Raw genomic sequence first — 55,637 nt, forward strand, 5'->3', positions numbered from 1 at the left:
CATCATCAGCCGCTGGATCTGTTTGCCAAACTCAATCACCAGCAACTCCTGCTCGGCTATATTCTTCCCCTCTCCCAGCCGCTCGTACTCATCCACCAACTGATGCATCCGTTCCCGTATTTCGCTCATTCCAACAGTTTAGGCTGTTTGCCTATTTTCAGGACACACCCGGGGGGCGTTAAATGGCCGTTACGGCTTTAGGGGGTTGTGGGGGAGGGAATCGCCGTCTCCGGCGGCATGCTCGTTTTGGGGACAGGGGACGGCGTGTTGGGTAGCCAACCCTCGTTCTCCGAACGACGCTTCTTTCGCCGCGAAGCGGGGCGAGACCTCGTGCCGCGCCGTTCGAGGGGTCGTCACGGTACAACAAGCTATCGGTCGAGGTGAAAGCGATTCGAGGGGGCCTCAGCTTCCAAGAAAGCCCCCGGCCGGTTCTGGCCGCCAAGCCCCCGGACCGCCCCCGCCTCTGGGGTTGGGGTTCGTTCCTTGCGGGAGCGGCGGCTTTGGGAGGGTCGGGACCGCGTCGGAGTCAGGGGGTTACGCGTACAATAGGTGAGGGCCAACAACACCATCACCAGCAGCACCGAAACCCAGGAAGTCTCCATACCCCACTCCACCCTTAAGGCCAGTGTAGAGAGGAGGGGGTTAAAAAGGCGTTACAAATAACCGGGGCCAGAAGAGGATGTCTAGCCGGCTCTGCCGGGGATTTCCGGGTTGGGCCGGGTCTCCTCCACCTGGATGAGCCGCCCGTCCCGCAGATAGAGCACACGTTCGGCTTTCCGGGCCAGCTCGAGGTCGTGCGTCACCAGGATCACCGTGCGGCCCTGGCGGGCCTGCGCGCTGAGCAGTTCCACCACCTTGGTTCCTGAGCCAGAGTCCAGGTTCCCGGTGGGCTCGTCGGCAAAGAGGATCGGCGGGTTAAGGGCCAGCGCGCGGGCGATGGCCACGCGTTGCTGCTCACCGCCAGAGAGCTTATTGGGCAGGTGATGGGCCCGTCTTTCCAGTCCCACGCTGGCCAGAAGAGCCGCGGCGCGGGATTTGCGCTCGCGCTGAGGGATTCCCGCCAGCATCATCGGGAAGGCCACGTTCTCCCAGGCGGTGAGGGTCGGCACCAGGTTCCACTGCTGGAACACGAAGCCCATGTGCTTGAGCCGTACTTCCGAGCGGGCATCCTCGGAGAGCCTCGAGAGCACCGTGCCGTCTAAGCGCACCCCGCCCTCGGTGGGCACGTCGAAGCCCGCCAGCAGGTTCAAAAGCGTGGTCTTGCCCGAGCCCGAAGGCCCCACGATGGCGGTGAGGCCGGTGGGAAAGCGAAAGCTGAAATGATCCACCGCCACCACGTCGATCTCTCCTTGGTGGTAGCGTTTGTGTAGCTGGACGGCTTCTAGCATAGGTTCTCGTCCGCGAAGGCCGCTTGATGGGCTGAGGGGTAGCATACTACCGATGGGCCTCCGGGACTAAATGCGCCCCAGTGCCTCCACCACCGGGATGCGGCTGGCGGTACGGGCCGGGAGAAACCCGGCCAGCAAGCCCAACACTACCGCGACCAGCATAGCGAATAGCGCAAGCCGGAAGGTCACTGCGGAGAGGGCCAGGCCCACCTCGCGCACCGTGTACCAGTTGACCGCCGCAGAGGCCAGCCCACCCAGCCCTAGCCCCACCAGCCCACCCGCCAGCCCTAGCCACAGGGCTTCTAAAAGCACCAGGCCGAAGATAAATCCCCGCTTAGCTCCCAGAGCCCGCATCAGGCCGAACTCGCGGATGCGCTCGTAGACCGACATCATCACCGTGTTGGCCACCAACAGCCCGCCCACCACCAACGCCACCAGGCTGATGCCGAAGCGCACCAGGTCGGAGATCCGCACCGCCCGCTCGGCAAAGCGCAGCACGTCGCCGGTGGTCTGGGCGCTCACGCCGGGGATGCGTTCCTGAATGGCCTTGGCCACCTCCTCGGCCTTGCTGCCTTCGTGCAGAGAGAGCGCGATCGCGGTGTAGTTTGGGGTGTCGAGGGCCGCGCGTACGGCGCTCGCCGGTACGTAGATCACGTTGTCAGAAAGACCGCCGACGGGCTGCAAGATGCCCTCTACCCGGAGCGAGACACGGGGGGAGAGGCGCAGGGTCTTGCCGAGGGTGAGGCGGTTGCGCTCGGCGATCCGGCTGCCCACCACCGCGCCCCGGGGGCTGGGAGTGAGCGCCCCCTGGCGTACCGTCAAATGGGGATAGAGGGTTTTGGGGCTGACGCCGTCGGGGAGCCCCTGGAAGATAAAGGTACTCTGGGGGTCGAAGCCCCCTCGGGTGAGCACCACGTAGGGGATCGCCCGAACAATGCCCAACTCGCCCGCCAAGCCCTCGAGCTTCCGCACCGTGTCGGGGCCTAGCTCGGGGTAGCCGGGGCTGAAGGCCTCGACCCCCTCAGGGAGCACCAGGATGGCCGGGCCGACGCTGGAGAGTTCGGAGCTCAGCGCCCGGCGCAGACCTTCACCAAAGGATAGAAAGAGCACCATCGAGGCCGTCGAGACCACGATCCCCAGCAGGGTCAGGATGCTGCGGACGGGCCGGGCCCGCAGGTTTCGGTAGACCAGGGCGAGGACTTCCATCCCCTAAGGATACCCGCTGAATCCCGGCAGACGTTGGGCTAGGCTAAGGAGCCGTGAGCGCTGAGGTTTTCCCGTCCAGCTTTTGGCGCCTCGAATGCACCCTTTGCGGGGCCTGCTGTGCTGCGCCGGACATCTCTGCCTTGCGCAAGCCCCTGGGGGTTCCTTGTCAGCACCTGGACTCGAGCTGCCGGTGCACCATCTACGTCGATCGCCCCCAGGTCTGCCGCAGCTATACCCCGGACTGGGTCTGCGGCGAGGTGGCCCCGCTACCGACCCTCGCCGAGCGAGTCCGGCGCTACTTGGAGATCTACGGGCTCGAGTGCGCGGCCAGAAAGCTTGCCACTTCGGCCTCTGTGGGGAGCGAGGGCTGAGCCCCTTCCTGGGTCGTCGCCAGGGCTCCGGCGGCGCTGGCCCAGCGCAGGGCGGGGGCTAGGGCTTCTCCCTTGGCCAACCGGCTGGCTAGCATCCCCACGAAGGCATCCCCGGCCGCCGTCGTATCCACCGGCTGGACCGGGAAGGCCGGGACGTAGCCTTGCCCGCTGGAATCCGCCCAGACACAGCCCTCTGCCCCCAGGGTGATGACCGCGCTGGAGACCCGCTGGCACAAACCCTGCGCTGCCGCCAAAGCCCCCTCGAGGCCCTCCGGCGCTTTTCGCCCCAGCACCACCCCCGCCTCGAACTCGTTGACCACCAGCAGGTTCACGTCGCGGAGTTCGTCGGCGGTGAGGTTTCGCGCCGGGGCCGCGTTCAGGATTACCTGCGCCCCGGCTTCCCGGCCCCGGCGGGCCGCCTCGAGCGCGGTGGGAAGGGGGACCTCGAGCTGCAAAAGCACCACTTTCGCGCCTTGGAACGCCTCGGCGTTCAGGTCTTCCGGCAAGAGCCGATAGTTGCTCCCCGGCGCCACGATGATGCTGTTTTGCCCTTGGGCGTTCACCGCGATGAAGGCGACCCCGCTAGGGCCTTCCATGCGCTTGATCCAACGGGTGTCTATCCCGTCTTGGGCGAGCCCCTCCAAAAGCTGTGCGCCGAAGCCGTCGCTGCCCAAGCATCCGACCATCCGCACCGAACCGCCTGCTCGGGCCGCCGCCACTGCCTGGTTGGCTCCTTTCCCGCCGGGGAAGGTCTGGTAATCCGAGCCCAGCAGGGTCTCGCCGGGGAGGGGGTGGCGCTCGAGGTGCACCACCAAGTCCATGTTGATGCTGCCCACCACGATGATGTCTGGCACGTCTACAAACTACCACGCGGCTAAGAAGGAAGCCTGATACTCATGAGGTTGGTGCAACTGAGTTCCCTCCCACTGATTTGGGGCCCCCATGGAAGACGCTTTATCGATCCAGGAGAGAAAAAAATCGCCTTCCGCCTTCCACAACAAGCCTAAGTTGAGAAGTGGGGTACTTAGTGCACCCCGGCCTCGGTGATGGCTGCCGCCGAGTTGAGGGCGAAGCGCACGTTGCCACGGAACTCGTTGAGGTTGGTAGCGTTGACGTAGGTCATGGCGCTTTGTAGACCCTCGCGCAGCCTCGAGACCGCCTCTCGCGCGTCTTTGTGAAAAGCCCGCAGGGTCTGCGAGGAGCCCTCGATGTAGTTGCGCTTCTCGGTCACCAGCGAGGAGGCCATGCCGAAGAGCAACACCCCCTCGAGGTGACCGTCCTTTTTGATCAGCACCTCGTCTTCGAAAGACCCCGAGGCGAAGAACTTGCCCATCATCACCCCTTCGCTATAGGCCAGGGCCTTCACGAAGTCGCCCGAGGCATTCACCCCGCCGTCGGCGATGATCTGGGCGTCGGTGTAACCGGCGTGGTTGCGGAAGCGGTAGATCTCCTCGAGCAACGAGAGTTGCCCCACTCCCACCCCGGTGTTGATCCGCGTCGTGCAGACCGAGCCTGGCCCCACCCCCACCTTGATGGCGAAGTGCTTGAACCCCGAGAGCTTCATCAACCAGTAGGCATAGGCAAAGCCCTCGATGCTGCCCACATTCCCTAAGATGATCCCGCTTTCTACGCCTTGCGAGCGGATTTTAGCCAGCACCGGCAACACTGCCGCGTTGGCCCCGTGGGCGATATCAATAGAGGCGAAAGCCAAGTTGGGCTGCTGGAACAGCTCGTGTAGAAAGGCTTCGTCTTCGTGGATGCCGAGGGCCGCTCCGACCAAGGCCGGGGCGCTGGCTTTGACGTCCTGAATGCGCTCTATATCGGAAAGGCCCACCCTGGGCAGGATGTGGATTCCGCCGTTTCCTCCGTCCCACACGTCTCGGGCGAACCTCGAGCGCATCATGCTCATGGAGGCGCCGAAGGCCGGGAAGATCTCCTGGGGGCCGCGCAGGGTGTAAAAAAGCTGCCGGGTGTTTACCTGACTGCGCGAGATGGGGCGAGTGAGAAAGGTGGGGATGATGGACTTGTCGGCGAAGGTGTAATAGGTCTCGAGGCGGGGGAAGGGATAGCTGGCGATGGCGGTCTGGGCCTGCTCGAGGGCCTGGTGCGACAGCTGATCCAGCGCGGTTGTATCCACGAACCGTCATTGTAGCTCAGATAACCGACGAGCGTCTATGTATCATGGGTTTATGGTCACGCTCGAGCATCAGATCGTCGCCCCGCAGAAAAAGCGGTGGACAGTGGATGAGCTGTTGGCGATGGAAAAGGCGGGCCTGCTCGACCCTGAAAAGCGCATCGAACTCCTGGATGGCGAGGTGTACGAGATGCCCCCCACTAGTGAAGGCCATGCCAGTAGCGTAGACTGGCTGGTTCGTTTATTCCTCAAGCAATTCGATGAGCGGGCGGTGGTGCGAAGCCAGAATCCTATACGCCTCGATGATGAAGACCTTCCCCTACCGGACTTGGCTCTTCTGGAATGGAAAGAAGATTTTTATCGTCAGGGGCACCCCAGACCGGAAAACGTTTATTTGGTGGTCGAGGTCTCGGATGCCACCCTTTGGTTTGACCGAAGCAGCAAGCTCAAACGTTATGCCAAAGCTGGGCTTCGTGAGGTCTGGATCGTCAACCTCAAAGACCGGCAGACCGAGGTTTTCCGCGACCCCTCGGGCGAAGAGTACCTGACCCGTTTTGTGGTCAAGCCAGGAGAATCGGTAGCACCGCTGGCCTTCCCCGATGATCCGATCCCCCCGCTGTAAGGTTTTTTTCGCCTTTACATCTGCATAAAGCCCTTGTATATTCAAATCCAGATGCGACGCCCTGCTCGAGCTACCCGCTGAGGGCACCCTTTCTAAGGAAAGGGGCCCTTAGGGTTTGCGAGGGTGGGGTTCGTTTTTTATGCTGTTGGGGCTTGAAAGGAACCTGTCATGTACATGACGACCGCCGAAATCCGTGAGAAATACCTACAGTTCTTCCAGTCGAAGGGCCATCTTCGGCTTCCCTCCTTCAGCGTCATCCCCCAGGACGACCCCTCGCTGTTGTTCATCAACGCGGGCATGACCCCACTTAAACCCTACTTTCTGGGTAAAACCCCGATCTTTCACACCCCCGAGGGCGAGAAGGTCTCTTACCGGGTGACCACTTGCCAGAAGTGCGTGCGCACCGGCGACATAGAAAACGTAGGCCGTACCAACCGGCACCAGACGGTCTTCGAGATGCTAGGAAACTTCAGCTTCGGGGACTACTTCAAGAAAGAGGCGATCCTCTGGGCCTGGGAGTTCCTGACCGATAAGCGGTGGTTGGGCCTCGAGCCGGAGCGCATCTATGTGACTATCTACGAGGAGGACGACGAGGCGTTTGAGTACTGGACCCAAGACGTCGGGTTGCCGCCGGAGCGCCTGCACCGCTTTGGTGCCGATGAGAATTTCTGGCCCGCCGACGCTCCCAGCAAAGGCCCCAACGGGCCCTGCGGGCCGTGCTCGGAGATCTACTACGACCGGGGGCCGGAGTTTGGCGCGGATACCTGGGCCGATTACTACCAGACCCGCGAGAGCAACCGCTTCGTGGAGATTTGGAACCTGGTTTTCCCTCAGTACGACCGCAAGGACGGCGGGGTGCTTGAGCCTTTGCCCAAGCCCAACATCGACACCGGGATGGGCCTGGCGCGGGTGGCGATGGTCTTGCAGGGCGTGACCGACTTCTACGAGACCGACGAGTTCCAGCCGCTCATCGGGCGGGTCGTCGAGCTAAGCGGGGTGAGCTACGAGGGGCCTGCCTCGGTGGCCCACCGGGTTATCGCCGAGCACGCCCGCGCGGTGAGCTTTATCCTCTCGGACGGCGTCACCTTCTCCAACACCGGGCGCGGCTACGTGGTGCGCCGCCTGCTGCGCCGGGCGGTGCGGTATGGCTACTTGCTGGGCCTGCGCGAGGCGTTCATGTACAAGCTGGCCGAGACCGTGGCCGAAGTGATGGGGGGGGTGTACCCTGAGCTAAGGGAAAACCTCGAGAGCGTGCAGCGGCAGATCCGGTTGGAGGAGGAGCGCTTCTTCGAGACCCTCGAGCAGGGCGTGGAGCGCTTGGATGCTTTGCTGTCGGGGCTCGAGCCCGGCGATACCCTCTCCGGCGAGGAGGCTTTCCGGCTGTACGACACCTACGGTTTTCCCTTGGACCTCACCCTCGAGATCGCCGACGAGCGCGGGGTCAAGGTGGACACCGAGGGCTTCGAGCGGGCCCTCGAGCAGGCTCAGGAACTCGCTCGACAGCGCGCGGCCTTCGACAAGGACGTGTTCAAACGGCCCAACGAAGCCCTGCTGGCGTTGGCCAAGGACTATGGCGGTACCGTTTTCGTGGGCTACGAGCGCACCGAGGAGACCGCCCAGGTCAAGCTCTTGTTGGCAGGGAATCAGTCCCTCGACGAGGCCCCCGCCGGGACCGAAGTGCAGGTGGTGCTCGACCGGACCCCCTTTTACGCCGAGGGCGGCGGTCAGGTGGGCGACTCGGGGGTGTTGGAGTGGGCTGGGGGCTGGGCCAAGGTTTCCACCACCCAGAAAAACCCCGACGGCATCTACCTCCACTTGGCTAAGGTAGAGGAAGGGACTCTCAAAGCGGGTACCACCGTGCGGGCTTTGGTAGACCCCCACCGCCGCGATACCGAGAAGAACCACACCGCCACCCACCTCCTGCACGCCGCCTTGCGCGCGGTCTTGGGGGGCCATGTCCGCCAGGCGGGGAGCTACGTGGGGCCGGACCGGCTGCGCTTTGACTTCACCCACCCCGAGCCGGTGAGCCCACGGGAGCTGGCCCGGATCGAGCTGTTGGTGAACCGCTGGATCCAGGCCGATTTCCCGGTTAGCTACACTTACAAACCGCTCGAGGAGGCCAAAAGGGAAGGGGCCATGGCCCTATTCGGGGAGAAATACGCCGACGTGGTGCGGGTGGTGGCGGTGGAGGGCACGGTGGACAACATCTCCTCCAAGGAACTTTGCGGCGGTTGCCACGTGCGCCGCACGGGAGAGATCGGGGTGTTCGTGATCCGCTTCGAGGAGGCGGTCTCGGCGGGGGTGCGCCGGATCGAGGCGCTCACCGGCACCGGGGCCGTTCAGTACGTGCGGGAGAACCTGGGGTTGCTCCAGGGCCTGGCCCGCGAGTTCGGGGTGAACCCAGAGGGCTTGCCGGAGCGTTTGGGTAAGCTCCAAAGCGAGATAAAAGCCCGCGAAAAGGAGATCGAGCGGCTCCGGCGGGAACTGGCCCGGGCCCAGCTGGGCGGCGGGGCGGCCTCCGCGCTCAAAGAAGCGGGCGGCTACAAGTACTTGGCGGTACGGCTCGAGGGCCTCGAGGCCGGGGCTTTGCGCTCGGCTGCCGACGATCTGTTGGACAAGCACCGCGCCGACGTGGTGGCGGTGGGTTCGGGGCAGCACCTGGTCATCAAGCTTTCCAAGGAGGCCCAGGCCAAGGGGCTCGAGGCCGGGGCGGTGATGCAGCGGCTTACCGAGGCGGCGGGCGGGCGCGGGGGCGGCAAAGGGGCCTTGGCCCAGGGGGGCGGCTTCGACCTCGAGCGGGCTTTTGCCGCGCTGGAAGGGGCCCTGCGCTCACGCTGAAGGGATGGGCCTTCAGCCTTGGCTCAGGTGAGTAGCCTAGGATGGGTAAGTAATGAAAGTAGCCGCTTTGGACGTAGGCGAGGCCCGCATCGGCCTGGCGGTGGGGGAGGTGGGCTCGCCCTGGGCTTTTGGGCGGGGTTACTTGGTGCGCCGGACTCCGCAGGCCGACCTGCAAGCGTTACGGGAGTTCGCTTCGGGAGAGGGGGTGGACAAGTTCATCGTGGGCCTTCCTCTTCGCACCGATGGGAGTCCCAGCGCCCAGGCCGCTCGGGTGCTCGAGCTGGTGAGGGCCTTGCGGGAAGCTGGGCTCGAGGTCGAGACCCTCGACGAGCGCTTCACCACCCAGCTGGGGGCCCGGCGGCTGGAGGCGGCGCCCCGGCGGGTGCGGCAGGAGAAGGGTAAGCTGGACGAAGCCGCTGCGGTGGCCTTGCTGGAGGGCTACCTCTGCTTGCGGCGGGACGCCGTGAAGGGAGCGGGGTAGGGGTTGAATCCGGAAAAGCCTATGCCCGAGGGCCTCTCCTCACCCGAGCGCGAGGGCCGCCGCAGCCCCTGGCTGAGGTGGGGGGTATCGCTTCTGTTTAGCCTGCTGGCCGGGGTCTTGGGGTATCTGCTGTGGCTGTCGGGGCCAACCGGGGTGCAGGCCCAGGTGCGGCTCGAGCGGGGCCAGGGGGCGCTGGCGGTGGGCCGCACTCTGGAGCGGGCCGGGCTGGTGCGCTCGGGGCAGCTCTTTGCGATATACCTGCGGGCCTCGGGGCGGGATAGGCTGCTCAAGCCGGGGGTATACCGGCTCGAGGGGGAGGGGATGCGGCGGCTGGCGATCGCCCTCACCGAGGAGGCCCAGCCCCTCACCGTGCGCCTGACCTTTCCCGAGGGCTGGCGCATGCACCAGATGGCCCAGCGGCTCAGCCAACACGGCCTGCCAGGAGAAAAATTCCTCGAACTGGCCGAACACCCGCCCGCCGATCTGCGGCCCAGCTATGTGCAAAGCCCCACCCTCGAGGGCTTTTTGTTCCCCGCCACCTATACCTTCCCCCTCGACGCCACCGCCCGGGAGATCATCCAGGCCATGCTGGCGCGTTTCGAGCAGGAGCTAACCCCCGAGGTACGAAGCCGCTTGGCCCAGGAGAAGCTCAGCGTGCAGCAGTGGGTCACGCTGGCTTCCATCGTTCAGGCCGAGGCCGCCCACCCCCAGGAGAAGCCGCTGATCGCGGGGATCTTCCTCAACCGCTTGGAGGCCGGAATGCCCCTACAGGCCGATCCCACCGTGGCGTACGGCTTGGGTAAGGCCCTCCCCGAGCTCTCCCGGCCAGCCGGGGACTTTGAGAGCGACACCCCCTACAACACCTACCGGGTGGCCGGTTTGCCGCCCGGGGCCATCGGCAACCCTGGCTCCGAGGCCTTGCGGGCGGTGCTCGAGCCCCAGCGCACCGACGGTCAGGGGAGGGCGCTATTCTATTTCTTTCATAGCCGCCAGGGCAAGCTCTTTGTCAACCCCGATTTCGCCAGCCACAGCCGGGATCTGGCGCGCTACCGCTAATGGCCTGATCCACGGCGTTTGGCGCCTTGCGTACGACGTATGCCGTGTAATTTGCACACAATTATTGGGGCGAGCACGGGTAGTATAGGGCGGGTATGGAGTTGATCTTCGAAGTCCGCGATGCCGAGGGGGGGTTCGCCGCCCGCGCGATCGGTGAGGAAAGCATCGCCACCCACGGCCAGACCTGGGAGGAGCTTAAAGCTAATGTGCTCGAGGCCGTGCGCAACTACTTTGGCCCGGGCATGACTCCCCGCCGTGTGCAGCTGCACTACGTCCGCGACGAACTGGTGCTCGTCTAAGCGCCTTTTCTCGCCGCTGGCCGTGCGGGACTTTGCCGGAAGCGCCCGGGGCTGGGCGAGGGCGATCTACCGCGCTTGGCGTTTTGGGCGTGAGGGCCGCAAAGGCCCCGCATGCCTTACCTGAGGGCCTCGAGCCCCTTTCCGGGTCGATACCGCAGCCTCCGGGCCAGGCGCTTGGGGGCGCCCGGATGGTTCTGCGTCTTATCCACCCAGTACAGCTCGTAAGTGATGGCTTCCGGCGTGGCCTCGAGGATGGCATACCCGTTGATATCGCCGTCAAAGAAGTGCAGGTGCGGGTTGGCCTGTTCCAAGAGGGCGTTGCCAGGCCAGAAGGCCAGGCGCCGCAGGGTCTCGGCGGGGCCGGGGCTGGTCAGGGAGGGGGCCATGAACTCGGCCCCTAGCCAGGGTTCGCCGGGTTGGAACGTGAGGGAGACCTGCGCGGCCAGGGCGGAGTGAAGATCGCCGCTCAGCACCACCAGGTTGTCCACCCCGGCTCGAGCCCAGGCCTGCAGCAGGGCCTGGCGCTCGGCAGCGTACCCATCCCAGCCATCGGTGTTGAGGGTGAGGTCGCCCGAGCGCAGCGGGGAGAACATCACCGCGCTGGCCAGGCCCCGCCACTTTGCTGAGCTACGGGTGAGGTTTTCCCTGAGCCAGCGGTACTGCTCGGCCCCCAGCATGGTCTGGGTGGGGCGGGTCTGGGCCGAGCAGGTGGCGAACTGCCGCTGGCCGAAGCCCCCCTCGCCGCAGGGATGGGGCGAGCGGTAGCTGCGGGTATCGGTCACGAACAGCTCGAGCAGATCGCCAAAGGCTAGCTTGCGGTACTGGCTGATCTGGCGGTGAGGCTCGCTGGCCGTAGGGTCGTAGACCACCCGCGCCGGGACGTACTCGCTCCAGGCTTGGTTGGCCTCGAGCCGGAGCTTCCTGAGGCGTTCGGGCTGGTTCTTGAAGGGGTGATCGGGGGCTCCGGGCGCGTCGGTGGCGGGGTCCCAGTAGGTGTCGTTGGCGAACTCGTGGTCGTCCCACAAGAAGACCCAAGGGTGGGCGGCCAGGGCTTGTTGCAAAAAGGGGTCGCTGCGGTAGGTGCGGTACAGGGCGCGGTAATCGGCCAGGTTTACGGCCAGATAGCTCCCGCTCGGCAGGCTAAAGGCCCGCCCCGCAAACCGCTCGCGGCGGTAGCGGGGGTCACCGGAGTACTCGTAGATGAAGTCTCCCAGGTGGAGGATCGCGTCGAGATCCTCTCGGGCCAGGTGGGCGAGGGCTCCGTAGTAGCCGCTCCCGAACTCCTGGCAGGTGACGAGGCCCAGGCGCAGACGCTCGGGCATGGTGCCGGGTGGGGGCAGGGTGCGGGTACGCCCGATGGGGCTGGCCACGCCGCGGTAGATGAAGCGGTAAAAGTAGCCCCTTCCCGGCTCGAGCTGGCCATCCAGGTCGGCCCGCACGGTGTAGTCGCTCTCGGGACCGAAGCCGGTTTCGATCAGGCCCCCTTGGGGTTCGAGAAAATCCGCCGATTCACAAGCTTCGACCGCGATGGGCTCACCGGGCTGGAAGGCTTCCGGGGCGACCCGCGTCCACAGCACCACCCCGTCCGGGCTTGGATCGCCGGAGGCTACGCCGAGGGGGAAAACCGCCTGGGGCTCGAGCGGGGCCTGCCCCCGCGGCAGCCCCGCCAACCCCAGGCCCAAGCCGAGCAGCTTGCGACGGCTGAGCCGGACCTGCATCGATCGCTGGGTCAGTGGCTACGGATCACCAGCACGGGCTTTTCCGAGCGGTGCAACACCCCTTCGGTCACCGAGCCTAAGAGGAGCCGGTCGATGCCGCTGCGCCCGTGGGTGCCCATTACAATCAGGTCGTGGCTTTTGGCTTCGCTCAGGATGGCGTCTATGGGTTTGCCCTCGCGCAGCTTGCTCTGGGCGCTCACCCCAGCCCGGGCCGCCATTTGCAGGGCTGCTTCCAGGGCTTCGTTCCCGGCTTTTTTGAGGTCTTCGATCAGCTCGAGGCCATACGGCACCGCCTCGGGGCTGATCCAGAGGGTGCGGGTGGGGTCTTCCACCACGTACACGAAGGTCACCTGGGCGCCTAGGGTTTTGGCCAGCTCGAGCCCCTGCTCGATGGCCTTGGTGCTACAGCTGCTGCCATCGGTGGGCATCAGGATTTTGCCGTACATACACCACCTCAATCCTAGTGTAGTCCTGAAACGCAAGGACAATCTACCCTGAAGGTGCCCGTCGTACGGACCCACCGGCCGAAGACCGGGTACACTGAGCTGCAGGCCCACCGTACCGTCAGGACGGGCACCGGTTGAGGGCAACCCCATGGGCGCGGACTGGCTTTGGAATACGGAGAGGATATGTTGATTTACGGACGCAATCCAGTGCTCGAGGCGATCAAGGAGGGTCAGGCGGTGCGGGTCTGGGTCGCCAAAGGCGTGGAGCACTGGCTGATCCGTGAGCTCGAGCGGCTAGGGGCAGATTACGAGCTGCTCCCCCGCATCGAGCTCGATCAGAGGGTGCGCACCACCCAGCACCAGGGCTTGGTGGCCGAGGTGGCCGAACTCAAATTCTCGCACCCCGAGGCCCCTTTCCGCCTGGCCGAGGAGCGTGGAGAAGAGATCTTGCTGGTGTTGCTGGACGGGGTGACCGACCCCCGCAACTACGGGGCCATCATCCGGACGGCCTTGGCCCTGGGAGCTCACGGGGTCGTCACGGAGGAACGCCGCAGCGCCCCGCTCTCGCCGTTGGTGCTCAAGGCCTCGGCGGGGATGGCCCACAAGCTACCCTTGGTACAGATCAAGAATCTGCCGCGTTACATGGAGGAGCTCAAGGAACGCGGGGTGTGGATCTACGGGGCCAGCGGCAGAGGACAAAAAGACCTGGCCGGGCTCGACTATAAACGCCCCTTAGCCATCGTGATCGGTTCGGAGGGAGAAGGGATGCGCCGGTTGGTCCAGCAGCGCTGTGACGAGACCGCACGCATCCCTCTTTCCCCTGGGGCCGAGTCGCTGAACGCGAGCGTTGCCCTGGCGATTTTCCTTTACCAGGCGAGGCTGGGGCGGGTACACTGACCGCTTAGAGGCTGGACTGCGCTGCACTGAGGCCAGATGGCAAAACCGTCCTTACCTCCCGCCGATTCGACCCGCCTGATCGGGGCGGAGCGTTACGCTTTGCTGGGCACCTTCCCCCGCCCCTTCGCGGAGGGGATCCGGGTGCGCCTCGAGGGCCGCAAGATCCCGGTTTTCCTGGAGACCCCCTTCACCTACTTTGGCCTGCCTGAGGCCTATATCGGTACCTATACCGGAGATGTGGCGCTGTGGATCCCCCAGCGCCTCTACGACGAGGCGTTGATGATTCTCGAGCGCGACCAGTAAGCGGCCGATTTTCCCCGGGAGAGAGCCTTTAGCGCCCAATGCCCCAACAATCGAGCCACCGGTGCACTAGCCCCTGGGCGTTTTGCGGTATAACCCTCTTATGAGCGTCGTAGGGATTGACCTGGGCGGGACCAAGATTGCGGCGGGGGTGTTTAGCGAAGGGGCGTTACGCTCTAAGGTAACGGTACCTACCCCCGAGGACGGGGGAGACGCGGTGGTCGAAGCGATGGCCCAGGCGGCCCGCGCGGTCATGCGCGAAGCCGGGATAGAGGCACGGTCGGTGGGGCTGGGGGTACCGGGGCCGCTGGACTTCAAGAAGGGAGTTATCAAGTTTGCTCCCAACATCGCAGGGATGCTCGACTTTCCCGTAGTCGCCAAGCTGACCGCGGCCCTGGGGTTGCCGGTATATCTCGAGAACGACGCCAACGCTGCGGCTTTGGCCGAGCACTACCTGGGGGCTGCCCGAGGGGCCGAGAGTTCCCTGTTCGTGACGGTTTCTACCGGGATCGGTGGGGGGTTTGTGGTAGGCGGGCGGGTCTGGCGCGGGGCGCGCGGCCAGGGGGCCGAGGTGGGGCACGTCACCGTGATCCCCCAGGGGCCGGTATGCGGTTGCGGCCTTGATGGCTGCTTGGAATCGGTCGCGGCGGGCCGGGCCCTCGAGCGCGATGCCGGATATGTTTATAACACCCCCATGACCACCCCCGAACTCTTCGCTCGCTACCGGGCGGGAGAGGTCAAGGCGGTGAGGATCGTCCACCAGGCCGCCCGCTTTGTGGGCATCGGCTTGGCCAACTTCGTCAAGACCTTTGACCCTGAAGTTATCGTCATCGGTGGGGGGGTGGCGCTTCACGGCGGAGAGGGTTACATGCAAGCCCTTATGGAGGCTTACCAGAGCTACCTCGAGGGATGGCAGCCAGTCCCGGTGCGGCTGGCCCAACTGGGTACCGAGGCTGGGCTTTTAGGGGCTGCCCTCACGGCTGCGGTTGAGACCGGGGAAGTATAAGGCGTTAGCGAAACGCTGTCGCTTATCACACTGATTTTTGGGAGCGGGTTTTATCATTCGCAGCGTGTTGACGGTGTACTCTACTTCTTGGTGCGGCGACTGCCGGGCGGTCAAGCAGGCTTTACAGGTGCTGGGCGTCCCTTTCACCGAGGTAGACATCGATCAAAACCCGGAAGGGGAGCGGCTGGTGCTGCGGGTCAACCAGGGCCGCCGTAGCGTGCCGACGCTGGTGTACGGCAATCACGCCGCGTCGATGAGCCGTTTTTCCATCGTCAAGCTACGGGCTTGGCTTCGTGAGACCGGGTTGCTCGCCGAAGCAGCCGACTAGGGGTCCCGTGGGGTTTGGCGCAAAGCTAGGTGCGTGTAAGCCCTAAGCGCGCGAGCGAGCCAAGGCCCACCCGGTTATGGCCGCAAGCGTGTGGTGGCGGTTATTTGAGCACCTTGGCTGGACCCAGCACCAACGACTCTACCGCTGGGCGGGTCTCGCCGGGGGTTCCGTGTAGCGCCCGATAGGCGGAAACCTCTAGGTCCAGGATGGCGCTCTCGGCTCGGCTCGAGATCTGCATACGGGCCTCGGCGGGCATCCAGAACCAGTAGCTGAGTTGCTCGGCTAGAGGCAGCAAGAGGGTGCCCTCGTCTAACCAACCCGGGCTTACACCGCTGAGCAGGAAAACCTGAATCCGGCGGTGGTTGTAGATTTCGATTACGAGCGGGGCGGCCTCGCCGCTTATACCGATTCCCAGAGGGTTTTCCAGGTAGGCCTGGCCGTGTAGGTGCACCAGGCAGGGCTCTTCGGGCAGGATCCACTCGGCCCCAGAGGGGCTGGCCTGGGTGGGTTGGCGTATCCAGACCAACCGCCGGCCTTCAACCTGGAAGCCGGTGCCGAAGCGGTTCTCCTCGAGCATCGCCAGCTCGCCCCCCGGCACCATCGGGGTGCGCGAGGGGACGTGCACGGCCTGGCTGGGCATGCCCAGCCAGGCTTCCAAAGCGGCCCGCGACCAGCCCTCGAGGTGCCGGAGGGAGATATCCCAGTCAGCGGCGTCTCCGCTTAGCAGGCGGTGGTAGGCCTCGGCTACCCACTGGCCCTCCAGGGCGAACTGCGACGCGGCCTGGCGGTGGTACTGCTGTCGCCGACCGGGCTGGAGGCTTTGGTAGAAGACCCGTCGGCTGGAGTCGTCGCTAAAGCGCCAATGCCCGTCATAGACGAGCCAACCCCGCCGCTCGAGCTCGTCGAGGTAGGGGGAAGCTTCCAAGGCCCTCAGCAGCCCTTCGGAGAGCGGGCCGGGATGGATCGAGAGGCGCTCGATGGCCAAGCGGGCCTCTAGCGAAAGCATCCTGGCCTCCAGCTGCAGCATGGCCCGCACCCGCTGGGGCAGAGGGAGGATTCCGCTCGTCTCGCCCTCCCCGGGGGAGAGCGCCAGCAGTTCGCGCAGGTGGCCGGGGTTCCCGCCCGAGGCCAGATAGACCCGAGCGGCCTCGCTAAAAGGTAGCGAGGCGAGCGGTTTGGCCCGGGCCTCGCTCCAGGAGAGCGGAGGCAGGTGGATAAAGCGCATCCGCTCAGGGGCGTAGCCGCTGCGCAGCTCCAGGATCAACCGGGGATCCTCTCCGTAAGCCGAGCACTCCACTACCCATAGCCCTTCGCGGTCGGCGAGGATACGCTCGAGTGCCCCTTCAGGATAGGGCTGGCGTAGATAGTGGACGGCTTTGCCGTGACCGCGCAACCCCTCTAGAAAAGGCAGGCTCAGGGACTTGGCCAAAGACTGGGCGAAGTTGGTGCGACCCGAACCGGGGCGGCCCATAAGGATCAGGACGTAGGGCAGCCGGATCTGATTGGCGATCTCGTGCACCAGGCGCTCCCGGCCCCAGCTTCCCGAGGTGTTGGCGACGAGCTGGGAGCGCTGGCCCTCGAGCCAGGCCCTAAACTCGGTGGAGACTTCTTCCAGACCCTCTAGAGGGAGGCCGGGGCCGGGGGTGCGGTCCAGGAAGACCAAGGAGGGAAGGCGTAACGGGTCTTCGCCGGGGGCGAAAGCGGTGAGCCCCAGCGGCGAGAGGGCCTGGGAAAGCCGGTAAAGCTCGACCCGCAGGTTCTGCGAAGCCGCGGTATGGCCCCATAGGAGGTCGGCCAGCACCTCCCGGCGGGTAGGGCCCTCCAGGGCCAGGTAGTACAAGATGGCCAGCCCTTTGCGTTGGAGTTTGACCTCGCGGCCTTGGTGCTCGAGTCGGGCGGGCCCCCAAAGCATGAGCTGAAAGGGTGCGTTGGTAGTCATGGACCATCTCCGCTGGGTCAGGGTCTAGGGCTTAGGTAAACGGTGGGCTGGGTGAATAGGTTTTTGGTTTGTAGCTTCACGGCTGAACACCCTCCTACGTACTTCCTGCACTCTGCCCTGAGGTGAAGCTACTCCTTGCGGGAGTCTTGGTAGAACCCAACCCTAGGTTAACACGTCCATGTAACACCCTTATTTATATTTTGAATGGACTTTTTTCGGAGAACGGGCTTGGACCTTCCCTGGAGCTGAGCTTTAGAGGCGTGACTTATACCGTTGCTTACGAGAATAAATGTAACGCCACCGCGGCTTGACAGCGAAGTCGCAATCGCCTACCGTGGAACCAGAGGAGTCTATGGTTGCCACCACCGTCATTGCCGCCACCACCGTCAGTGGTGCCGTAACCCTGGCTTGGTCGGCGGCGGTAATTATTGCGCTGCTGGCCCTGCTGATCTCCAAGGAATTGGCCAGCGGGTCAGAGCATCCACGGGCCCGCTGGTATGCCAAAGTGAGCAGCGTTGGGGTGGTGCCCCTGATTTTTGCCCTGACCGGAATTGTGTGGGCCAAACTTCTCCTTCTATAGAACTCCGGGTGTCCAAGTTGGCACGACGTGTGTCGTGCTTGTCCGTGGCAACGTCTTATGATCGGTCGTGTCCCGCCCTCCTTGCGTATCCTGCTGATAGGATTGCTTCTCCTGGCAGCGCTGGGGCTGACCCGTCGCCTGTGGTTGCCTGAGGTTGCGGCCTGGCTAGAGATCCCCGAACCGTTGGCTTCAGCGGAGGGGTTACGTAACGATCCGCGAGCGGCCATCGTGCCCTTGGCGGGAGGGCGCGAGCGGGTGTTGTATGCGGCCGAGTTGTTTCGCCAGGGCTACGGCCGCTGGTTTCTCGCCACCGACATGCCCCTCGATGTGCCGGGGATCCACGAGCGCTACGCCGATCTCGTAGCAAGAGAAGCAATCTGGCAGGGGGTACCTCGCTCGGCTATTGTGTTGAGCGATCAGACCGCGCGCACCACCTACGAAGAGGCGCAGCAGGTCTTGGAGGTCGCCCGCTTTCGGGGGTGGCGCTCTGTGTTGGTCGTGACCTCGCCCTACCACACCCGCCGGGCTCGCTGGGTGTTCTCCGAGGTGTTTGGCTCGAGCGGTATCGCCTCACACGTGGTGGCGGCCCCTGAGAGGGGGTATACCCCTCAGAACTGGTGGCAGAGCACCGATGGCCTGCGCAATACCTGGAGCGAGTACCTCAAGTTGGGATTGCGGCTGTTGGGTTATGAATGAGGGGTACGTTCGGCGGGAAACCGGTCAGATGAAAGGCGGAAGAACATGCAAGGCGGCTACACTGGGTACATGAGGGGTAGAGGGGCGCACTGGGATTTGCTGGGGGCTTTGATCCTGGCCCTGGCCATGAGCCTATGGCTGGTGTTTTGGCCGGGAGCGCAGAACCCGCTACGAATCCTGCTGGGCTTTCTGGTGGCGTTGGCGGTCCCCGGCTATACCCTGATGGTGGCGCTTTTCCCCAGGCGTTCGGATCTTGATACCGTCGAGCGCGTGGTGGTGAGTTTGGGGCTTGCGGTAGTGCCGGTGAGCCTGTTGGGGGTGATCCTCAGCAACACCTGGGGCATTCGCCCGGTACCTCTGGCGCTGGGGTTGAGCGTTTTTACCCTGTTGGTAGGGGGAATAGCCGTATACCGTCGCCGTCGGCTGCGCCGGGAGGACTGGTTCTACCCCCGCCTCTTTTGGTCGCCCCGCTGGTTGGGATGGGGGGTCGCGGCGGTCGCTTTGGTGTTCGCGTTGTCGCTCTTGCTCAGGCCTAGCGCGCCCCTTACCGAGTTTTACCTGGTGGGTCCGGCGGGTGGTTTCGAAGGTTATCCGCGGCAGGTGACTTCCGATGCGCCTGTGGGGGTGAGGGTGGGGGTGCGAAACCTGGAGGGCCGTTCGATGGCCTATGTGCTCCAGGTTCCTGGGATGGCTCCGCTCGAGCTGCCGCTCTTGGCGAATGGCCAGGTCTGGGAACAGACCCTTCAACTGCCCCCCCCGGCAAGGGGCGATGGGCGATTGCGCCTGGAGCTATACCGGAAAGGGGAGAGCGAGCCTTACCGCGAGGTCTACTTGGTGTTAAAGCCCGGCGGGGAGGGAGCCCCTTGAACCGCTCTCGAGCTCGGGAATTTTTTGGTGGCACCGGGATGATCTGGCTGTACTTGGGGATTTTGCTAGCCGCTGAGGGGTTGGTGGCAGGGGCTTATCCGGCGGGGTTGGCTTTGCACCTGGCGCTCGCGCTGGCCTTACTCGTCCACGCGGCGTTTGCCAGGGAGGCCCTGGGGCGTTTGTACGCGGCCTTGGCATTGGCTCCGCTGGTACGGGTGGTCTCGCTTTCGATCCCGGCGGGGCTGGTAGGTCCGACGACCCAGTACGCCGTGGTGGGTCTCCCGCTCATCCTGGCGAGTTTGATAGCAGCCCGGCAGCTGGGGTACACCTGGGGGGAGGTGGGGCTGAGCCTGCGGGGGATCTGGGGGCAAATCCCGCTAGCGGCTCTGGGGCCGCTCCTGGGTTGGCTCGAGCGCCAGATCATCCAACCGGCCCCGCTGGCGGCCAGCCTCGAGCTGAGCACCCTGATCTGGCCGGTCCTGAGCCTGATCCTATTTACTGGCTTGAGCGAAGAGCTGCTCTTTCGCGGCCTGATGCAACGGGCCGCCGTCGGGGCCCTTGGTCCGGCGCAGGGGATCTTGTACGTGGCCTTGGTGTTCGGGACTTTGCACCTTGGCTGGCACTCTTTCCCCGAGGTCTTGTTCGCTATGGCGGTGGGATTGGCGCTTGGCTGGATCGTCTACCGCACGGGCTCGATTTTGGGGGCGGTCTTGGCGCACGGCGTGGCCAACGTCTTTTTGTTTATCGTGCTGCCGGTGCTGGCGCAGTGAGCCTGCGCCAAACCTGCTCACTGCGCCTCCCGGGGGTCGAGGGCGTCGCGTAAGGCATCTCCCAGCAGGTTCCAACCTAACCCGAAGAGAATAATGGTCATGGCCGGGAAAAAGGAGACGTACCAGTAAGCAAACGGTTGCCCCGGCGGTCCCTGAATCCAGGCCCGGGCTGCGCTCACGATCTGCCCCCAGTCGGCGTACCCCGGCGGAAGCCCGATGCCCAAAAACGACAACGCCGCCGCCGACAGCGGTACCGAGCCCAGGTCCAGCACCACCACCGCGGTCAGAGCGGTGAGGGCGTTGGGCAGCACGTGGCGGAAAATGATGCGCCAGTCGGTGGCTCCGATGGCTTTTGCCCCGTCTACAAACTCGAGCGCGCGCACCTTGAGCACCTCGGCCCGCAAGAGCCGGGCGTACCCGGCCCAACCCACCACCACGAAGGCCAGGATCACGTTGCCGAGGCTTTTCCCCAAGAGCGAGGTGATGACGATGATCAGCACCAGGCTGGGAAAGGCGAAGATGATATCGATGATGCGCTGGATGAGGTTGTCCACCCAGCCCCCGAAGTAGCCCGATATGGCCCCCAGCGCCAAGCCGATCAACAGCTGCAAGAACACCACCGAGAGGGAGAGGGTGAAGGCGGTGCGGGTACCCCACACGAGGCCGTACCAGATGTCGTAGCCGTTGGAGGTTCCCATCAAGGGGCGTACCTCCCCCACGTCGCTTTGCACGGGTTTTAGCGGGGGCGAGGGCTGGGCCTGGAAGTTGATGCGGGCGGTCATGTAGCAGCTTTGTGGGGGGGTTAGCAGGGCTTTCCAGAAAACCCCCCCGAAGATGTCGTAGACCTGCCGGCTTTCCCTGGCTCCCAGGTCGCGCAGGCAGTTGTTGCCCACCTTGGGCGGTGGGGCTAAAAGCGGGGCGAACGCCGCAATAAAAATAAACATCACCACCAGCAATAGCCCGAATACCGCCAGGCGGTTGCGACGGAAACGGCGCATGGCCCGCGAGTTCCACCACCGGCTGCGCGCAGGAAGAGCCGGAGAAGTGCCCTGGAGAGCGGCCATGTCAGTCAAACCTCACACGGGGGTCGATGAAAGCGTATAGCACGTCCACCAGCAGGCTGGCCACCACTACGATGACCCCGGCCAGCAGGGCAAAGCCTAAAAGCCCCGGCACGTCGAACTTGCTCGCTGCGTCCACCCCCCAAGAGCCGATGCCAGGGAGGCCAAAGATGCTCTCGGTGATGATGGCCCCTTGCAAGAGGCCGATTACGGTGTAGCCGCCCAGGGTGACGACCGGGATTAGCCCGTTGCGCCGGGCGTGTTTTAGGTTCACCACCCGTTCGGGCAGGCCCTTGGCCCGCGCGGTGCGCACGTAGTCTTGCGAGAGCACCTCGAGCATCGCCCCCCGCGTCACCTTGATGAGGGTGGCGGTGGAGATGGTGGCCAGGGTGATGACCGGCAGCAAAAGGTGGTGCAGCACGTCCCAAAACACCCCCCAGTTCCCGGCCAGTAGCGCGTCGATGCTGAGCAGCCCGGTGACCCGGGGAACCGGGTGGATGAGCAGGGCCACCTGGGTCTCGGAGGAGATGAGGCCGGGCCCTGGGGCAATGCCGAGGGCCCCGTAAAACACCACCAGCAACAGGATCCCTAGCACAAAGGTGGGGATGTTATAGGTGATCACCGCAAAGACCCGGGCAAACTGGTCGATCCACTGGTTTTTGTGTAGACCGGCCAAAGTGCCCAGCCACACCCCGAAGCCCAGGATGGGCAGCAAAGCGTAAAGGGTCAGCTCGAGGGTGGCCGGGAAGCGCTCGGCGATGGTCTCGGCGACCGGCTTGTTGGAGGCCTTGGAGAAGCCCAAATTTCCCCGCACCGCCTCTTTCAGCCAGCTCCAGTACTGTACCAAGAAGGGCTGGTCGAGCCCCTTGTCGCGGATGATCTTGTCGAGGTTTCGTAACTGCTGCTCGCTGGTTACGTAGGCTGCTGCCCGCTCGGCGGGGGTCAGGAATTGCAACAATCCCACGATCACCAAGGTGAGGGCCAAAAGCACCAGCGGGAGGACGGCCAGGCGCCGAAGGATAAACGCGAACATTCTCCCTTTTCCGAATTGGCCCCGCGCTCACCCCAGACGGCGGCGCGGGGCCAGGGGGCGTCTACAGACCCGAGCCTTTGCTGAGGTTCTTCCAGGGGGAGAGGGTGATACCAGAGAACATGGTGTTGGCGTTCTCCTCCAGCCCCTTGATCTTGTCGCTGTAGACCACGAAGCCCAGCCCGGCGGGCACGTTGATGTAGGGGGCCAGCTCGTAGGCCCGGTTGCCGACCTGGCTGTACAGGGCCTTGCGCTTGGCGGGGTCGGTGGTCTGGCGGGCCTGCTCGAGCAGGCTATCCATCAAGTTGTCCTTGAAGTTGCTGCGGGGGAAGTAGTAGCCGTTGGAGCTGTAGAAGGTGTAGAGGAAGTTGTCCGGGTCAGCGTAGTCGGGGACCCAGCCGATGATGATCATGGCCTCTTTGCCTTGCTGCGAGCTCTTGAGAAATTCCGACCAGGGCTTGGCGGTGAGGTTGACCTTGAACTTGGGGTTGAGCTTTTCGATGTTGGTCTTGAGGATTTCCATCGCGGTCTGCGCCGCAACCGAGTTAGCCCGGTAGCTGGCGTTCAGCACGAAGCCGTTTTGCCACAGTTGGCCGCCGAAAGCCTTCTTGAAGTAAGCGGCGGCCAGCTTGGGATCGTAGCTGTAGGTCTTGACGTTGGGGTCGTAGCCGAAGAAGCTCTCCGGCAGCAGCATGGTGCGTTTGATGCCCTTGCCGAGCTGGACTTCCTTGATGTAGCGGTCGTAGTCAAAGGAGTAGGCGAAGCCCTTGCGCACGTTCACGTCGGCGAAGAAGTTGGCGGGGATCCCGTTGCCATCCAGCTTGCCCGAACCCAAAATGGCCGGGTCTTTGATGTTCTCGTTCATGAAGATGGCGGTGGCGGAGTTGTTGGTGATCCCGTCGTAAACCTTCAGGCCAGGGGTACCCTGCACCTGCGACAGCGAGGAGCGCGGACCGATGCTGGCGATGTCGGCATCGCCCTTCTTGAGGGCCTCGATGCGGGTGGCCTGCTCCTTGACCAGCTGCCAGACCACGTTCTCGATCTTGGGCTTGCCCCCCCAGTAGCCGTCGAAGGCCTTGAGCACCACGCTGTTGGCCTCGCGGCGGACCAGCTGGTAAGCCCCGGTGCCGGAGGGCTTCTTGGAGAGTTCGGAGTCGGTGAGGTCCTTGCCGATCCATTCCTTCCAGGTGGCCTCGGTACCGTCCCACTCGCCCAAGCTGATCGCCCACTTCTTGTCCACGATGGACATGTTGCTAGCGGCCAGCTTGTAAAGCAGGGCCGGATCCCGCTTGGGCAGGGTCAGCACCAGCTGGCCCTGGGCGTTGCACTTCACCCCGTTGGCGATTTTGGCAAAGGTGATGCTCTTGTCATCCGCGGCGTTTGCCGAGGTGCCCAGGATCGCCTCCGCTAGGTACCAGTTGCCCGAGTCGGAGTTGTTGGTGACCAGGTTGCGCCGCAGGGTGTACTCGGCGTCGGCGCAGGTAAAGGGGTTGCCGCTATGGAACTTGACGTTTTGCCGCAGGGTGAAGGTGTAGGTTCTGCCGTCGCCGGAGACGGTCCAGGAGGTAGCCAGCAAGGGGGCCAGATCGGAAGCGCTCTTGCCCTTGTAGGTGACCAGGGTTTCGTAGATATTTTCGATGAACTCGTACGAGGCGGTGTCGTAAGCCTGGGCTGGATCCAGGGTGGGAATGTCGGCGTCCTCCATGATCACCAGGGTGTTGGCTGGGGTGGCCGCTAGGGCCAGGCCCAACCCCAACGCCATAGCCGCAGCAAGCAAGGGTTTTTTCATCGTGACCTCCCTCGAGTGGAAACAAGCAAAACTCGAGCCCGGGGGCTCGAGCGGTTGCCGGACCGACTCTCCGCGCCGTTAGGCAGTGCAGATACGGGTATGCGGAGCCGACGGGTTGAAGCAACCAGGGTGTATTGGCTTCCACTACACAGTGAATCTAGCGCATAGCCAAGGCTTACGCAAGCCGTCGGAGGGGCATCCACCGATAGGTGGATACAAAACGCCCCTGCGCTACGGGCAGCCTGGGCCGATGGAGCAACGCCCGCAGCTGAAGCTGCGGACCATGAGAAATCCTCTTGCCCTCGGCGGAGCGCTACCCCGCCACCCCGGACGGGTTTGTATCGCGGCAGCGCCCACCGCTTGGGAGCATCGGGCTTGCCTTATGTGGTGCGCAAGACGCGATGCTCCACGCGGTGGATCATCCTCTCGCGCATCCTGCGTCTGGCGTACGGCGCGAGGCGTGGGATGTTAGTTTTTCAGCGCCCAGCGCACATCCTCGACCATCCGCTGGGTCTCGGCAGGTTTGCCGTTGCCGTAGATGAGCCGTAGGGTTCCCTTAGGATCGATCAGGTAGGTGCTGGCGGTGTGGTCGACGTTGTACTGTTTAGCCGACTTGATCTCGCTCTTCTGATAGAAAACCCCGTATGATTTGGCCACCTCGGCGATTTGTTGGGGGGCCCCGGTGAGCCCGATAAAGCTCGCATCGAAGAAGGTCACGTACTTGTCGAGCACCTCTGGGGTGTCGCGATCGGGATCCACGGAGATAAAGACCACCTGTACCCGGCGGCGCTCCTCGGGGGTGAGGGCCTGGTAGACCTTTTTCAGCTCGAGCAGGGTTGTGGGGCAGACATCCGGGCAGTTGACGAAGCCAAAAAAGATGAGCACCACCTTGCCCCGTTGCGAGGAGAGCCGAAAGGGCTTTCCCTTGTTGTCCGTGAGGGTAAAGTCATAGGCTGCCCGAGGGCTCAAGAGCGGGGTTCCGTAAGGCTGATAGGGGTTGGCAAAGCGGGTATACGCCAGATAGCCCAAGCCGCCCAGCAGCAGCACCAGCAGCCCCGGCAGCCATATATTGCGCCGACGGGCCGGAGGCAAGGGGGTAGGTTCAGCCATACGAACACCATAACAGAGTCCAGGGGGAGGAATGTCACCCTCGGAGGCTTCTTCAGCGGGGTTTCGGCATAGACTAAACCGGTATGCGGCGGGGTATGGAGGTACGCTGGGCGGCATTCTTGCTAGCCCTCCCTTTTTTTCTGCAGCTGCTGGGGTTTGGCGACACACCGCTAGGGGGTGGGCTTTGCGGAGAGCTGTTCCGTAGCCGGGAGACCCCCTTGGCCTTCCAGGGAGCGGGCTTCTGGTACGCCCTCGCTTTCATGATGCTCCTGCTGGGACAGCTCGGGTACGCGGGGCTGCTGGTGTTAGCGGGGTTCCTCGAGCTTCCCTCCCCTTGGCTGCGCGGCGTTTACCGGCTCGGCGCATACTACGCGGCTGGGATGGCTCTGCTGTTCTTTGGGACCCGCACCACCGGCCTGCCGGTCCCGGCCCCGCAGGGTTGGGTTCTGGGCGACGCGGCCCGGATAGACTTCTTGGGCTTGCTGGGGGTAGGGCTCACCCTAGCGGGCGGAGTCCTGCTGTGGGGCCTCTCACGGCACAACACCCCACAACCATCGTGAAAAAGGGCTAATCTGATCCTATGGAGCGTCTACTGGAAGTTATGCGCCGCCTGCGGGGGCCGGGCGGCTGCCCCTGGGACAAAGCGCAGACCCACCTGAGCCTGCGCCCCTACATGCTCGAGGAGGCCGCCGAAGCCGTAGACGCCATGAGCGCAGGCGACATGCCCCACCTGGCGGAGGAGTTGGGCGACGTGCTCTTGCAGGTGGCCTTTCATAGCGTAATCGCCGAGGAGGCCGGCAGCTTCACCTATCCGCAGGTTGAAGGGCTTATTGTGGATAAGCTGATCCGCCGCCATCCGCATGTCTTTGGCGACGTGCAAGCCGATACCCCTGAGCAGGTCGCGGCGAACTGGCAGGCCATCAAGGCCAAGGAAGGAAAGGCCCGTCCATCCGTCTGTGACGAGGTGCCCCGCAGCTTGGGGGCTTTGGCCCGGGCCACGGAGTTGCAAAAAAAACTTGGAACCCCTCCGTCTTCAGAAGCTGAGGTAATCGAGGCGCTGCACCAGGGCGACCTGGCGGAAGCGCTGTGGCGGATGGTGGCCTTGTGTCGAAAAGAGCAGGCTCACCCCGAGATCTTGTTGCGTGAGCGCTGCGAGAAAGCGTGCTAGCCCTCGCGCGGGTATGAGCCCTGAAGTCCTCAAAGCCATCGTTCGCCGCCCGCCCCGCGCGCTGGAGCTACCCCAAGGCTTCGTGGACGCTGCGGTGCTGGTGCCGGTATGGGAAGGACGGCTGCTCTTCACCGTGCGCAGCGCCGACTTGCCGCACCACGCCGCCCAGGTGAGCTTTCCCGGTGGGCGTCTAGACCCGGAGGAGACCATCGAGCAGGCCGCGCTGCGCGAGGCCTGGGAGGAGGTGGGGCTCGAGCCCGGCTTGGTCGAGATCCTGGGCCGCTTAGACCCCACCTTCTCCCCCTTTGGCTTTCGGGTTTTCCCCCTACTGGCGCAGCTTAGGGAAAACCCCCGGCTCAGGCCCAACCCGCTCGAGGTGAGCGAGATCCTCTGGGTGCCGGTCGAGGAGCTGCTGCGCGCTCCGGCCTATGCCGAGGAGCGGGCAACCGCCGCCCAGCCCGGTGTGACCAGGCGCCGGGTGTGGCACTACCCCTGGCGCGGCTACGACATCTGGGGGGTGACCGGGAACATCGTCCACGACTTTCTCGAGCGGATCAAACGGGTGCAGCCGTAGGCAGACCGTGGCCATCCCAACGGCGCCGGTCTGTACGCCTGTAGGTTCCCGCGCCCTAGACCCTGGGAAGCCTGGGCTCAGCGGATCAGGCTCAAAAATTCCTCGCGGGTCTTGGCGTTGTCGCGGAAAACCCCCCGCACCGCGCTGGTGGTGGTGCTCGAGTGCTGCTTCTCCACCCCCCGCATCATCATGCACAAATGCACCCCCTCGATCACTACGCCCACTCCTTGGGGCTCGAGCACCTCCACGATGGCGTCGGCGATCTGGGCGGCCAGCCGTTCTTGCACCTGCAGGCGGCGGGCAAACATATCGGTGATGCGGCCAAACTTGGAAAGCCCCAGGATCTTCCCGTTAGGAATGTAGCCGATATGCACCTTGCCGAAGAAAGGCAGCAAGTGGTGCTCGCACATCGAGTAGAACTCGATCCCCTTGACCACCACCATCTCGCTGCCCTCTCCTTGAAAAACCGCTCCGTTGACGACCTCTTCGAGGCTTTGGCAGTACCCCCGGGTCAGGAAGGCCCAGGCTTTGGCCACGCGTTCGGGGGTTTTGCGCAACCCTTCCCGCTCGGGGTCTTCCCCGATGACCTCGAGCCACTCCCGGCTCAGCGTAGCCAGGCGTTCCACGTCGGTTTCGCAGGGGAAGACCAAGCCCGTGTCGTCAACTTCAATCATGCGCTTCATGCTGCTCCTCCCGCTCAATCCTCACCGTAACTTAGACGATAGTTGGACATTTCCTTGGCCGGATAAAATGGCGTGCGAACAAGAGCCCTGTCCTTACAGGTTCCATCCCCCCGCAACCTCGATAACCTGACCGGTGACGTACCCTTCCCGCACGAAAAAGAGCACCGCGCGGGCCAGCTCTTCCAGGGTAGCTAGGCGGCCCATGGGAACCTCCCCCACCGGTTTGGAGACCGAGTTCTCCGCGATCCCGGGCGAGACCACATTCACCGTCACCCCGCGGCTCGCCAGGCGTTTGGCCAGGGCCTTGCTGTAGAGGATCACCCCGGTTTTGGCTATCGCATAGGCGGTGATATCGGGCCGGGCCAGCAGGTATTGCACCCCAGCGAAGCCGAGATTCACCACCCGTCCCCAGCCCGCCTCGAGCATGTGGGGAACAGCGGCCTGGGTGACATAAAAGGTGGCGTTGAGGTTGCTGTCGAGCATCCGCTGCCACTCCTGAGGGCGGCATTCCTCGATGGGTTTTTTGAGGTAGTCGCCCACGTTGTTCACCAGCACGTGTACCCCCCCCAACCTGGATGCGGCGGTGTTCACCAACCGGCTGGCCTCCTCGGGTTTGGTCACGTCGGCTTGGAGTTTAATGGAGCGCACCCCCAGAGCTTCCGCTTCTTGGCGGGTGGCCTCGGCCTCCGGTTCGCTGGTTTTGTAGTGTACCGCCACGTCAAAGCCTTCGCGGGCCAGAGCCAGCAAGATCGCCTTACCGATCCCCTTGGCGGAACCTGTGATGAGAGCAGCGCGGCGCATTCCCTATACCCTAACCGAAAAAGCTCCATCGCCGCAGGCCAGATAGTCTTGCAGCAAGACCCGAGTGAAAGTGTTGAGGGGGTAATGTAACCCTTCCTCTGGCCTTATCCAAGCCCACTCCGCGATCTCCTCGTTGGGCCTGACCGCCTCAGACTGGCTTTGCGCGTAGTAGTTTAGGAGGACGAAGTGGGCGGGTTTATGAAACTGCGGGTCGAGGATGGCCTCTTGCACCCGCGCCAGCCGGACCCCTTGAAGCTCGAGCCCCACCTCCTCGCGTATCTCGCGTCGTAAGGCGGCCTCGAGCGGCTCTCCCCACTCAACTTTCCCGCCGGGGATGCCCCATAGCCCCCTCCACTTGGTGGTGCGGACCAGGAGTACTCGCCCGGAGGGGCCGGTGATCAGGGCGGCTACGGTGGGGAGGGGGTGTTTAGAGGAGGCCATGGCAGCGTATCGTGCTCAGTTTGGCGGGGTGCGATAAATCCCATAAACCCGCCCTCCTTTGGCATAGGTATCAAGAAGGAAACGGCGTCGCTGGCGGAGTAGGGGGGCTTCTCCCTGGAAAGGGAGCCCGGTGACGAGGCTCAGGGCCAGGGCGTGATCCTGGGGGATTTCCGCGTTTTTGGTCAGGCGGGTGGGAAATAGCTCTCCCTGGCTCGAGAACAGCACCCTCGCAGGGCGCCCGCCGGCGATCACCGCCAGCGCGTGCGGAACCTGATCGGTGAGGGCGATGGCCGCGACCTCTTCCGAGACCTGGTGGGTTTCGGCTAGCTCTGGGATGAGCTTGGCCCGGAGCCCCCTCTTGGTCAGGATGGCCGCGATGTTCTCGCTGGGCAGAAGCATCTCAGCAGCTCCTAGGTTACATAAGGCCTCTAGCGTTTGCTCGAACTCCTCTCCCGTGTATTCCTCGTGCATATCCGAGAGCAGATCCTCATCCTGGCGGATCAGGTAATGCATTACCTCGTGGGCCAGGGTGAAGCGTTGGCGCTTGGGCGACTGCCCCTCGGCGATGAGGATGCGGCTTCGGTCGAAGTCGAACATCCCGTCGGTGGGAATAGGGGCGATCTCGAAGCTAGCCCCGATGCCTTTGGCGAGCCGTTCCGGGGTGAGGGGGGCGTTCGCCTTGCGGTACCTTCGAGCGAGCTCGCGCACTTTAGCCCGTAACATTTCCTCTCCTGGGGCGCCTTTCAGGCCAGCGCGATATAGATCCGCACCTCGTCACAAGGGGCGCTTGGACAAAAATGCTCTTCGTACTCGTAGGTAAAAGCCCTCTGAGGAGCGCCCGGTTGGGCGAAATATCGCTGGATTGCCTCCCAGGTCTGGGCTAGCTGTTGTGACGCAGTGGGGAAGACCAAGTACCTTCCGCTCGGGATGTAAAGGCCCCGCAGGCCATGCGGTACGTCTTCCAGGCTGGGAACCTGGTAGCCCAGCACCACTGAATAAGCCGACTGCCCGTAGTCGAAGCGCACACAAAAGGGGTGACCTTTGGCTAGCCTACGGGGAATTTGCGCTGCCAGGTCTCCCTGTTCAAGCCGCTTCCACAGATCCGGTATGCGGGCGGTCTGGGGGTCGGCCTCCAAGGTTGGGCTGGTATGGGCCTCGCTGCTTTCGCGCAGCGGAACACGAGCCTCGAGGCCCACCACGTAAAAACCAGAGGCGCTTATCGGGAAGGGCTCTTCCATTGCTCCCTATTGTGCCGCTCATTTACCGGCCAGTTGGTCATGTAGGCAACATAGCCAAAACCGCCCACAGCCCCTGCTCGGGGGGGCTGCGGCAACCGTCGTTCGGCGGGCCTTAGCCTTCTAGAACCCGCCGTAGGTGCAGGAAAATTTCGTACCAGTCGCGCTTAGACTGGGGTCGCTTGCCGCGCAGCTCGATGCGCGAGAGGGTCTTTTGCCAGTCGGGAGTGATCTCTTTGCCCAAGATGGGATCGGCCAGAAGTTCGGCCAAGCCCTTGGGGAGGGCCGCAGGGGTGCGCTCTCCGGCGAAGTCGGTGGGCTCGAGCAAGTCCTGGACGCTCATGGCATAGGTTCGGGCCAGGGTGTTGAGGGTCTCCAAGCTGGGGTTGGTACGGCCCCGCTCGAGGTCGGAAAGATAGGGCACGGAAAGCCCGCTCTGCTCGGATAGGTCCTTCAGCCGCCAACCGCGCTCGCTGCGAAGTTCTCTGAGACGTTCTGCTAGCGTCATATTGAGGTCAGCTTAGCGCAGAACGGGTTTATGGTCAAGCCATAATGACCTGATGGGGTATTGCCATCTGCATATTAATAGAAATACGAGCCTACCAGAGCCCGCCGGGGCGCAGCTTGAGCGATCATCGCGGTGACGATCCAGGCCTAGCTCCGCCGTGGGGGTGGCCTTGCGCCGAGGCTTTTTGGCCCTGTTGTCCCGCGGATGACGCTTGTAGGGCTCTGGCAACTTGATTTTTGGGGCGGTGGGTTACGCCAAACGCGGGGGATCGTCCTCCTCTGGAATCTTGTTCCCAGCCCACTGGGCGGAAGGATACAATCGTTAGCATCTATGGCGCAGACCCTCGAGTACGATACCGAACAGCTCATCGAGCAAGACCTGACCCACCTTTTCCACCCGGTCACCAACCTTTACCGCCACCGCCAGACCGGCCCCCTGGTGATGGTGGAGGGGAAGGGCAGCCGGGTCAGGGATGTTGAGGGAAAGTGGTACTTGGATGGCTTTGCGGGGCTATGGAACGTGAACGTGGGACACGGACGCACCGAGCTGGCCGAGGTCGCGGCGGAGCAGCTGCGGCGGTTGGCGTTCCAGCCCACTTTCTTCGGGATGGCGACCCCTCCGGCCATCGAACTGGCGGCGAAGCTCTCCGAGCTGCTGCCGCACCACTCGCACTTCCAGTTCACCTCGGGCGGGGCTGAGTCCAACGAAACCGCTATCAAGATCGCCCGTTACTACTGGGCGCTTTCGGGTCAGCCGCGGAAGACCAAGATCATCTCGCGGCGCATGGCCTACCACGGGATCGCCATGGGAGCCCTGGCTGCGACCGGGGTCCCGGCCTACCATGCCGACTTTGGGCCGCTGCCGCCGGGCTTTATCCACGTCACGGCCCCGCTGACCTACCGGAACAATCCTGGGCTCTCGGAGTCCGACTTTGTGGCGATGCTGGCGCGAGAACTCGAGGAGACCATCGGGCGCGAAGGCCCCGAGACCATCGCGGCCTTCATCGCCGAGCCCGTGCAGGGGGCGGGCGGCTTGGTCCCTCCGCCGAAGGGGTATTGGCAGGTCATCCCGCAGATCCTGAAGAAGCACCAGATCCTGCTCATCGCCGACGAGGTGATCACCGGCTTCGGGCGCACCGGGAAGATGTTTGCTCAGGAGACCTACGGCTTTCAGGCCGACATCACCAGCTTCGCCAAAGGCGTCACCTCGGGCTACGTGCCGTTGGGCGGGGTGGGCGTGACCCCGGAGGTGTACGCGGTGGTCTCGAGGCCAGACCGGATGTTCATGCACGGCTTCACCTACTCCGGCCACCCCGTGGCCTGTGCGGTGGGGCTGGCCAATATCGCCATCCTCGAGCGCGAGCGGCTCTGGGAGAACGCCGCCTTACGGGGGGAACAGCTTTTACGCGGCCTCGAGCGCTTGCTCGATCACCCCAACGTCGGCGACGTGCGCGGCAAGGGCTTGATGGCTTTGGTCGAGGTGGTCGAGGATAAATCGACCAAGAAAAGCTTTGACCCTTCCCAGGGCATCGGTGCAAGGCTCCAGGCCGCCACCCGCAGGCGGGGGCTCATCGTACGCTGTAACGACACCGGCATCGCCATAGCCCCCCCTCTGATCGTCACCGAGGCCGAGGTGGACGAGATGCTCAACATCCTCGCGGATTCGCTGGGTGAGGTGTTCGCTTAGGGCCAAGGTACAAAACGCGGCGGGTCAGGCCAATCGTGCTGCCAGCCCCCAAGCGGCGGGGAAGGGGGCGTTAAGGCCTGCGTTACCTCGCCTGGGGGGAGGCTCGAGGCTGCGTAACGTGCGATAAACTCCCCCTGTAGAACGAGCAAATCCGCCATTACGGGCCGTTCACGGGCGGGTTTTAGGCTAAGCGGTAGATGCGCCCTTGGACCATCATCGGATTGGTGCTGCTGGGCTACGGTTTGGCTCAGTACCGCAGCGATGCAGCCCCTCCGGCCCCTGAGAAGCCCTGCCCTCAGCCTGGGCAATACTGGCTCGAGCTCCCCCCGGTGCGCTGGCCGGTGAGGAGTTTGCGCTTAGGCGGCCAGCGCTACGGGGCGGAGGCCCTCCTGCGGCTGCTGGCTTCAAGGGCTCGCCAGCCGCAAGATTACCTGCGCCAGCAGCTCGCCGCGGCCAAGCTCAGCCTGGCTAGCGGGGCCGAGCCCTCGGCCATCGCCGCCACGGTGGCCGAGGCCGATCAGATGCTCCAACGGTTCGCCACGCGCGAGCAGATGCTGGCTTTGGGGGATGCGCTCGAGGCCTACACCCGTTTCCGTCGCTACACCCCGGGGTGCCGATGACCCTGCACCTATCTTGGCCGCTCCGCCTGGGTTTGGCGACGCTGGCGGCGGTCGGGGGCTTTGTATGGCTCGAGGCCGCCTGGACGGCTTACCAGGCCGATACCGCGCTGAGCCAGGCTCGCGCCCTGCACCGCCAGGGACAAACCGATGGGGCCTTACAGGTGCTGGAGGCGGCGCAGCGGCGCGCTTGGGGGAACGCCGAGCTGGCCCTCGAGGCGGGGAACGTTTTCCTGGTGCGGTACTTGCTCGAGGGGGACGGCGTAGAAGAGGCTATCAACCGATATTCTCGGGCTTCCCGGCTCAATCCGCTCGAGCCCTTTTACCCGGCGAGCTTGGGGCAGGCCCTGTTGCTGGCGGGGCGGTTCGACCGGGCCGAGGAGGCCCTGGAGCGGGCCTTGTCGGGCGATCCGCACAACCTCGAGTACCTGTGGTGGATGGGTCGGGCCAAGGAGGGGCAAGGCGACCTAAAGGCGGCGCGGGCGTTCTTCCGGCGGGCGCTCGAGGTGCGCGAGGACCCCCGGGTGCGGGCCGACCTCCTGCGGATCGGGGCGAGGCGATGAGGTGGGCTGCCGGGTTGGAATCCGCCGCCTGGGATGTGCTGGTCGCCCTCGCGCTCTTCGCCGCTCTGAGCCAGGGTGGGTTCTCGGGGTGGGGTTTGTTCGGCTTGCGGGTGCTGGTTGGAATGGGGCTGATCTTGTGGTTGGGTTCGGCGGTGGTACGGGGCTACTTGCGCTGGCCACCGTTGCCGGTCGCCTCGGCTGCGCTGGCGTATCTGCTCATCACGGTGGTGGGGGCGCTCTCGAGCCCTTACCCCTATGGCAGCGCCCAAGCCCTGCTCAACACGGCGATGTTCGGGGCAGCTTTTTTTCTGGGCTATGCCTTTCGACCAAGCTGTAGACCGGTTTTGCTGGCAGGCTTCGGGCTGGAGGCGGGGGTACTCGGGGTCTATGGGCTATGGCAGGCCGTGGGGGGGCTTACCCGGGTGAGCGGGCCCTACTTCAATTCCAACCACTACAGCGGGTTTCTGGCCTTGGCCGTGCCGATCACCTTGGGGTTGGCCCGCTCGAGCCGGGGTTTTGGGCGCGGGCTGTGGGCGAGCTTGGCGGGGCTGCTGTTTGTCAACCTGGCCCTGACCTTCTCCTGGGGCTTGCTGGCGGTGGCGCTGGCCTTGGCGGGGTGGCTGCTGGCGGGGTTCGGGCGGAGGGGGTGGGCCGGGGTGCTGTTGGCGCTGGGCCCGTTGGGGCTGGCGTTGCTGATGCTGCTGAGCCTGAGCCCCCAATTGGCCGGCAGTCTGGGCCAGCGCACGGTAGCGCTTTGGCAGGACTGGGCCCGGGTGAGCCTCGAGAGCCGCGCCGGAATTGCTCGAGGGAGCCTCGAGCTGATCAAAGCCCATCCCTGGCTGGGGGTGGGGCCGGGTAACTTTGTCTACACCTGGCCGCGCTACCGCCCGCCCAAGATCGAGACCGTGCCCCAGGAGATCCTGCACAAACGCGTCAACTACGCCCACAACGACTACCTCCAGGTGGCCAGCGAGACCGGGCTGCTGGGCCTGGCTGCGTTTTTGGGGTTTTGGATCCTGGTGCTGGGTAAGGGCGCGCCTTCACCCGCTGGCGCCGGCATCAAAGTGGGGCTGATCGCGCTGTTGCTCCACGGCCTGACCGATGGAAACCTCACGGTTGTTCCGGCCAACGCGGTATTGGCGTACCTGTTCGCCGGGCTTTATGTGGGAGAAATGAATGATCCTGATTGACGCCACGCCGCTACAGTCCGAACATCGCTTGCGCGGGGTGGGGGCCTATGTCCGCCACCTGGTCCAGCGCCTGGAAGCTAAAGGTCACACCCCTTTTTACTTCGCCTCGACGGTGGGGCTCGAGCACGTTCAGGACCTCCTCCCCCCCGAGCGCACCTTTGCCGTCTACCGGCCGCACACCCCGGCCCAGGTCTACTGGGCCTACAACGAGCTGGCCATGCGCTGGGCCATCCTACGCCTGCGGCCCAAGGTGTTTTTCTGCCCGGACTTCAACGGGTTCCTCGGCAACCCCTTCGGCGAATCGGTGCCGATGCTGCACGACCTGATCCCCCTCAAGGTGCGGGAGGAAGGAGGGGGAGTGGGGATCCGGCTCTCCCGGCTGCGCTGGGGGGTTTACTTCGCCAGGGTGCGGCGGGCGCGGCACATCATCGCCCGCAGCGAATGGGTCAAGAGGGACGCGATAGAGCTACTGGGCATCGCCCCCGAGCGGATCACGGTGGTGGCCCAGGGCTTGGACCGGGAACGCTTCGTACCGAGCACCGGACAGGGCCCCTACGCCGCGGAACCCCCCTACTTCTTGCACGTGGGGGGCTCGGGGTTCAACAAGAACGTGCGCCGGGTGCTGGAGGCTTTCGCCAAGGTGGCCCCCACCCATCCCCAGACCCGGCTGTACTTTGTGGGGCCCTGGGCTCCTGCCGAGCGGGAGTGGTTGGAGGCCGAGAAAACCCGGCTGGGGCTTGCGGAGCGGGTGCATCACCTGGGGTTCATTCCCGACGCCGATCTGCCGAGCCTGTACGGCAACGCGGCGGCGGTGGTGTTCCCCTCGCTCGAGGAGGGCTACGGCCTGCCGGTGCTCGAGGGGATGGCCTCGGGGGCTCCGGTCATCACCTCCAATGTCTCCTCGTTGCCGGAGGTGGCCGGGGATGCGGCCTTGCTGGTCAACCCGCTGGAGGTGGAGGCCATTGCGGCGGCCATGCGGCGGATGCTCGAGGAGCCAGGGCTGGCCCAGGCGTTACGGCAGAAGGGCCGGGTCCAGGCCAGCCGGTTCTCCTGGGAGGCGCTGGCGGATCGGGTCTGGGAGACCTTGAACCGCATCGCCCAAGCAGCACCCTCGGGATAGGGGCTTGTTACGCCCCTTGTGATCTGGGCGTTTCCTCGGAGCTTCACGAACGGGGCGAAGCGTAACAGGGGGGGTTATTGCGACAGGTACGGGACCGGTGGCCGTAACGGGAGCGTTATGGGGACCCCGCTAAGGTAGGGCCTGGAGCGATTGACACCAGGCCGAGCGAGGGGTGATATGCAGACGATTATTCGAGCCCGTGCGCCTTTACGGATCAGCTTCGGGGGTGGGGGAACCGATGTCCCCCCCTACTGCGACGAACGCGGTGGGGTGGTGCTCTCGGCCACCATCAACCGCTATGCCCTGGCTTCGCTGGTCCCCGGCGGCGACCGTTTTAGCGTGCGCAGCATCGATTACGACCAGAGCATCGAGTACGGGATCCATGATCCTTTTGTCTTTGACGGCCAGCTCGATCTCGCCAAGGGGGTGCTCGAGCACTTTCGCCGCACCCAGGGGCTCAAAGACGGCTTTGAGGTCGCGCTGCACAACGACGCCCCCCCAGGATCGGGTTTGGGCTCTTCCTCGGCCATTACGGTAGCCCTGATCGGGGCCATCGCCGAGCATCTGCGCCTCTTTCTGGATAAGTACCAGATCGCCGAGTTGGCCTACCGCATTGAACGCCAGGACGTGGGCATCAAAGGCGGCAAGCAGGATCAGTACGCGGCCACCTTCGGCGGCTTCAACTTTATCGAGTTCCACCCCGGACTCACCCTGGTGAACCCCCTGCGGCTCCCGGCGCAAACCGTGTGGGAGCTCGAGTATAGCCTGGTCTTCGCCTTCGTGGGGGGGCAGCACTTCTCCGGGCACATCATCGAGAAGCAGCAGGAGAACTACCAAAAAGGCCGCTACGACGCGGTGCAGGCCATGGACGAGATCAAGGCCATCGCCTACGAGATGAAGCGGGCCCTGCTGCGCGGGCATCTCCAGGAGTTCGGCGCCCTCTTGGACGTCGCCTGGCAGTGCAAAAAGCGCATGGCCGAGGGCATCAGCAACCCCCATATCGACGAGGTGTACCAGGAGGCCAAGAGGGCCGGAGCCATAGGCGGCAAGGTCACCGGGGCGGGCGGGGGCGGCTTCATGTTCTTCTACTGCGATCCCTACCGCCGCTTCGCCGTGCAGGAGGCCCTCAAGAAGACCGGGGCCCAGGTGGTGAACCTGAGCTTCGTGGAGGAGGGGCTCTCGGCCTGGACCCTCCACGAGGGCGCCCTCGAGCCCAGGGCCCTGGCCGTCCAGTAGGAGGTCTATGACGCAACCCGCCCTATCCGCGTTCGGTCAGGCGATGGACGATCACCTCGAGGTGGCGCGGGCCACCCGTGCCCTGGCTCCTCAAGTGGCCCAGGCCGCCCAGATGATGAGCGAGTGCTTACGCCAGGGGGGGCAGATCCTCTTCTGCGGCAACGGCGGCTCCGCCGCCGACGCGCAGCACCTGGCCGCCGAGTTTGTGGGGCGCTTCCTCAAGGAGCGCCGGGCCTTACCCGCCCAGGCCCTCAGCGTGAACACCTCGATCCTCACCGCCATCGGTAACGACTACGGCTACGAGCGGGTCTTCGCCCGGCAGGTGGAGGCCGTGGGCAGGCCTGGCGACATTTTGGTAGGCATCACCACCAGCGGCAACAGCCCCAATATCCTCGCCGCCGCCCTGGCCGCCCGCGCCGCAGGCCTGAAGGTCATCGGCATGACCGGGGCGGGCGGGGGCAAGCTGGCGGCCCTTTGTGATTTGCTGCTGGCGGTGCCCTCCCAGAGCACCCCGCGCATTCAGGAGATGCACATCCTGATGGGCCATAGCTTTTGCCAGATGGTCGAAGAAGCGCTGCTTGAAGCATGAAGAGGTCGCTCGAACAGGCCGTGATCCTGGCCGGGGGGTTGGGCTCCCGGCTGGGGGCTTTGACCCGGGAGACCCCCAAGCCGCTGTTGCCGGTAGCGGGTAAGCCCTTTCTGGACTATCTGCTGTGGAACCTCGAGCGCCACGGCTTCCGGCGCATCCTGTTCTTGCTAGGGTACAAAGCCACGCAGTTCATCGAGCACTACGGCAGCGGAGCACGCCACGGCCTCGCTGATGACGCGCAGCGAAACGCACGTCTTGAGGTTGAGTACGCCGTCGAGCCCCGACCGATGGGTACGGGCGGGGCGCTGCGGCTAGCCCAGGACTACCTGGACGAGCGCTTTCTTTTGCTCAATGGGGATACCCTATTCGACTTCAACTACCTCGATCTGGCCTTGCTCGAGGCCCCGGCTGCCGTAGCCCTGCGCCAGGTGCCCGACGCGGCCCGCTACGGGCGGGTGCGGCTGGAAGGCAACCGGATCGTCGGGTTTGGCGAGAAGGAGGGAGAAGGCCCTGGCCTGATCAATGGCGGGGTGTACGTGCTCTCGCGGCCAGTCGTGGAGCTCCTGCCGGAAGGGGTGAGTTCGCTCGAGCGCGACCTCTTCCCCTGCCTCGTCGAGCGGGGGGAACTGCTGGGCAAACCCTATGAGGGGTTCTTCCTGGACATCGGCCTGCCCGAGACCTACGCCGAGGCCCAGACGGCCCTCCCCAGCTGGCAGAAAAAACCGGCGGTGTTCCTAGACCGCGACGGGGTATTGAACCACGACCAGGGCTACACCCATCGCCCTGAGCAGTGGCGCTGGACCGAAGGAGCCGTCGAGGCGGTGAAGTGGCTCAACGACCGGGGGTATCTGGTCTTGGTGGTCACCAACCAGGCGGGAATCGCACGGGGCTACTATACCGAGGAACACTTTTTGCAGTTCACCGCCTGGATTCACGAACAGCTGCGCCTGGCCGGGGCGCACCTCGAGGCCACCTACTACTGCCCCTACCACCCCGAGGGCTTGGGCCCTTACCGCCGCGACTCGGAAGACCGCAAACCTCACCCTGGCATGTTCCTGCGGGCCATCGCCGAGTGGCAGCCCGATCTTTCGCGCAGCCTGGCCATCGGCGACAGGGAAAGCGACCTCCGGGCGGCCTGGGCGGCAGGGGTGCAGGCGCGGCTTTTCGCTGGAGGCAACCTGCTCGAGTTCGTCCAGGATGCCCTCGGCGAATCCGGGCGTTAGGAGGAGCGGATGCGGGTCGGATTTTTCACCTACGGGATGGGGCAGCATCTCACGGGCATAGGCCGTTATACGGTAGAGCTGACCCGCGCGCTAAAGGCTGCTGACTCCGGCCTCGAGATCGTCCTGCTCAACCCCTACCCAGCTTCTCCGCTGGGGTGGTATCGGGAGTTTGAGACCTACCCGCTTCCCGCGCTGCAAAAGATTCCGGCGGCGGCCAGCCTGGGTAACTGGCTGCTGCACCGGGCGGCGCTCGAGCTCCAGCTCGACATCCTCCACGACCCCTGCGGCATCGCGCCCTTCCTGGTTCCGACCAAGGCTTACCGGCGGGTCACCACCATCCACGACGCGATTCCCTTGGTAATGCCCAAAGTCCAGCCCCTGGCGACGCGGTTGATCTTTCGCACCCTGGTTCCGCTGGCCCGATACACCGCCGACGCCATCTTTACCGTGAGCCACCATGCTGCCGTGGATCTGGCCCGCCACGCCCGGCTACCCCAGCGCAAGCTCTTCGTGGCCCCCAACGCGGTGAACCCGCCCCCGGCAATGGGCCAAGCCGAGGTTCGGGCGGCGCTCGAGCGCCTGGGCGTCAACCCCCCCTACTTTTTGGCGGTGGGCCAGCTGGCCTCCCGCAAAAACCTGCCCCGGCTACTGGAGGCTTTCGCCATGCTCCGCCGGGAGAACCCCGAGCTAAACCTGGCCGTGGTGGGGCCGAGCGCTTGGAAGGGCCACGAGATCTTCCAAAAAGCCCGAGACCTGGAGGGCGTGACCCTTACCGGTTTCGTTTCCGAGCAGGAGTTGGACGCGCTGTACTACGGGGCGCTGGCCCTGGTCTTTCCCTCGCTCTATGAGGGTTTTGGTATCCCGGCCATCGAGGCCATGGCCCATGGAACCCCGGTCTTGGCCGCCCGTGCGAGCGCCTTACCGGAGGTGGTGGGCGAGGCCGGGCTGCTCTTCGACCCGACATCGGTGGAGGCCATCGCCGCGGCCATGCGCCGGATCTGGCAGGATGAGGGTTTGCGTGAGGAGCTTAGGAGGCGGGGGCTCGAGCGGGCCAAGCGGTACACCTGGGCCGAGACCGCCCGCAAAACCCTGGAAGTCTACCGGCATCTATTGGGTGACCGGGCCGTGCGAGGTGCGTATTTGGAAGCTTAGGCAAGCCGCATTCACCGCGCCGCTTTCGCGCGGTGAAGCACGCTTCAAGGAGATTGTCCCATGCGGAAGAATGTGTATATATCGCTCTCAATTGTCCTGGCCATCGCGGTTTTGTGGATAGTTGCGGCCTTTGCCCAAGGTGGGGATCGCACCCGGCCCACCCTCACCTTGAGCAACCCGCCCAACGGCACCAATGTCACCGTGGGAAACGTTACCGTGAGCGGAGAGGCCAGCGACGACACCGGGGTGACCCGCCTCACCTATCGCTTGGGCGCAGGGCCTGAGCAAGAGGTGAAGATCACCCCGGGAACCACAGTGGAGTTCGGCTTCACCGTGGACCTCAAGCCCGGTCACAACGTCATCATCCTGAGTGTTTACGATGCCGCGGGAAACCGCACCTCCAGCACCGTCACGGTGAGCTACGCCGCGGCTGCAGCCTCCCCCTTGCCCGGGGCCTGGCCCTCGCCCACGGGTGCGCCTCCGACCCTGTTGCAGGCGTACTGGATCAACCATTACGTGACCGCTACCGATAGCCAGGTAGAGGTCAAGTACATGCAGTACCGGCCCCGCCAATTTGATGCGGGAATAAGCTTGATCCGCCGGGCCGCTGAGCAGCGCTTTGCCGAGTCTAAGCTCGAGGATCCCGGCCCCTATCGGGGCTGGGACGTGCTCATCCTGCCTGGGGGCGGCACCTACACCGGCTCGACCGGTAAAAATCTGCTCGAGCTCTACCTCAACCGTACGGCCAGGGTCGGCCTCATCTGGTATGGCAACCCCCAGGACCTGCCCTCCTGGATGGAGAACCAGGGCTGGGTGCGCGGGGCGGATGTCAAGGTGGACGGCAAGAACTACCCGGTTTTCCTACGTACGATGGGGGCGGGTCAGCAGTTGTTGGGGGGGATCGAGCGCAAGTCGGGGCGGGTCTACACGGTATTGTTGGCGGAGAAGGACGGCAAGCCCTCCAGCCCCCCGCCGGTCCCCGCCGGGCTCGAGGTGCCCAAGCCCAACGCCGCCTGTCCCGATTGGGTGCACGACCAGTACATGGTCAAGGGCTTTGACGGGAAGATGTACCGCACCTGGCACCCTCAGATTGACCCCGTGTACTGGTGCTACTTCGGCCACGAACACGGCTCCGACCCGCGCCTGTTCGCGGCCTTCGATAAGATCGCTCCGGCCTTCGGCTACGTGAGCCAAAAGGCCAACGCCGACGAGCCCCACACCGGCTTCAAGCTCTTCGCCTACGACGACAACCAGGGACACTCCTGGCTGATCCAGTTCCACATCGGTACCGGCGGTAGGGGCCGGCTGTGCACCCGTTTCCACGAGTACAACGTGTGGGTGGCAGACCGTAAGAGCGGCGAGCTACTGGCCGATCTGCACTTTATGACCGACACCGGCCCGGCCTTGGACGCCAGCGCCACCGGGACCCCGGACGACCCCGGCAAAGCCAACACCACCCGCTACAAGCCCGCCGAGTGCCCAGAGAACCTGAATATCCCCATGAACAACGATCAGGGCCGCCGCCGGATTCCCCAGATCAACCGCAACGGCTACGAGACCTGGCAGCCCAGCCTACCCAAGACCTTAGGGATGTTCGGCGCGCGCGGCTACAACACCGATAACCCCCAGACCCGCTGCTCTGCCGAGACCGACGCCGAGGGCAACCCCACCTGCAACGAGTTGATCAAGACCACATCCGACTACGACTGGGGCGAGAACCGCTGGTTTATCATTGCCGAGGCAGATGCTAATAAGGGGTTTGGCATCGACGCCAGCACCGCTTTGGCCACCGGGGTGTTCTACACCGATCCCAAGGGCCTCGAGCTGCGCAAACCCACCGACCCCGACGCCGTGCACCAGTACATCAAGCCCGGCCTGAAGATCGCTCACATCACCGGGGAGCGCTGGATTCCCTATGACCCCTGGTGGGTGCAGTACCGGGCGGTACCCTCGGGCAAGGTGTTTTTCTCCGGGCATAACCTCGAAGACTCGCTGCGCCAGCCCAACTGAGCCTTCCCACGTCAAACGTCGTACGTCAAACGAAGGGGATCGGTCCCTAGGTGTACCGGCTCCGCCGGTCCCGATAGGGGATCGTCCCTCGGGTGTACGGGCGTAGCCCGTCCCAATAGGGGATCGTCCAAAAAAGCGTTTTGCGTATTGCGTATGACGTACGACGTCAGTAAAACCCACTACCCCGAACCTCAAGTCCGTGGCCGGGTAGGCCCCAGGATCAAGTAGCTCGCTGGGCCGTGGGAAGGCCGCAGCCGATGAGCTCTGGAACGCTTCGGGTGGGGTTCCAGCGCCGGCCAAGGAGGGCGATCAGCGCTGGAAGGGGGTCTGCGGCGAGCGGTGATAGATCTGCGCCTCTCCGTTGTCGTAGACCCGGTCACCCAGGAGCCAGGTGGATTGGGGGAATCCCCAGGCGATCGAGTTGGCCTGTTTGAGGCTCGAGTTCAGCGTGTGGAAGGCAAAGGGATTGCGCTGGGCCACATCCAGGTCGTTGAGGTTGGAAGGGCCGAAGTTGTATTCCATGTAGTAAGCGTCGTATAGGCGGGTCTCCGGGCCCACCCACAACACGCTCTCCCGCTCCCGCTCGCTCCAGGCGTGGATCGCCTCGATCTCGGCGGCGCTGTAGTGCATCCAGCGGTTGCTCACCAGGGGGTCGAGGGTGGCCTTGAGCAGGCTGAGCACCGCCAGGATCACCGCTGCTGCGCCCGCCACTTGCCAGCGCCAGGGGCTCGAGCCCAAGAGCCGGGAGAGGCCCAGGGCGAACAGCGGGGCGGCGAAGACGGCAAAGTAGGTGTACATGCGTACCTGGAGGTTGCTGCCCGCCTCGAGCCCTACCAGGTCGATCGGAATTGCCGCCGCCAACTGCAGGCCGAACCCTCCATACAAAGCCAGCAGGAGAACCCGTGGGACAGCCGCTCTCTCGGGGGCGCGCAGGGTAGGGACGAGGAGCGTGAGCCAGGCCGCAAAAGAGCCCAGGAAAAGAATCCAGCGGAAGGAGGAGAGCAGCCTGTACACCCAAGGGCTCGCCCAGTCCGTAGCGGTGGATTCGTAGGGGTTAGATTCCGGGGTGAAGCTCAGGGCCAAGGCCCCGAGCTTGGCCAGGGCCGTTTTGAGCACTTCCAGGTTGTGCCCGGCGATGGGGTAGATGTACCACATCACCAACATCACCAGTAGCCAGGAAGCCCCTACCCGTAAGGCCAGGCGCTGGGTGGAGGTGCGCAGCTGGGGTAGAGGCTGGCGGCGCATCCCCAAAAGGAGCAGGGCGAAGATCAAGGCCACGGTGGAAGCCACGATGAAGCTCGAGCCGAAAAAGACGTTGAGCGTCGCTAGGCTAAAGGCCACCAGATAATAGACCGCCACCCAAGCTGCGAAGAGCCCCCAGTTGCGGGCTTGCGCTTCCATGAAGCCCTTCAGCAGGCTGAGCGAGGCCAGCAGGGTGAGGGCGACCGTGATCTTCTCGTGGTTGCCGCGGGAGACGGTAAATACCAGCTCTGGCACCAGAAACAGCGTCGAAGCAGCGATCAGGCCCAGCCGATCCGAGCCCAGCCAGCGGCGGAAGGCGGCAAAGCCGAAAATCCCCAGGAACACATTACCCAGGACGGGCAAATAGATCTGCGTCAATTCGCCGATGGGCCGCCCGGTGAAATAGGAGAGCATGTTGACCCAGGTGGCGTAGGCGTACCCATGCGGGTATGCCCCGGCGTAATCGATCCTGCCCTCGAGCTGCATGCGGGCGATGATTCCGGCGAAGGCCACCCCGTCGATCTCGCCCCAGCGACCGCCGTAACGCAGCACAAAGTACAAACCGAAGCAAAGCCCAACCCCTGCGATCAACCAGAACGCCGAGAGCTGGCTCTCTTGTCGGGGGTGGGGCCGGGCCTTAGCGGAAGGGGCTGGCTGGATATCTCTGCGGCTAGGGGTCATTGCGGCCTCCGGTTCATACCCATCTCCACGCGCGCCATAGGCCCACAAGCCCTGCGGCGAGGAGCGCCGCTAGCAGGATCAGGGCCATCGGATTCGTGCCAAACTCTTGTCGTATACCCTCTCGCTGGCTAGGGATGATGAAGACCGGGGCGAGCTCGAGGGTAATTTTCCCCAGCACCAGCCTAACCGGCTGGTAACCCCTCCCGCTGGGGGAGAAGGCCAACTCTTCAGACCACCGGCCCGCCCCCGGGACGCTGAGTTCGCTCCAGGCTTTTACCAGCTCGTTGCCCACCCACAGCTCGGCGGGTCCTGCGTAGTCGAGGCTGCCCTGGTTCTCCAGGCTTAGCCGGAACCAGGCTGGCTCAAACTGCCGGACATCTTTGGCCTCGAGCCTGCCCTGGAGCTTAGGAGTCTCCGCTTGGCGGCGGCTCCAGGTGCGGCTGGCCGCGTCATAGCGCAGCAGGTGGGCTCCGGCGGGAAGGCTGGGTAAGCCCAGGGCCGCACCCACCGGACGGGGTGTACTGAGCACCATCTGAAAGCCACCGGGGATTGCCTTGACCTGACTGAGCTGGGCCCCCGGCAAGTTCAGGCTAGGGCCAGGAAAAGCCTGCAACCAGGCCCGCAGGTTGCGCGGGTCGCGTCCCGCGTAGGGGGCGAGGCGCTGGCGGAAGGCCTGCCAGCTCTCCCGGTCGGCGGGGGGCTCGAGGGTGAAGGCTTGGAGCTGGTAGCTGGCCTGCCGTAGCTCTACCCCGTCAGGACCGGTATAGAGCAGGTAGCCGCCCATAGCGTATAGAGCTTGTTCGGGCTTGCCGGGGTAAGCCCGGGGCGGGCCATCTTCGGCGGGGGATTTCGCGCCTGGGGCCGAAGGCGGAGGGGGGGTAGGAGGCGCTGAAGCCGGGCGCTCCAGGATCCAGCTATCTACATTGGGCCCGGCCTGGAGGCTTTGGGTGCGGAGTACCCGGCCATCCCCTAGGTTCCACAAGCCCCCCTGGGCCCAGCGCAGGTGGACGCGCTGGTCAATCGGGCTCAGGTAAAGCTGGGGAACGCGGAAGTAGCTTGCGCTGTACTCGCCCCTAAATCCTGGAGGGAGGGCCCGGTCGGAGGTGCGCACCAGCGAATCGTCCTTGGGTAGGTAAGGGGATTCGAGTTCCGCGATGGGGGCATCGCTGGTGCCGGAGAGCCAGTTCCAGTGCTCGCTGGCCTGGGCGCTGTAGAAGTAGATGCCTTCCGAGCCGGGGTAGCCCTGGGTGGCTTCGACGAAAGTGACCATGGGCCAGCGCTGGCCCACCACGAAGCGGGTCAGGTGGGCCGGGGAGGGAGCGTTAAACTTCTGCCCACCGATTTGGTAGGTCTCCTGGTAGGGATAAAAGCCCGCCAGATGCAGCCCGTAGCGCCAAACGGTGGGGTTATCGGTTTTCCAGGAGTAACGGAAGGTGGTGCGCTCGAGGTTGTAGGGTTCAGGACCAAAAGGTACCCCCGCGGGAAAACGGCTTCCGCGCACGACTAACTGGGCATAGCGGGTGGCCGGGTCGAAGTTATAGAACACAAAGGGCGACTCAAAGGATACCTGGGGTGGGTAGGTGCTGGAGTTGATGGCGTACATGCCGCCGTTTTGAAAGCCGGGGAAGGGGTTCAAGCGAAAGGTATAGTCGCGCAGGTCCAAGTAGAGGGGGTTGGGGTTTCGCTCGAACCAGTCGGGGGATTCCCGTCCGATGCCTAGAAAAGGGAAGTTGGGCATGATCGAGGGGGCTACCTTGAAGGGCAGCTCGGGTTGAGCCCGCAGATTGGCGCCAAAGCGCTCGCAGCCGCGGGTGGTCTGGTAGGGGTCGGCCTCGGGGCGGCGGCGGTTGGTCTGCCACAGGGGGTCCCCCCGGGCATCGGTGCCTACGGTGATTTCGATGTCGATTTGGCCATCCGGGTCTACGCGTTGGTCGCAGTCTAGGCCGTCCTCGAGTACCGTGAGCCGGTAGTTGGGCTTGCCGTTCACCAGCCAGCCTCCGCTTTGGGGGCGCAGGACGAGGACGGGGTAGGTGGGGTCGGTCAGCTCGAGGCGGTTTCCTTCCAGGTTGAAGGCGATGGGCAGGGCCCCCCAGGACCGTAGGTAGAGCCGAGCCTCCGGAGTGTCGCCGCCATGGGAAAAAACCAGCGCCATGCGGAAGTTTTGGGGGTTCTCAAAGGCGAAGATATACGCGTCGGTCTCGGTGTTGCCCCAGCGCCACCAAGGTTGGCGGCGCACGTCCGCGGGGATGGGGTTGGGGCTTACCACCGTCACCCAAGCCGGAACCCCGGCGATGGTTCCTCGCCAAGTAGCGCTTTCGGTTAGGCCGATCGAGGCAAGGCTCAAGGCCAGCCACACGAGGAGGTGGGCGTGTTTCATCGGTATCCCCCAAAGAGGTAAAACAAAGGTGGGAGGGCTTCTTGTAGGGTCCGGGTGGTGAGGCTGGGGTCGTTGGCCAAAGCGGTGATGATGGCCAGGTTCTCCTGGTTCCAACGCCGCAGAAAAGTCGTGCTGATCCTCATGCCAGGCTCGACCCCGACGGCTTCCAAAACCAAATACCAAAGCTGGGCCCGGACGCTCTTAGGCATGGGCAACCGGCTTATCGTTCGGGCGATCGCGACGTCCCAGCGTAGCTTGGGGCTCTCGCGGGCGGCGCGTTCCAGGTAGGGCTGGGCCTTGGCTGGCTCCTTGGCTTCCAGGTACAAAAAACCGATCGCCGCCAGGCGGCCCACCACGGCCTGGTGGCGGTAGGGCTCGAGGTCGGGCGGCGTACTCGGGGGGAGCTTGTCCTGGAACATGGCGACCTCCTCGATCATGCGCGGCAGGATGTGCTTGGGGATGGTGTGCGACTCGGGGTGCTCCCGAAAGTAAGCCAGCGGGCGGGGCAGGTAGTAGGCTTGAGCCCCTCGCCCTAGCAGCTCCAGCCACAGCTCGTAATCGGACACAAACACGTAGTCCGGGTCAAACAGGAAGGGATGGGGGTAAAAGCGCTGGAAGAGGCCTCGCCGCACCAGGGTGGTTTGCACCATGATGTAGTTGTTCAGATACAGCTCGCGCAGGCCGCGGTGCAGCCCTGGGGGGGGCAGGTGCCGGAAGATGCTGAGGTAGGGTACTGGCCCGTCGTCCTTCACCTTGTAGCCATCGGCGTGCACAAAGGTGGCCTGGGGGTTTTGCTCGGCGGTAGCAACCAAGACCTCCAGCGTTTCCGGCATCCACCAGTCATCGGATGGAAGGATGATGAAATAGCGGCTTTCGGGGTGAGCGTTTTGCAGGCAGCGGGTATAGTTGGCGGCCAGGCCCAGGTTTTGAGGGTTTCGGAACACCCGCACCCTTGGGTCTTTATGGACGTAAGCTTCGGCTATGGCGTGGGTCTGGTCGGGGGAGTGGTCATCGGTGATGACCAGCTCAAAATCCTCAAAGCGCTGCGCCAACACGCTCTCGATGGCCTGGGCGATGTAGCTTTGGTGTTTGTAGGTGGGCATCAAAACGCTGACCGATGGACCCGCCATACCCCCTCCTACAACAGGCCGACGACGGAGCGCAGGGCACGCTGCCCGAACTTATAGGTGAGCATGGTCAGGCAGCGGGTAAACAGGTAGGGCCGCCCCAATTGGGCAATCTCCCGGCAGTGCCTCAGGGCCTGGCCAAACTGCCCTCCGCTACCGGCCTGGGCGGCGGCCAGGTGGTAGGCGTGGGCGAGGTTGTTGCGGCGGTTCTCGGAGAGCAGCCGCGCCTTGGGAAAGCCGCTGCGCTCGGCTACCTCGATGGCGTGCCGGTAAGCGCCGATGGCTAGCTCGAGGGCAGATCTAGCGGTGATCTGCTGCGCAGAGTGAATCCGCCGCAGCGCCAGGTTGAGCGGCAGAAACCCCATCGGCTTTCCCACCGCCAGCCACGTGGGGTAGTCATAGGCGGGCAGGTACGGGCGTTGCTGGAACCCTCCCGCGGCCTCCAGCCGGGAGCGGGAGATGAGGGTGGTGATGGTAGGAATCCAGTACTCGCCCCGAAGCAAAGCGATGTACAAGTCGGTGGCGGGATTGAGCACCGGGTAGGGCGATTGCCTAAGGGGCCGGGCGTGTTCGTCTACGGCTTGGCACTGGGCAAAGCTGAGGGCATAGCCCCCCGCCAGGTGAAAGGGGAGGTGCTTGGCCAGGCGTTCGGGAAGCCACAGGTCATCGTCGTCCATCAGGGCGATAATCGATCCCTTGGCCTGGGCCAGGGCGAAGTTATAGGTCTCGGCGAAGTGCTCGATGCCGCGGTGTTCTTGGCGCAGGGGGCGAATCCGCGCATCGCGGGCGGCGAACGCGCAGGCCACCGGCCAGGTGTCATCGCTCGACCCGTCGTCCACCAGGATGACTTCCCAATGGGGGTAGGTCTGCTCCAGGATGCTCGAGAGACTTTGGGCCAGCAGATGAGCCCGGTTGTAGGTGGCGATGAGGATGCTGACCTGGACTGGCTCAAGCATGGGTTCGGGCCTCCTCGGGATAGGGTGCCTCGGTCAGGCGGCTTGGAGGGTAGTGGCGTTGCAGCGCGGCTTGGTAGACCTGCTCGAGCCCCTCTGCGGCGTGGTCCCAGGTGAAGTTGAGGGCGAGTTCACGGGCGGCTAGGCCGCGCGATTGGCGGGCTGAGGGGTCTTCGGCCAGGGTGAGCATCGCCGCCTCGAGGGCGGCTTCGTCCCTGGGAGGCACCAGCAGACCTGCCTCTGGCTGCACCACCTCGGGCAGCCCCCCTACCCTCGAGGCGATGATCGGTTTGCCCGAGGCCATGGCCTCCAGGGTTACCAGGGCAAAGGCCTCCTCCATCACCGAGGGAATTACTACCACATCGGCGGCCGCGTAGACGGCGGGGATCTGATCGCGGCTGAGGTTGCCCAGGAAGTGGGCGTTGCACCCTTCCAGGCTGCGGCGTACCTCCTCAGCATAGGCTTGGTGCGGGTCGTGGTCTGAAAGCTGGGAACCCCACAGCTTGCTGCTGCCAGCCAGCGCCAAATGGACCTTGGGGTGGCGCCGGGAGAGGCGGGAGAAAGCCCGCGCCAAGTGGATCACCCCCTTCTCGTGCACAATGGCCCCCACGAAGAGAAACACCGTCTCGTCCTCGGCCACCCCCCATTCCCGGCGCAGCGCGCGCCTCGGCTCGAGATGGCGCTGCGGGTGAAAGCGCTCGGTATCTACTCCGTTGTAGACGCAGTACACCTGGCCCTCCAGGCCGTACCGGCTGAAGCCTCGCTGGAGCTGGCGGGCGATGAAGCGGCTCACCCCTACCTGGGCTTGGCTGTGCCGGGCTACCAGACGGAAATCTCCCGGTTTAAGCGCCGGGCTTGGCCCTTGGTATATCTGGGTGAGGGGGTCGCCGTGAAAGTGGACGACCCGGGCCCTGGCCCGCAAACCCCGCACGTAGTCGTAGAGGTGGGTGTGTACGATATCGAAGGCCTCGAGGAGGCAAAGCCGCACCAAGGGCAAGTGGACCCGCAGGTCCAGCTCGCGCCCGGCCAGGCGGAGCACCGGGATCCTGGCCGGGCGGAGGGAGATCAGGCGCACTCCCTGCCACTCCCGCTCCCAGGCTTCCTTGCCTACCGCCGCTACCCAGACCCTGTGCCCCTGGCGGGCTTGGGTGCGGGCGATCTCCAAGGCGGCCCGCACTACGCCGCTGACTCCTTCGGCATCAGGATTTTTGGGGAGGACCCGGTTTCCCAAGATGTGCAGTATCCGGTACCCTACGCGCTCCTGCAAGGCGCGCAGGTAACCGAGGCGCCACACCCCTCCCAGGTAGAGCACCCCGGCTATGGGAATGGCGAGCCAGTCCAGGCCACGCCCCACCAGCCAGTGGGGGATCAGATAGGTGGTGATAAGCCCCAAAAACACGATGGTACCCAGAGATGCCCAAGGCAGGTATAGCCTGCCGGTGACCCCGATGACCCGCAAGAGTATCCAGTACGCTCCCAGGGTGTAAAACACCTGGGAGCCGGTGTTGGCCAGCGCCGCGCCGATGGCTCCGTACGGAGGGATGAGCAGGTAATCTAAGCCGATGTTGAGCGCCGAGGCAGCAAAGCCCAGGGGGATTGTGGCCCAGGGGCGGCGGATGGCCCCTAGGGTGAGGCCGGTAACCGTTACCGACAAGCTGGGGATGAGCCCGAGGAAGAGGATCTGGGCTACCGGAACGGTAGGGAACATCTTTTCCCCGTATAGCCAGTAGATGGCCGTGCCCAGCATGGTGAGGGCGCCGAAGGATAGAGGGGTGGCGAAGAGGGTCATCAGCACTACGCCCTGGGCGATCTTCTCCCGCACCCGCCCCCAGTCCCCGGCGCCGAAGTCACGGGCGATGGCGGGGAAGAACCCCCCCACCAGGGCGTACCCCATGCCCACGCAGAGGCCGTAGATGGTGAAGGCCAGGCTATAGTAGCCGATCTGGTCCTGAGTGGACAACTGGGCCAAAAAGTAGACCTCCGAGCGCTGCCAGACGATCATCTCAAATATGGTGTGGAGGATCATGGGGAGGCTGAAGGCCAGGTACAGCCACACCGTGGCACGGGTGGGACCTGGTTGAAAGCGGAATAAGTGCCGCTGGGTTCCTTTGCGCAGGGCATAGAAAAACAGGCCGATCGAGCTGCTGACGCCTAACGATAGGAGCGCCAGCAAGAAGCCCGGCTTACCCCAGTGCAGTAAAGCCGCCGCCGCGGCGATTCCGAGCTGCACAAAAGAGGCTACTGCCAGGCTGATCGCGGCGGGGCGGTACTCCTCGTTGCCCCAGAAGCTCGAGGTGAGGAGCCGGCTCAGGGCGTTCAAAAATGGCAGCGGCGCGATGATGGTGAGGTATAGGGAGAGGGGATGAGGGCTGCGCCAGGCCCACACCAGCAGCGCCAGCCCGATCAGGGCATTCAACGCCAGCAGCCCCCGGCTCACCCAAGCCGCCAGCGCTTCCCCCTCTTGTGGCCGCCCCTGGCCGCGGAGTTCGGAGATAAACCGGGTGAGTGCCGCCGGAAAGGCCAACACCCCCAAGGCGCTCAGCAACCCGGCCAGCCAGGCGTAGTAGCTGACTTCACCGTAGGCCTGGGTATCCAGGGTGCGGATCACGATCACCGAGACCACCATGCCGGTGAGGGTCGAGACCAGGGTGCTGACCGCATTCCATAGCCCATTGCGCACTGCTTTGGTGAGCATTTAGGCCCTCCGCATGGCCTGGGTGGTACTCCAGGCCAGGTTCCACAGTTGGGCGCGGGTGTTCTTGGGAAGAGGAAGCGCGGCGATCCAGCGGGCCACGGCGAGGTCGAGGCGGGTTTGTGGGCTTACCTGGACGGTTTTCTGCAACAAGGCTCGAGCCTCTTCGATTTTCGAAACGCCCAGCAGATGAAAGCTCAAGGCGGCCAGACGGTTCGCCAAGGCTTCCTGACGCGCAGGCTCGAGCCTGGGGGGGGTGAGGGGGGCCAGCTTCTCGAACATCCGCACCTCTTCTCTTAGGCGAGCTTCTATGTTGGCTTCAGTGGTGAGTGCTGCCGCGTGCTTGCGGATGTAGGCCAACGGTTCGGCCAGGTAATAAGCGGTGTGACCCTGCAGAAGCAGCCGCAGCCAAAGGTGCATGTCGTGTACGTGGCGCAGCTCGGGATCGAAAGGAGGTTTTTCTTGGATATATTTTCTGTTGACCAAAGCGCATTGGGCAGGGATGTAATCGGCCTGCATCAACAAAGACACCGCCTGGTGCAGCCCTTCCGGCGGTTGCCGCATGAACTCGCTATACCGGTTGAGCAACCGGCAAGCCTCGTCGGTGCGGTAGGCGTCGGCGTGCACTATAGCCACCTCGGGGTGCGCTTGCGCGACTTCTAGCAAACGCCTGAGGGTTTGCGGCGTCCACCAGTCATCGGCGGGAAGCAGGATAAAGTAGCGGCTTTGCGGGCTCATGCTGAGGAAGCAGCGGTTGAAGTTCTCCACGACGCCGAGGTTGGTGGGGTTGCGGAAGGATTTGATGCGGGGGTCGCGAGCGGCGTACTCGGCGACGATCTCGGGGGTGTGATCCTCTGAGGCGTTATCCCCGATGATCAACTCAAACGCCTCCATCTCTTGGGCCAGCACGCTCTCGATCGCGGTGGGGAGAAAGCGGGCGTAGTTATAGGTGGCCATCAATACGCTGACCTCGGGTTGGACGGGCTTCATGCGACGGGCCTCGCTCTGCGGGGGCTTGGTGGTATATTCGAACCCGCAGCATAAGCCTAGCGGCTGGGGCGTTATGCCCACGTTACCTCGAGGTTTTTTCCCTTCCGACGTGACAAATTTGCTTGCGTGACGCCCGATTTTGAGCCTTTCCCCGGGGGATACGCGAGGGTCACGGGGAGCTTAACGGGTGTGTCTTCGGGTGAGGAGGCCATCCCGGCGCGGTAACAACCCTGGCCGAGTGCGAGTGGGGCGGAACGCTCCAGGGGGGGTTATCGCAAAAGCACCAGCTCGGGCTCGAGCCCCCTCCGGGCTAGATCTCGCCGGATTTCCTCGGCGTAGATGGGGTTCATTACCAACACCACGTCGGGGGGGGCGTGCTCGAGGTCCTCCGGCCCCACCACCGGATGTCCGCTGCCCGGCAGGTAGTGCCCGCGCTTGTGGGGGTTGATGTCCACGGCACAAGCCACTTCCTCGCCGACCTCCAGGGTGGTCAGGAAGGCCACCGATTTGGAACTGGCGGCCCATAGCACCACTCGTTTACCGGCCTCGCGCCAGGCCTCGAGCCGGGCGCGCCAGTGCTGGATTGCGGCTAAAGCCGCGGCTTTGAACGCTCGAACGAGGCGATGTAGCCCCTCGAGATCGTTCTCTTCGGGGAAGGCCGGGTTGGCTTGGTCAGCCCGAGCAAACGCCAGCACGTATTGATCCCCGTAGGCGCGGCGGTTTTCCAGCACCCGGAAGCCCTGGGCCCGTAGCAACCTGCCGAGCGAACCCTGGGTGAAGTAGGAACAATGCTCGTAGTAGATATCCCAAAAGGCTTTTTCTTCCAAGATGCGGCGGGTATCAGGTACCTCCAAAAAGAGCAGGGTCTGGGGGTGCATGGCGGCGCGGATGCGGCCTACAAACGCCCCCACCGGGGCGATGTGCTCGAGGGTATGGCGGCATAGCACTGCCTGGGCTTCACGGGTACGCTCGGCGTGATCTTCGTAGACCCCACCGATCCACTCGATCCGCTCCGGGTGGGAAGGGTGCTCGAGCGCCAGCCCGGGGTCAATCCCGATTCCCCGGTTCTTCCCTGCCTGGCAAAGCTCGGCCAGAAACTCCCCCTGGCCACACCCTATTTCGAGCACGGTCTGTCCCTGCACCCCATACTGTTCCACGAGCTGCCGGACGAGGTGCTTGGCCCAGCCGCTAAAGGTAGGGGAGAAGCCCTGGGTCTCTCCATACCCTGCCGAGTAGTCCAGGCGCTCAGGGGCAAAAAGCCGGTTCTGGATAAAGCCACACCTCAAACAAAAAGCCAGCTCGAGGTCGCCTTTGGGAAAAGCCAGGGCTTCCGCGCGGCTTTTGGGCAATATCCCTGAATGAACGGGAATCTGGCTGACTTGGTAAAAAGGCTCGAGCCTCGCACTTCCACAGGCTAGACAGGTTGTAGAGTTTGGTGTTTTCACAGTCTGCCGCCACTAGGCCCTACGCGCGAGGGAAAACCTCAGCTGCTGACAAACGCGCTCTCCCCTTGCAAGATTTCCGGGTAGGGAATCGCCACGATGAATTTGCCGCCCCGCCGGGCAAACTCGGCCTGCTGGCGCAGCACCTCGTCTTTTAGGTTCCAGATCAGGATCAATAAATAGTCTGGCTGCTCCTCCAGGATGCGTTCAGGGGGGCTGATGGGGATGCGCACCCCGGGCAGATACTTTCCCTGCTTGTGGGGGTTTCTATCGGCGATGAACTGGATCAGCTCGGGGCCAATCCCCGCGTAGTTGAGCATGATGGCTCCCTTGGCCGCGGCCCCATAGGCGGCGATCCGCTTGCCCTGGGCGCGGAGTTCCATCAAAAGGGCCAGCAAGGCCTCGCGCACCGCAGCCGTGCGGGAGCCGAACTCGAGGTAGTACTCGGGCCGGTCCATCCCGATGCGATGCTCCTCCGCGAGGTAGGCTTCCACCGAGGCTTCCACCGTCACGTTTTTGCCCACGTGGTAGCGCAGGCTGCCCCCGTGGATGGGGTAGTGCTCGACCCGGAAGAGGGTGAGGCCGTGGCGCTTCATCAGGTGGTTGATGCCGCTCACCGAGTGGTAGCAGTAATGTTCGTGGTAGATGGTGTCGAACTGGCGCTGCTCTACCAGGTCCCGTACGTAGGGGTTCTCGATGGTGGCGATGCCGTTTTCCTTGAGCAGGATGGCGATGCCCTCGACGAACCCGTTGAGATCGGGGACGTGCGCCAGGACGTTGTTGGCCAGGATCACGTCGGCCTGGATTCCCTTGGCCACCAGCCGGTTGGCTACCTGGGCATCGAAGAACTCCACCAGCGTGGGGATACCCTTCTCCTGGGCGACTTTAGCCGGGCCGGGAGCGGGGTCAATACCCAGCACCGGAACCCCGGCGGCCTTGAAGTATTGCAACAGGTAGCCGTCGTTGCTGGCCAGCTCGATAACCTGGCTGGTAGGCCCCAGGTTGCGCTCGGCGATGAGCTTTTCCACGTGGCGGCGGGAGTGCTCCAAAAGGGCATCGGCATACGAGGAATAGTAGGGGTAGTCGGCGTTGAAGATCGCTTCGGCGGGGAGCTCCTCGGTGAGCTGCACCAAGGTGCAGCGCTTGCAGAAGGCGACCTCGAGCGGATAGCGCGGTTCTTCAGCGTCGAGGTCGGTGATCAGGTTGTTGATAATCGGCATGCGCCCCAGGTTCAAAAAAGGTACCAGCTCGCTCGAGCCGCAGGAACGACAGTGGGTCACTTTAGCCATGTTTGCCTCCTGCGACGTTTCTAAAGGGGCCTCGTCGCTTCGGCCTTTGGGGTAGCGAGATCAGCGGCTCAGGGCTACCCGCCAGCGCAGGTCCTCATCCAAAAGTCCCTCGGCTTGCAGCTGTTTGATCCGGCGGATGCGGATAAAGCGCGGCCCGGTAAAGTCCTCGAGGGTAAGCCGGTTGGCCCTGTAGGCTTCGTAGAGCTCTTCGATTCCCATACCGACCGTCCAGCGGGGTCGGAAGGCGGGAATCATACGGTGGATCTTGTCAAAGTTGACCCGGTAGTTGCGGCTGTCGGGGTTAGCCCCAGGCGCGTAGATGACCTTGCTGCCCGGCACCACCCCGGCGACCATATCGGCGATCTCCCGCACCCGATAGTTCTGGCTGTTCATCCCGACGTTGAACGCCTCGTTATGTACCAGATCGCGGGGGGCCTCGAGCACGGCTAGAAACGCCCGGCAGATATCCTCGACGTGCACCAAGGGCCGCCAGGGGGTGCCGTCGGACTTGATCAGCACCTCACCGGTGGTGTAGGCGTAGCCCACCAAGTTGTTCACCACGATGTCTGCGCGCAGCCGGGGCGATACCCCGAAGGCCGTGGCGTTGCGCAAGTAGGTAGGGCTGAACTCGGCGTCGGCCAAGGGGGCTAGATCGCGCTCCGCATAGACCTTGGAAAACCCGTAAGCGCTCACCGGGTTGAAAGGGGCGGTTTCGTCGAGCGGGGCGTCTTTAGCAGCCCCGTAGGTGCTGCACGAGGAGGCGAACAGGAAGCGGGTCACCCCGGCCCGTTTGGCGGCGCGAGCCAGGCGCAGGGTGGCCTGATGGTTGATGGCGTAGGTGGCCTCAGGCTTAAGGTCGCCGATGGGGTCGTTGGAGATCCCGGCCAGGTGAATCACCGCGTCAAAGCCCAGGAGGTGGTCGGGGGTGACCTCGCGCACATCCAGGCGCAGCTCGCGGATCGAGGCGGGTTCGGCGTGCAGGTAACAGCCCTGGTAGAGGTGGTTGTCGAGCCCCACCACCTCGTGCCCGGCGTTTTGCAAAAAGGGCACCAACACCGTACCGATGTAGCCGTTATGGCCCGTGACGAGTACTTTCACGTTACTCTCCTCATCTCA

The 55,637-nt window shown here is 64.3% G+C and carries 54 protein-coding genes (1 of these 54 running past the window's edge); 26 read left to right on the top strand and 28 right to left on the bottom strand.

What is annotated here, in order from left to right; genetic code table 11:
* Nucleotides 1-368 precede the first annotated feature (368 nt).
* From DNA98_RS13420 to DNA98_RS13445, 5 genes are all read right to left on the bottom strand, one after another.
* On the bottom strand, nt 369-602 hold the full coding sequence (locus tag DNA98_RS13420; RefSeq protein WP_110531557.1) for a hypothetical protein: 234 nt from the start codon (nt 600-602) through the stop codon (nt 369-371).
* 81 nt (nt 603-683) lie between these two features.
* A complete protein-coding gene (locus DNA98_RS13425) occupies nt 684-1,388 on the bottom strand; it encodes an ABC transporter ATP-binding protein (protein ID WP_110531559.1) in 705 nt (234 codons plus the stop codon).
* Nucleotides 1,389-1,454: 66 nt separating this feature from the next.
* Nucleotides 1,455-2,594, bottom strand: coding sequence for an ABC transporter permease (locus DNA98_RS13430; RefSeq protein ID WP_110531561.1), 1,140 nt, complete (start codon nt 2,592-2,594; stop codon nt 1,455-1,457).
* A 307-nt stretch (nt 2,595-2,901) separates the two neighbouring features.
* Complete coding sequence (gene rbsK, locus DNA98_RS13440; protein WP_110531565.1) at nt 2,902-3,819, bottom strand: ribokinase; 918 nt, start codon at nt 3,817-3,819, stop codon at nt 2,902-2,904.
* Between the two features lie 170 nt (nt 3,820-3,989).
* Nucleotides 3,990-5,102 carry an IMP dehydrogenase gene (locus DNA98_RS13445; RefSeq protein ID WP_110531567.1) on the bottom strand — a complete coding sequence of 371 codons (1,113 nt, stop codon included), beginning with the start codon at nt 5,100-5,102 and terminating at the stop codon, nt 3,990-3,992.
* A 52-nt stretch (nt 5,103-5,154) separates the two neighbouring features.
* Between DNA98_RS13445 and DNA98_RS13450 the strand changes: the two genes are divergently transcribed.
* The 5 genes from DNA98_RS13450 to DNA98_RS13470 all read left to right on the top strand — a co-directional run bounded on the left by DNA98_RS13450 (nt 5,155) and on the right by DNA98_RS13470 (nt 10,395).
* A complete protein-coding gene (locus tag DNA98_RS13450; protein WP_233493219.1) occupies nt 5,155-5,721 on the top strand; it encodes a Uma2 family endonuclease in 567 nt (188 codons plus the stop codon).
* A gap of 174 nt (nt 5,722-5,895) precedes the next feature.
* Nucleotides 5,896-8,559 (top strand): alanine--tRNA ligase, encoded by a 2,664-nt coding sequence (gene alaS, locus DNA98_RS13455; RefSeq protein WP_110531693.1) that lies wholly within the window; start codon nt 5,896-5,898, stop codon nt 8,557-8,559.
* Nucleotides 8,560-8,611: 52 nt separating this feature from the next.
* Entirely contained in the window at nt 8,612-9,040 is a 429-nt protein-coding gene (ruvX, locus tag DNA98_RS13460; RefSeq protein WP_110531571.1) for a Holliday junction resolvase RuvX, read from the top strand.
* Between the two features lie 21 nt (nt 9,041-9,061).
* Nucleotides 9,062-10,096, top strand: coding sequence for an endolytic transglycosylase MltG (gene mltG, locus DNA98_RS13465; RefSeq protein ID WP_233493220.1), 1,035 nt, complete (start codon nt 9,062-9,064; stop codon nt 10,094-10,096).
* A 95-nt stretch (nt 10,097-10,191) separates the two neighbouring features.
* A complete protein-coding gene (locus DNA98_RS13470) occupies nt 10,192-10,395 on the top strand; it encodes a 2-oxoisovalerate dehydrogenase (RefSeq protein WP_110531573.1) in 204 nt (67 codons plus the stop codon).
* A gap of 116 nt (nt 10,396-10,511) precedes the next feature.
* Here the strand turns inward: DNA98_RS13470 and DNA98_RS13475 are convergent, their stop codons facing one another.
* Nucleotides 10,512-12,113, bottom strand: a complete 1,602-nt coding sequence (locus tag DNA98_RS13475) for an alkaline phosphatase (RefSeq protein WP_110531575.1) — start codon at nt 12,111-12,113, stop codon at nt 10,512-10,514.
* 11 nt (nt 12,114-12,124) lie between these two features.
* Nucleotides 12,125-12,559, bottom strand: coding sequence for a universal stress protein (locus DNA98_RS13480; RefSeq protein ID WP_110531577.1), 435 nt, complete (start codon nt 12,557-12,559; stop codon nt 12,125-12,127).
* A gap of 183 nt (nt 12,560-12,742) precedes the next feature.
* Between DNA98_RS13480 and rlmB the strand changes: the two genes are divergently transcribed.
* From rlmB to DNA98_RS13500, 4 genes are all read left to right on the top strand, one after another.
* Nucleotides 12,743-13,456, top strand: a complete 714-nt coding sequence (gene rlmB, locus DNA98_RS13485) for a 23S rRNA (guanosine(2251)-2'-O)-methyltransferase RlmB (RefSeq protein ID WP_110531579.1) — start codon at nt 12,743-12,745, stop codon at nt 13,454-13,456.
* Nucleotides 13,457-13,492: 36 nt separating this feature from the next.
* Complete coding sequence (locus tag DNA98_RS13490) at nt 13,493-13,759, top strand: hypothetical protein (protein ID WP_110531580.1); 267 nt, start codon at nt 13,493-13,495, stop codon at nt 13,757-13,759.
* Between the two features lie 100 nt (nt 13,760-13,859).
* Complete coding sequence (locus DNA98_RS13495) at nt 13,860-14,762, top strand: ROK family protein (protein WP_110531582.1); 903 nt, start codon at nt 13,860-13,862, stop codon at nt 14,760-14,762.
* A 64-nt stretch (nt 14,763-14,826) separates the two neighbouring features.
* Nucleotides 14,827-15,090: a glutaredoxin family protein gene (locus DNA98_RS13500; RefSeq protein ID WP_110531584.1), complete on the top strand. Its 264-nt coding sequence runs from the start codon at nt 14,827-14,829 to the stop codon at nt 15,088-15,090.
* 100 nt (nt 15,091-15,190) lie between these two features.
* Here the strand turns inward: DNA98_RS13500 and DNA98_RS13505 are convergent, their stop codons facing one another.
* Nucleotides 15,191-17,029 (bottom strand): transcriptional regulator, encoded by a 1,839-nt coding sequence (locus tag DNA98_RS13505; RefSeq protein ID WP_110531585.1) that lies wholly within the window; start codon nt 17,027-17,029, stop codon nt 15,191-15,193.
* Nucleotides 17,030-17,381: 352 nt separating this feature from the next.
* Between DNA98_RS13505 and DNA98_RS13510 the strand changes: the two genes are divergently transcribed.
* From DNA98_RS13510 to DNA98_RS13525, 4 genes are all read left to right on the top strand, one after another.
* Nucleotides 17,382-17,609: a hypothetical protein gene (locus tag DNA98_RS13510; RefSeq protein ID WP_110531587.1), complete on the top strand. Its 228-nt coding sequence runs from the start codon at nt 17,382-17,384 to the stop codon at nt 17,607-17,609.
* Between the two features lie 57 nt (nt 17,610-17,666).
* Entirely contained in the window at nt 17,667-18,305 is a 639-nt protein-coding gene (locus DNA98_RS13515; protein WP_110531589.1) for a YdcF family protein, read from the top strand.
* 69 nt (nt 18,306-18,374) lie between these two features.
* Nucleotides 18,375-19,172 (top strand): DUF1616 domain-containing protein, encoded by a 798-nt coding sequence (locus DNA98_RS13520; protein WP_158531652.1) that lies wholly within the window; start codon nt 18,375-18,377, stop codon nt 19,170-19,172.
* Entirely contained in the window at nt 19,169-19,942 is a 774-nt protein-coding gene (locus DNA98_RS13525) for a CPBP family intramembrane glutamic endopeptidase (RefSeq protein WP_129865647.1), read from the top strand. The genes DNA98_RS13520 and DNA98_RS13525 overlap by 4 nt, the downstream gene beginning before the upstream one ends.
* A gap of 17 nt (nt 19,943-19,959) precedes the next feature.
* Here DNA98_RS13525 and DNA98_RS13530 read toward each other — a convergent pair whose 3' ends face one another.
* The 4 genes from DNA98_RS13530 to DNA98_RS13545 form a co-directional block, all read right to left on the bottom strand.
* Nucleotides 19,960-21,006: an ABC transporter permease gene (locus DNA98_RS13530; RefSeq protein ID WP_233493221.1), complete on the bottom strand. Its 1,047-nt coding sequence runs from the start codon at nt 21,004-21,006 to the stop codon at nt 19,960-19,962.
* A gap of 1 nt (nt 21,007) precedes the next feature.
* On the bottom strand, nt 21,008-22,036 hold the full coding sequence (locus DNA98_RS13535) for an ABC transporter permease (protein ID WP_110531595.1): 1,029 nt from the start codon (nt 22,034-22,036) through the stop codon (nt 21,008-21,010).
* 61 nt (nt 22,037-22,097) lie between these two features.
* Entirely contained in the window at nt 22,098-23,822 is a 1,725-nt protein-coding gene (locus tag DNA98_RS13540; RefSeq protein WP_110531597.1) for an ABC transporter substrate-binding protein, read from the bottom strand.
* Between the two features lie 468 nt (nt 23,823-24,290).
* Nucleotides 24,291-24,932, bottom strand: a complete 642-nt coding sequence (locus DNA98_RS13545) for an SCO family protein (protein ID WP_110531599.1) — start codon at nt 24,930-24,932, stop codon at nt 24,291-24,293.
* Between the two features lie 95 nt (nt 24,933-25,027).
* Between DNA98_RS13545 and DNA98_RS13550 the strand changes: the two genes are divergently transcribed.
* Genes DNA98_RS13550 through DNA98_RS13560 form a run of 3 tightly spaced genes read left to right on the top strand, consistent with a single transcriptional unit; the run spans nt 25,028 to nt 26,674 of the window.
* Nucleotides 25,028-25,492, top strand: coding sequence for a hypothetical protein (locus tag DNA98_RS13550; RefSeq protein ID WP_110531700.1), 465 nt, complete (start codon nt 25,028-25,030; stop codon nt 25,490-25,492).
* A gap of 20 nt (nt 25,493-25,512) precedes the next feature.
* Nucleotides 25,513-26,100: a MazG family protein gene (locus tag DNA98_RS13555; protein ID WP_110531601.1), complete on the top strand. Its 588-nt coding sequence runs from the start codon at nt 25,513-25,515 to the stop codon at nt 26,098-26,100.
* A gap of 13 nt (nt 26,101-26,113) precedes the next feature.
* On the top strand, nt 26,114-26,674 hold the full coding sequence (locus tag DNA98_RS13560; RefSeq protein ID WP_110531603.1) for a CoA pyrophosphatase: 561 nt from the start codon (nt 26,114-26,116) through the stop codon (nt 26,672-26,674).
* A gap of 77 nt (nt 26,675-26,751) precedes the next feature.
* Here the strand turns inward: DNA98_RS13560 and folE are convergent, their stop codons facing one another.
* From folE to DNA98_RS13590, 6 genes are all read right to left on the bottom strand, one after another.
* Nucleotides 26,752-27,357 (bottom strand): GTP cyclohydrolase I FolE, encoded by a 606-nt coding sequence (gene folE / locus DNA98_RS13565; protein ID WP_110531605.1) that lies wholly within the window; start codon nt 27,355-27,357, stop codon nt 26,752-26,754.
* 93 nt (nt 27,358-27,450) lie between these two features.
* Nucleotides 27,451-28,158: a bifunctional dihydropteridine reductase/dihydrofolate reductase TmpR gene (tmpR, locus tag DNA98_RS13570; RefSeq protein ID WP_110531607.1), complete on the bottom strand. Its 708-nt coding sequence runs from the start codon at nt 28,156-28,158 to the stop codon at nt 27,451-27,453.
* Between the two features lie 3 nt (nt 28,159-28,161).
* Nucleotides 28,162-28,599: an NUDIX domain-containing protein gene (locus tag DNA98_RS13575; RefSeq protein WP_110531609.1), complete on the bottom strand. Its 438-nt coding sequence runs from the start codon at nt 28,597-28,599 to the stop codon at nt 28,162-28,164.
* Between the two features lie 15 nt (nt 28,600-28,614).
* Complete coding sequence (locus tag DNA98_RS13580; RefSeq protein ID WP_110531611.1) at nt 28,615-29,322, bottom strand: ImmA/IrrE family metallo-endopeptidase; 708 nt, start codon at nt 29,320-29,322, stop codon at nt 28,615-28,617.
* A gap of 20 nt (nt 29,323-29,342) precedes the next feature.
* On the bottom strand, nt 29,343-29,837 hold the full coding sequence (locus tag DNA98_RS13585) for a GyrI-like domain-containing protein (protein ID WP_110531613.1): 495 nt from the start codon (nt 29,835-29,837) through the stop codon (nt 29,343-29,345).
* Between the two features lie 112 nt (nt 29,838-29,949).
* Nucleotides 29,950-30,342 (bottom strand): helix-turn-helix domain-containing protein, encoded by a 393-nt coding sequence (locus DNA98_RS13590; RefSeq protein WP_013159299.1) that lies wholly within the window; start codon nt 30,340-30,342, stop codon nt 29,950-29,952.
* A 330-nt stretch (nt 30,343-30,672) separates the two neighbouring features.
* On the opposite strand from DNA98_RS13590, the gene DNA98_RS13595 reads away from it, so the two are divergent.
* The 10 genes from DNA98_RS13595 to DNA98_RS13640 all read left to right on the top strand — a co-directional run bounded on the left by DNA98_RS13595 (nt 30,673) and on the right by DNA98_RS13640 (nt 41,728).
* Nucleotides 30,673-32,028, top strand: a complete 1,356-nt coding sequence (locus DNA98_RS13595; protein WP_110531615.1) for an aspartate aminotransferase family protein — start codon at nt 30,673-30,675, stop codon at nt 32,026-32,028.
* A gap of 197 nt (nt 32,029-32,225) precedes the next feature.
* Entirely contained in the window at nt 32,226-32,648 is a 423-nt protein-coding gene (locus tag DNA98_RS13600; RefSeq protein ID WP_110531617.1) for a hypothetical protein, read from the top strand.
* The gene (locus DNA98_RS13605) at nt 32,645-33,208 is read left to right on the top strand and encodes a tetratricopeptide repeat protein (RefSeq protein ID WP_110531619.1); all 564 of its coding nucleotides are present in this window, start codon (nt 32,645-32,647) and stop codon (nt 33,206-33,208) included. Before DNA98_RS13600 ends, DNA98_RS13605 begins: the two co-directional genes overlap by 4 nt.
* Nucleotides 33,205-34,398, top strand: coding sequence for an O-antigen ligase (locus tag DNA98_RS13610; RefSeq protein WP_110531621.1), 1,194 nt, complete (start codon nt 33,205-33,207; stop codon nt 34,396-34,398). The genes DNA98_RS13605 and DNA98_RS13610 overlap by 4 nt, the downstream gene beginning before the upstream one ends.
* Nucleotides 34,385-35,518 (top strand): glycosyltransferase family 1 protein, encoded by a 1,134-nt coding sequence (locus DNA98_RS13615; protein ID WP_110531623.1) that lies wholly within the window; start codon nt 34,385-34,387, stop codon nt 35,516-35,518. The genes DNA98_RS13610 and DNA98_RS13615 overlap by 14 nt, the downstream gene beginning before the upstream one ends.
* A gap of 177 nt (nt 35,519-35,695) precedes the next feature.
* The gene (locus tag DNA98_RS13620) at nt 35,696-36,754 is read left to right on the top strand and encodes a GHMP kinase (protein WP_110531625.1); all 1,059 of its coding nucleotides are present in this window, start codon (nt 35,696-35,698) and stop codon (nt 36,752-36,754) included.
* Nucleotides 36,755-36,761: 7 nt separating this feature from the next.
* Nucleotides 36,762-37,343 (top strand): D-sedoheptulose 7-phosphate isomerase, encoded by a 582-nt coding sequence (gmhA, locus tag DNA98_RS13625; RefSeq protein ID WP_110531627.1) that lies wholly within the window; start codon nt 36,762-36,764, stop codon nt 37,341-37,343.
* On the top strand, nt 37,340-38,566 hold the full coding sequence (gmhB, locus tag DNA98_RS13630; RefSeq protein WP_110531629.1) for a D-glycero-beta-D-manno-heptose 1,7-bisphosphate 7-phosphatase: 1,227 nt from the start codon (nt 37,340-37,342) through the stop codon (nt 38,564-38,566). The genes gmhA and gmhB overlap by 4 nt, the downstream gene beginning before the upstream one ends.
* Nucleotides 38,567-38,575: 9 nt before the next feature.
* A complete protein-coding gene (locus DNA98_RS13635; protein WP_110531632.1) occupies nt 38,576-39,718 on the top strand; it encodes a glycosyltransferase family 1 protein in 1,143 nt (380 codons plus the stop codon).
* A 60-nt stretch (nt 39,719-39,778) separates the two neighbouring features.
* Complete coding sequence (locus tag DNA98_RS13640) at nt 39,779-41,728, top strand: Ig-like domain-containing protein (protein ID WP_110531635.1); 1,950 nt, start codon at nt 39,779-39,781, stop codon at nt 41,726-41,728.
* 309 nt (nt 41,729-42,037) lie between these two features.
* Here DNA98_RS13640 and DNA98_RS13645 read toward each other — a convergent pair whose 3' ends face one another.
* The 10 genes from DNA98_RS13645 to rfbF all read right to left on the bottom strand — a co-directional run.
* Nucleotides 42,038-43,651 carry a hypothetical protein gene (locus DNA98_RS13645; RefSeq protein ID WP_110531639.1) on the bottom strand — a complete coding sequence of 538 codons (1,614 nt, stop codon included), beginning with the start codon at nt 43,649-43,651 and terminating at the stop codon, nt 42,038-42,040.
* Between the two features lie 13 nt (nt 43,652-43,664).
* Nucleotides 43,665-46,028, bottom strand: a complete 2,364-nt coding sequence (locus tag DNA98_RS13650; protein WP_110531642.1) for a hypothetical protein — start codon at nt 46,026-46,028, stop codon at nt 43,665-43,667.
* The gene (locus DNA98_RS13655; RefSeq protein ID WP_110531644.1) at nt 46,025-47,158 is read right to left on the bottom strand and encodes a glycosyltransferase; all 1,134 of its coding nucleotides are present in this window, start codon (nt 47,156-47,158) and stop codon (nt 46,025-46,027) included. The genes DNA98_RS13650 and DNA98_RS13655 overlap by 4 nt, the downstream gene beginning before the upstream one ends.
* Nucleotides 47,159-47,166: 8 nt before the next feature.
* Nucleotides 47,167-48,111, bottom strand: a complete 945-nt coding sequence (locus DNA98_RS13660) for a glycosyltransferase (protein ID WP_110531646.1) — start codon at nt 48,109-48,111, stop codon at nt 47,167-47,169.
* Nucleotides 48,104-50,803, bottom strand: a complete 2,700-nt coding sequence (locus tag DNA98_RS13665) for a glycosyltransferase (RefSeq protein ID WP_110531648.1) — start codon at nt 50,801-50,803, stop codon at nt 48,104-48,106. Before DNA98_RS13665 ends, DNA98_RS13660 begins: the two co-directional genes overlap by 8 nt.
* A complete protein-coding gene (locus tag DNA98_RS13670; RefSeq protein WP_110531650.1) occupies nt 50,804-51,790 on the bottom strand; it encodes a glycosyltransferase in 987 nt (328 codons plus the stop codon). It abuts the gene before it with no gap.
* Nucleotides 51,791-52,059: 269 nt separating this feature from the next.
* Nucleotides 52,060-53,139: a class I SAM-dependent methyltransferase gene (locus DNA98_RS13675; protein ID WP_233493222.1), complete on the bottom strand. Its 1,080-nt coding sequence runs from the start codon at nt 53,137-53,139 to the stop codon at nt 52,060-52,062.
* Nucleotides 53,140-53,273: 134 nt separating this feature from the next.
* On the bottom strand, nt 53,274-54,521 hold the full coding sequence (locus tag DNA98_RS13680; RefSeq protein ID WP_110531654.1) for a class I SAM-dependent methyltransferase: 1,248 nt from the start codon (nt 54,519-54,521) through the stop codon (nt 53,274-53,276).
* Between the two features lie 60 nt (nt 54,522-54,581).
* Entirely contained in the window at nt 54,582-55,619 is a 1,038-nt protein-coding gene (locus DNA98_RS13685) for an NAD(P)-dependent oxidoreductase (RefSeq protein ID WP_110531656.1), read from the bottom strand.
* A 15-nt stretch (nt 55,620-55,634) separates the two neighbouring features.
* Nucleotides 55,635-55,637, bottom strand: the 3' portion of a protein-coding gene (gene rfbF, locus DNA98_RS13690) for a glucose-1-phosphate cytidylyltransferase (protein WP_110531658.1). It continues 804 nt past the right edge of the window; the window shows 3 of its 807 coding nt (coding positions 805-807); its start codon lies beyond the right edge, outside the window; it ends in the stop codon at nt 55,635-55,637.

The sequence above is a fragment of the Meiothermus sp. Pnk-1 genome, from assembly GCF_003226535.1.
Classification (GTDB): Bacteria; Deinococcota; Deinococci; order Deinococcales; family Thermaceae; genus Allomeiothermus.

Excerpts from the sequence above, each read along its gene's own strand:
- rlmB (WP_110531579.1), top strand. The coding sequence starts at position 12,743 with ATGTTGATTTACGGACGCAATCCAGTGCTCGAGGCGATCAAGGAGGGT.
- DNA98_RS13650 (WP_110531642.1), bottom strand. The coding sequence starts at position 46,028 with ATGAAACACGCCCACCTCCTCGTGTGGCTGGCCTTGAGCCTTGCCTCG.
- DNA98_RS13660 (WP_110531646.1), bottom strand. The coding sequence starts at position 48,111 with ATGCTTGAGCCAGTCCAGGTCAGCATCCTCATCGCCACCTACAACCGG.
- mltG (WP_233493220.1), top strand. The coding sequence starts at position 9,062 with ATGCCCGAGGGCCTCTCCTCACCCGAGCGCGAGGGCCGCCGCAGCCCC.
- DNA98_RS13550 (WP_110531700.1), top strand. The coding sequence starts at position 25,028 with ATGGAGGTACGCTGGGCGGCATTCTTGCTAGCCCTCCCTTTTTTTCTG.
- DNA98_RS13430 (WP_110531561.1), bottom strand. The coding sequence starts at position 2,594 with ATGGAAGTCCTCGCCCTGGTCTACCGAAACCTGCGGGCCCGGCCCGTC.
- DNA98_RS13655 (WP_110531644.1), bottom strand. The coding sequence starts at position 47,158 with ATGGCGGGTCCATCGGTCAGCGTTTTGATGCCCACCTACAAACACCAA.
- DNA98_RS13595 (WP_110531615.1), top strand. The coding sequence starts at position 30,673 with ATGGCGCAGACCCTCGAGTACGATACCGAACAGCTCATCGAGCAAGAC.
- DNA98_RS13495 (WP_110531582.1), top strand. The coding sequence starts at position 13,860 with ATGAGCGTCGTAGGGATTGACCTGGGCGGGACCAAGATTGCGGCGGGG.
- tmpR (WP_110531607.1), bottom strand. The coding sequence starts at position 28,158 with ATGCGCCGCGCTGCTCTCATCACAGGTTCCGCCAAGGGGATCGGTAAG.
- DNA98_RS13505 (WP_110531585.1), bottom strand. The coding sequence starts at position 17,029 with ATGACTACCAACGCACCCTTTCAGCTCATGCTTTGGGGGCCCGCCCGA.
- DNA98_RS13640 (WP_110531635.1), top strand. The coding sequence starts at position 39,779 with ATGCGGAAGAATGTGTATATATCGCTCTCAATTGTCCTGGCCATCGCG.
- alaS (WP_110531693.1), top strand. The coding sequence starts at position 5,896 with ATGACGACCGCCGAAATCCGTGAGAAATACCTACAGTTCTTCCAGTCG.
- DNA98_RS13590 (WP_013159299.1), bottom strand. The coding sequence starts at position 30,342 with ATGACGCTAGCAGAACGTCTCAGAGAACTTCGCAGCGAGCGCGGTTGG.
- folE (WP_110531605.1), bottom strand. The coding sequence starts at position 27,357 with ATGAAGCGCATGATTGAAGTTGACGACACGGGCTTGGTCTTCCCCTGC.
- DNA98_RS13600 (WP_110531617.1), top strand. The coding sequence starts at position 32,226 with ATGCGCCCTTGGACCATCATCGGATTGGTGCTGCTGGGCTACGGTTTG.
- DNA98_RS13670 (WP_110531650.1), bottom strand. The coding sequence starts at position 51,790 with ATGAAGCCCGTCCAACCCGAGGTCAGCGTATTGATGGCCACCTATAAC.
- DNA98_RS13575 (WP_110531609.1), bottom strand. The coding sequence starts at position 28,599 with ATGGCCTCCTCTAAACACCCCCTCCCCACCGTAGCCGCCCTGATCACC.
- DNA98_RS13680 (WP_110531654.1), bottom strand. The coding sequence starts at position 54,521 with ATGGCTAAAGTGACCCACTGTCGTTCCTGCGGCTCGAGCGAGCTGGTA.
- ruvX (WP_110531571.1), top strand. The coding sequence starts at position 8,612 with ATGAAAGTAGCCGCTTTGGACGTAGGCGAGGCCCGCATCGGCCTGGCG.
- DNA98_RS13480 (WP_110531577.1), bottom strand. The coding sequence starts at position 12,559 with ATGTACGGCAAAATCCTGATGCCCACCGATGGCAGCAGCTGTAGCACC.
- DNA98_RS13605 (WP_110531619.1), top strand. The coding sequence starts at position 32,645 with ATGACCCTGCACCTATCTTGGCCGCTCCGCCTGGGTTTGGCGACGCTG.
- DNA98_RS13615 (WP_110531623.1), top strand. The coding sequence starts at position 34,385 with ATGATCCTGATTGACGCCACGCCGCTACAGTCCGAACATCGCTTGCGC.
- DNA98_RS13545 (WP_110531599.1), bottom strand. The coding sequence starts at position 24,932 with ATGGCTGAACCTACCCCCTTGCCTCCGGCCCGTCGGCGCAATATATGG.
- DNA98_RS13450 (WP_233493219.1), top strand. The coding sequence starts at position 5,155 with ATGGTCACGCTCGAGCATCAGATCGTCGCCCCGCAGAAAAAGCGGTGG.
- DNA98_RS13540 (WP_110531597.1), bottom strand. The coding sequence starts at position 23,822 with ATGAAAAAACCCTTGCTTGCTGCGGCTATGGCGTTGGGGTTGGGCCTG.
- DNA98_RS13420 (WP_110531557.1), bottom strand. The coding sequence starts at position 602 with ATGGAGACTTCCTGGGTTTCGGTGCTGCTGGTGATGGTGTTGTTGGCC.
- DNA98_RS13510 (WP_110531587.1), top strand. The coding sequence starts at position 17,382 with ATGGTTGCCACCACCGTCATTGCCGCCACCACCGTCAGTGGTGCCGTA.
- DNA98_RS13425 (WP_110531559.1), bottom strand. The coding sequence starts at position 1,388 with ATGCTAGAAGCCGTCCAGCTACACAAACGCTACCACCAAGGAGAGATC.
- gmhB (WP_110531629.1), top strand. The coding sequence starts at position 37,340 with ATGAAGAGGTCGCTCGAACAGGCCGTGATCCTGGCCGGGGGGTTGGGC.
- DNA98_RS13475 (WP_110531575.1), bottom strand. The coding sequence starts at position 12,113 with ATGCAGGTCCGGCTCAGCCGTCGCAAGCTGCTCGGCTTGGGCCTGGGG.
- DNA98_RS13520 (WP_158531652.1), top strand. The coding sequence starts at position 18,375 with ATGAGGGGTAGAGGGGCGCACTGGGATTTGCTGGGGGCTTTGATCCTG.
- DNA98_RS13490 (WP_110531580.1), top strand. The coding sequence starts at position 13,493 with ATGGCAAAACCGTCCTTACCTCCCGCCGATTCGACCCGCCTGATCGGG.
- DNA98_RS13530 (WP_233493221.1), bottom strand. The coding sequence starts at position 21,006 with ATGGCCGCTCTCCAGGGCACTTCTCCGGCTCTTCCTGCGCGCAGCCGG.
- DNA98_RS13470 (WP_110531573.1), top strand. The coding sequence starts at position 10,192 with ATGGAGTTGATCTTCGAAGTCCGCGATGCCGAGGGGGGGTTCGCCGCC.
- DNA98_RS13610 (WP_110531621.1), top strand. The coding sequence starts at position 33,205 with ATGAGGTGGGCTGCCGGGTTGGAATCCGCCGCCTGGGATGTGCTGGTC.
- DNA98_RS13635 (WP_110531632.1), top strand. The coding sequence starts at position 38,576 with ATGCGGGTCGGATTTTTCACCTACGGGATGGGGCAGCATCTCACGGGC.
- DNA98_RS13560 (WP_110531603.1), top strand. The coding sequence starts at position 26,114 with ATGAGCCCTGAAGTCCTCAAAGCCATCGTTCGCCGCCCGCCCCGCGCG.
- gmhA (WP_110531627.1), top strand. The coding sequence starts at position 36,762 with ATGACGCAACCCGCCCTATCCGCGTTCGGTCAGGCGATGGACGATCAC.
- DNA98_RS13645 (WP_110531639.1), bottom strand. The coding sequence starts at position 43,651 with ATGACCCCTAGCCGCAGAGATATCCAGCCAGCCCCTTCCGCTAAGGCC.
- DNA98_RS13515 (WP_110531589.1), top strand. The coding sequence starts at position 17,667 with ATGATCGGTCGTGTCCCGCCCTCCTTGCGTATCCTGCTGATAGGATTG.
- DNA98_RS13620 (WP_110531625.1), top strand. The coding sequence starts at position 35,696 with ATGCAGACGATTATTCGAGCCCGTGCGCCTTTACGGATCAGCTTCGGG.
- DNA98_RS13555 (WP_110531601.1), top strand. The coding sequence starts at position 25,513 with ATGGAGCGTCTACTGGAAGTTATGCGCCGCCTGCGGGGGCCGGGCGGC.
- DNA98_RS13585 (WP_110531613.1), bottom strand. The coding sequence starts at position 29,837 with ATGGAAGAGCCCTTCCCGATAAGCGCCTCTGGTTTTTACGTGGTGGGC.
- DNA98_RS13535 (WP_110531595.1), bottom strand. The coding sequence starts at position 22,036 with ATGTTCGCGTTTATCCTTCGGCGCCTGGCCGTCCTCCCGCTGGTGCTT.
- DNA98_RS13580 (WP_110531611.1), bottom strand. The coding sequence starts at position 29,322 with ATGTTACGGGCTAAAGTGCGCGAGCTCGCTCGAAGGTACCGCAAGGCG.
- DNA98_RS13665 (WP_110531648.1), bottom strand. The coding sequence starts at position 50,803 with ATGCTCACCAAAGCAGTGCGCAATGGGCTATGGAATGCGGTCAGCACC.